This window comes from Variovorax sp. P1_H2, from assembly GCF_056405295.1.
This window is the reverse complement of sequence record NZ_JBFUCJ010000001.1, coordinates 1-55,760: the sequence shown is the minus strand read 5'-3', so window position 1 is coordinate 55,760 and position 55,760 is coordinate 1. Positions and strand designations below refer to the sequence as shown.

Sequence of the window (55,760 nt, the reverse complement as noted above, 5' to 3'; positions counted from 1 at the left end):
CTCGAGGGTCTGTGCGACTGGCGCTTCGCCATCGAACGCGGCCGCGTGCGGCTGGACGACTCCTTCCACAACAACCCAGAGACTCTTCCGTGAACACGTCGCAAGACTATGACTACATCGTGGTGGGCGGCGGCTCCGCCGGCTGTGTGCTGGCCAACCGCCTGTCCGCCGACCCGACGCAGCGCGTACTGCTGATCGAAGCCGGCGCCCGCGACAACAGCATCTTCATCCGCATGCCGGCCGGCTTCAGCCGCGTGTTCGGCACGCACCGGATGTGGGACTATCAATCGGAGCCGCAGGCCGGCCTGGGCGGGCGCACTGCTTTCGTGCCGCAGGGCCGCACGCTGGGTGGCAGCGGCTCCATGAACGGCATGATCTATATCCGCGGCGATCGCCAGGACTATGACGACTGGCGGGACGGCGGCTGCAAGGGCTGGGGCTACGACGACGTGCTGCCGTGGTTTCGCCAGTCCGAGGGGAACCAGCGCCTGTCCGACGTGTACCACGGTGCCGCCGGCCCCCTCAAGGTCATCGACACGCCCTACCGCCATGCGCTTAACGCGGCGTTCGTGCGCTCCGCACAGGAGGTCGGCCTGCCGTTCAACCACGACTTCAACGGTGCCTCGCAACTGGGCGCCGGGTTCTATCAGATCACGTCCTTCGAGGGCGAGCGCGGCAACACGGCGCGCTTTTTCCTGCGGCCCGCGATGGGACGCCCGAACCTCGACGTGCGCACCGATCTGACGGCCGCACGCGTGCTGTTCGACGGCACGCGCGCCACCGGCATCGAATGCCTGGAGAGCAAGGGGCACCACGCCAAGGTCGCCTTCCGCGCCAGGCGCGAGGTGATCCTCTGCGCAGGCGGCCTGGGCAGCGCCAAGATCCTGCTCCAGTCGGGGGTCGGGCCGGGCGCACAACTGCAGGCGGTCGGGGTCCCGCAGGTGAAAGATCTGGCCGGCGTCGGCCGCAACTACCAAGACCATCTCGAAGTGCCGGTGTATGGCCAGACACGCGAACCGATCAGCCTGTTCGGACACGACCGCGGCCTGACGGCTTTGCGGCACGGCGCGCAATGGGCTCTCTTCAAGAGCGGCCTGATGACCTCGAACGTGGTCGAGTCGGGTGGCTTCTTCGACACAGACGGCGACGGGCGCGCGGACGTCCAGTTCCACGTGCTGCCGGTGCTGGTGGGCGACGTGGACCGCGCGCCGCCGATGGTGCACGGGCTCACGCTGAACCCCTGCCAGCTCGCACCGAAGTCGCGCGGCGAGTTGCGACTGCGCAGCAGCGATCCGCTCGACCTGCCCTGGCTGGACGCCGGTGCGCTGGCCGACGAGGACGACGTACGCGTGCTGCGCGAAGGCGTCCGGCTGGCGCGCCGAATCCTGGCTGCCCCATCGCTCGCCGCGCTTGTGAGCCAGGAGATCGAGCCTTTGCCCGAGTTCGCCGGCGACGACGACGCCGCCATCGACGCCCGCGTGCGCCACTACGCCAAGACCGTCTACCACCCCGGCGGCACCTGCAAGATGGGGACCGACGCCATGGCGGTGGTCGACCCGCAATTGCGCGTGCACGGTCTGCAGGGGCTGCGCGTGGCCGACGTGTCGGTCATGCCGGCCATCCCCCGCGGCAACACGAACGCCGGCACGATCATGATCGCCGAGCGGGCGGCCGACTTCATCCAATCCGAAAGGGCCTGAGCATGCTTCAGAACAACCTGGGGCTGCTGAGCACAGCCACCCGCATCGCACTTGAACACGAGCCGCGCGTCTTCATCGGCGGTGAGTGGCAGACCATCTCGGACAGCCTGCCGGCAGTGGATCCGAGCAGCGCGACGCCGATCGCCCGCATCGCAGCCGCCGGCTCGGTGCAGATCGATGCGGCCGTGCGCGCCGCACGCACCGCCTTCGAAACCGGCCCCTGGCCGCGCATGCATGGCGCCGAGAGAGAAGCCCTGCTGCGCCGACTGGCCGACCTGATCGAACGCGACCGCCAGACGCTGGCCGAACTGGAGGTGGTCGACGTCGGCATGCCGATCTGGATGGCACGCGACCTGAACGTCGGCGGTGCGATCGGCGTGCTGCGCTACATGGCCGGGTTCGCGGGCCGCGCGAACGGCCGCACCGTCCAGGTCGGCGTGCCGATCCCAGGCTCGGCCTTCTTCGGCTACACGCAGAAGGAGCCGCTGGGCGTTGTCGGCGCGATCATCCCGTGGAATGTGCCGCTGATGATGTCGGTGTGGAAGCTCGCGCCGGCACTCGCGGCCGGCTGCACCGTGGTGCTCAAGCCGTCCGAAGAGGCCTCGCTGAGCGTGCTGTACCTGGCGGGGCTCGTCCGCGAGGCAGGCTTCCCCGCAGGCGTCGTCAACGTGGTCACCGGCACGGGCCCCGAGGCCGGGGCGGCTCTCGCGGCGCATCCGGCGCTCGACAAGATCACCTTCACCGGCTCGACCAGCACCGGCACGCAAGTGGCGCTCGCCGCCGCACGCAACGTCACCAAGGCCACGTTGGAACTGGGCGGCAAGTCGCCGCAGATCCTGTTTGCAGATGCCGACCTGGACAAGGCCATCCCCGGCATTGCCGGCAGCATCTTCCTCAACTCCGGGCAGGTGTGCGTGGCGGGATCGCGGTTGTACGTCGACAGGCGCATCCACGACGAAGCAGTCGACCGCCTAGCACGGCACGCCGATGCGATGCGTCTCGGTGCCGGCCTGGCACCGGACACCGAGCTTGGGCCGCTGGTCAACGCCCGTCAGCAGCAAAACGTGCTGCAGCACCTGGACGCCGCCCAGCGGGCCGGCGCCGAATTGCTGACCGCCGCCCCGCGCATCGATGCCGCGGGCTTCTACGTGCGCCCCAGCGTGGTCGCGGTGGCGGACCAGACCGCCGCCATCGTGCGCGAAGAGCTGTTCGGCCCGGTCATCACGGTCACGCCGTTCGACGGCGTGGACGAGGCAGTGCAGATGGCCAACGACACGCCCTACGGCCTGTCGGCCTGCCTGTGGACGCGCGACCTGGCCACGATGCATTCGGTCGTGCCGTTCATCCGCTCGGGCAAGGTGGCCGTCAATACCGAGCCGATGCCCTGGCCGGGCCTGCCAGAAGGCGGTCGGCGTGCATCGGGCTACGGACGCGACCTCGGTGAGGAGTCCTTCGAGTCCTTCCTCGAGACCAAGTCGGTGCTGGTCCGCTACGCCTGACCTCTTCACTCCCTACAGCGAACCATCATGACTCTTTCACAGCCTGGCGCATCCGATGCGCTGAACGGCAAGGTCGCCGTCGTCACCGGCGGCAGCAGCGGCATCGGCGCCGCCACCGTCCGATTGCTGGCCGCATCGGGTGCCACGGTCGTCATCGGCTTCAATCAGGGCGAACAACGCGCCGAGCTGCTGCGCACCCAGCTTCCCGGCGAGCGGCACCAGACCCTGCACATGCCGCTGACCGACAGCGGCGCGCATGCGGCGCTCGCGGAATCGCTACAGGCCGCGTTCGGCCGCATCGACATCCTCGTGAACTCGGCCGGTTTCACCCAGCGCATTCCGCACGCCAACCTGGATGCGCTGACGCCCGTGCTCTTCAACGAGATCCTGCTGGCCAACACTGGTGGGCCGTTCTCGATCACCCGCGCACTGCTGCCACTGCTGCGCGCCTCAAGCGCCGCCACCGTGGTGAACGTTTCATCGGTGTCGGCCTTCACCGGCCTGGGCAGCAACGTCGCCTACTGCGCGGCCAAGGCCGCGCTGGACACGATGACGGTGTCGCTGGCCCGCGCCTTCGGCCCGGGCGTGCGCTTTCTCAGTGTGTCGCCGGCCTCGGTCGACACCGATTTCGTCCAGGGACGCAACCGCGAGGAGCTGGAGAAGAAAGCTGCGGCCACACCGCTGGGGCGCATCGTCACGCCCGAGGATGTGGCGCTCTCGGTGCTGGCCTGCGTGACGCACTTGCGGACTGCCACCGGCATACGCATCGTGATTGACGGAGGACACAGCCTGTGAACGCAATGCCGAACGCCACCCACGACCCTGCCCTGCGCAGTTGGGTCGCCTCGGCCAACGCAGCCGACGCCGACTTCCCGATCCAGAACCTGCCCTTCGCCGTGTTCCGCCCGCGCGCCGGCGACGGGCCGGCCCGTTGCGGCGTGGGCATCGGCGACCGCATCCTCGATGTCGGCGCTTGTGCGGAACATCTGGACGGGCTCGCCGGCACGGCTGCGCTCGCCTGCCGCGCCCCCACGCTGAACGACCTGATGGCGCTGGGCGCACCGGCCGCTTCAGCCTTGCGCGCGGGGTTGTCGCAACTGCTGGCCGAGCGTGCTGACTCGAAGGCCACCCGGGACGCCGCCAGTCGCGCGATGTCTAGCCTGGACGAGGTGCAACTGCTGATGCCGGTGAAGGTCGGTGGCTTCACCGATTTCTTCGCGTCGATCCACCACGCAACGAATGCCGGTCGGCTGTTCCGCCCGGACATGCCGCTGCTGCCGAACTACAAGCATGTGCCCATCGCCTACAACGGCCGGGCCAACAGCGTGCGCGTCAGCGGCGCACCGGTGCAGCGTCCGTTCGGCCAGCTGAAGGCGCCGGGCGACGTGGAGCCGCGCTTTGCGCCGGCGCAAAGGCTGGACTACGAGGTCGAGCTCGGCGTCTATGTCGGCAGTCCGTCCGGGCAGGGCCTGCCAATCACGGTCGGTGATGCGTGGAAACACGTATTCGGCTTCTCGCTGCTCAACGATTGGTCGGCGCGCGACATCCAGGCCTGGGAATACCAACCCCTGGGGCCATTTCTCGCGAAGAGCTTCGCGACGACGGTATCGCCCTGGGTCGTCACAGCCGAGGCACTGGTGCCTTTTCGCTCGCCAGCAGCGGCAAGGCCCGCGGGCGATCCGGCTCCCCTTCCCTACCTGTGGGACGACGCCGACCAGCGCCACGGTGGACTACGCATCACGCTCGACGCCCACTTGCGCAGCGAACGGATGGCCGCTGCTGGACTGCCACCGCAGCGGCTGTCGCGGTCGGGTACCGACCTTCTCTACTGGACCGTCGCACAGATGCTGGCACACCACACGAGCAATGGCGGCGCGCTCGACACCGGCGACCTGCTGGGCTCCGGCACCGTATCGGGCGACAGCGTCGACGCGCTCGGCAGCCTGCTCGAGATCACTTCGGGCGGCAGCCGGCCGCTTACGCTGCCCGGCGGCGAGCTGCGCACCTTCCTGGCCGATGGCGACGAAGTCACCCTCACCGGCCGCTGCGAAGCGCCCGGCTACGTGGGCATCGGCTTCGGGCAGTGCAGCGCGATCCTGCGTGCGGCGCGGGACTGATTCACAGAAGGAGACAGACATGATCGTCGAACAGAGAACGTATACAACCCATCCCGGCAAATGGCGGGAATATCTCGCGCTGTATGAAGCCGAGGGACTGGAGATCCAGAAGCGCATCCTCGGACGGATGGTCGGCTACTACCGGTCCGAGACGGGCGCGCTCAGCCAGATCGTTCACCTGTGGGCCTACGAGGACATGAACGAACGCACGGGCCGGCGCCATGCGCTGATGGCGGACCCGGGCTTCAAGGCCTATGTCGCCAAGATGCTGCCGCTCCTGCAGAGCCAGGAGTCCCGCATCCTCGTCCCGGCCGATTTCTTCACGCCGCAATGGCAACAGTGACCCGCGCAACGCAAGGAGCCAGCCCCATGGCGCGCAAGGACGTTCCCGCTATCTCCTACCAGAGCGGCTTCGGAAACCAGTTCGTCAGCGAGGCCCGCCCGGGCGCCCTGCCGGTCGGGCGTAACTCGCCGCAGCAGGCGCCCATGGGGCTGTACGCGGAGCTGCTGTCGGGGGCCGCCTTCACCGCACCACGCGAACAGAACCGCAGGACGTGGATGTACCGCATCCAGCCTAGCGCGATGCACGAAGTTTTCGCACGGATCGACGACCGGCGCTGGCGCAGCGGCCCCTTCAATGAGACAGAAACACCGGCGAACCGTCTGCGCTGGGACCCGTGGCCAATGCCCGACGTCCCCGCCGACTTCGTCGACGGCATGGTCACCATCGCTGGCAATGGCGACGCCCATGCGCAGACCGGTTGCGCGGTGCATGTCTATCTCGCCAATCACTCGATGGAAAGGCGCTACTTCATGAACTCGGATGGGGAGTTCCTGATCGTTCCGCAGACGGGCGCGCTGCTGCTGCACACGGAGCTCGGGCAGCTGCATGTGCAGCCCGGCGAAATTGCGCTCGTGCCCCGCGGGATGCGATTCAGGGTCGAACTACCTGAAGCAGAGGCCCGCGGCTATGTCTGCGAGAACTACGGCGCGCCATTCCGGCTGCCGGAGCTCGGCCCGATCGGTTCGAACGGTCTGGCCAATGCCAGAGACTTCCTCGCGCCGGTTGCGGCCTTCGAGACCGACGTCGGTCCGGTGCGCATCGTCAACAAGTTTCTCGGCCATCTCTGGGAAGGCGGCCAGCCGCATTCTCCGCTCGACGTCGTCGCATGGCATGGCAACCTCACGCCTTACAAGTACGACCTGGCGCGGTTCATGACGATCGGCACCATCAGCTTCGATCATCCGGACCCGTCGATTTACACCGTGCTCACGTCGGGCACCGACACGCCGGGCGTGGCGAACTGCGACTTCGTGATCTTCCCCCCGCGCTGGCTCGTCGCCGAAGACACCTTCCGTCCGCCATGGTTCCATCGCAACGTCATGAGCGAGCTCATGGGGCTGGTTCGCGGCGTCTACGACGCCAAGGCCGAGGGTTTCGTCCCTGGCGGAATGAGCCTGCACAACTGCATGCTGCCGCACGGCCCCGATGCGGCGACATTCGAGAAGGCGAGCGCCGCGGAGCTTGCCCCTCACCGGATCCGGGACACGCTGGCCTTCATGTTCGAAAGCCGGTATGTCTTCAGGCCGACCGCCCAGGCCCTGGCCGCTAGGAACCTACAGGTCGACTACGACGCGGTCTGGCAGGGATTCACGCCGGGAAACCGATAAGACAGAAAACAGGAGACAGACATGGTTCAGATCAGCAGACGCAGCTTCATTGCTGGCGCGGCCGGAAGCTTGCTGGTGCCCGCGGCCCTTGCACAGGACAGGTATCCCTCGCGCGCCCTCCAGCTGACGCATGGCTTCGGTGCGGGCGGCAATGCCGATGTAGTGTCCCGACTCTTCGCGCAGAAGATGCAGGACGTGCTCAAACAACCCGTGGTGGTCGACATCAAGAGCGGCGCAGGCGGCGCCATCGCCAGCGACTACGTAGCCAAGTCGAAGCCGGATGGCTACAACCTCGTCATGCTGACAGGCGCCCACACGGTATCCGCCGCGCTTCGGAAGTCATTGCCTTTCGACGCGATCCGGGATTTCTCGTTCATCTCCACCGTGACGAGCTTTCCTTTTGTGATCGCGGTGCGTTCGGAGCATCCCGCCAAGAGCCTGCAGGACCTGCTCGCGCTCGCGGGAAAGAAGCCGGACGAAGTGACGTTCACTTCCGTCGGCGTCGGCTCCACGCAGCATATGGTCGGGGAGCTGCTCGGAGTGACGGCCAACGTCAAGTTGCTGCATGTGCCCTACCGCGGCGGTGGCGCGCCAGTGCAGGCCGTAATCGCGGGGGACGTGGACATCCTGGCCGACACACTCACCGTTGCCTCCCCGCACATCAAGTCGGGACGCCTGCGCGCGCTGGCGGTCACCAGCGCGCAGCCGTGGCCCTCGATGCTCGAGATCCCACCGGTCTCCGCAGTATTGAAAGGCTTCGAGATCCGTTCGTGGCTGGGCCTTGCCGCCGCAGCCGGTACGCCCGCGGACATCGTCGACCTGCTCAACAAGGCCATCAGAACGGCGGCCGAGGATTCGGCCACCAAGGCCTCGCTGTTCAATCTCGGGAGCGAGCCCGCCCCGTCGTCGCCGGGGCAGATGACCGATATGGTCAAGCGGGAAATCGAGCGCTGGCGGTCCGTCGTGGCAAAGGCGGGGATCCAGCCTCAATGACCTTCGTCGCAGAATTCAAGGTCGTCGGCCTGTGCGGAAGCTTAAGGAGCGCGTCATACAACGCGATGGCGCTCAAGCTCGCGGGTGAATGCATGCCGGCGGCGATGACCCTCGAGATCCTGGATTGGCGCGAAGTTCCTCCGTTCGACGCGGACAACTTGGCGCGAGGTATCCCGAAATCCGTCATGTCTCTCAAAGAGAAGATTCGACGAGCCGACGCCGTAGTTATCGCGACGCCTGAGTACAACTTTTCGATCCCCGGAATGCTGAAAAACACCCTCGACTGGCTGTCGCGCGGGTACGACCAGCCTTTTCAAAGAAAGCCGGTCGCTATAGTGTCAGCGGCAACGGGACCACTCGGTGGTGCGCGCGTACAGTACGAATTGCGCAAGGTCCTGCTGTTCCTGGATGCGCTGGTACTTCCAAAGCCAGAGATTTTTATTGGACAGGCGGCATCAAAGTTTGATTCGCAAGGAGTCTGTGTTGACGTTCCGACGCGCGAATTCGTGGCTGGACAGATGACGGCCCTTCAGAAATGGCTCGTCGACTCTCGCCCAATGCAAATTACTCATTCATAGAATTTCGCCGACAGTCGCTTGGTTCAATCGGGACTTGAATCTTTGAGGATATTGAATTCCATGGCGGTCGGGTAAATGCAAGACCCAGAACGACCGATCTAAGCGAAGCTGCCCGCGAATTGTTTTTAATGCAGGCCGGCTTCGCGACAGGCCATTACCATCGGCGGAATCGGGCTGCGGATTCCTTCGGCCGGCGTCTTCGGCGACCAATCCGTGCGTTGACCCGGCGCGCACCGCGCGTTGACCGGGAGTGCAGGGCCCGCCCTGGCCGGGTGGAAACACCGATGATCGCCCGCCCCTGCATGCCTATCCTGCGGAAGCGCTTTCGGCGCCCCCAAGAGAGACACCACGGCATGAACGCAAACCACTTCAGCACGCTGCTCGAACACCCCGAGGACCGCCAGGCCTGCTGGGGCCGGATCAGCGAGTCGTACTTCGGCGCGCTGCGCGTGCAGTGCCTCGATGCGGGCACCTTCGACGCGCGCATGGATGCCTACGCGCTGGGTCCGCTGGGCATTTTCACGATCGAAGCCCCCTCGCACCGCGTGGCGCGGCCCGACACGCGCCAGGAGATCGTGCTGGACGACCACTACAAGCTGGTGCTGCAACTCGGCGGCCACGGCCACATCTCGCAGCGAGACCGCGAGTTTCATCTGCACCCCGGCGACTGGAGCCTCTACGACCCGCGCGTGCCCTATGCGATCACCAACCCCGAGCGCTCGCGCCTGCTGGCCATCACGATTCCGCGGCAGCAGTTCAAGGGCATGAAGATCCCCGACCTGCACACCTGCGAGGCACACACGCCGGCGATGCGCGGGCTCTATGCCGTGCTGGGCTCGTTCCTCACCTCGCTGGCCGATCAACTGCCCTCGCTGCCCGACGCGGTCGGCCGCTCGGTCAGCGACACCGTGCTGAGCCTGCTCGCATCGACGCTTGCCACGCACTCCGACGAGCAGTTCGGCGCGCATCCGGTCCCCGGCGTGCTGAAGGCCCGCGTCAAGCAGTTCGTGCATGCGCACCTGGCAGACCCCGCGCTGTCGCTGGACCTCATCGCACAGCAGCTGCGCTGCTCCAAGCGTTACCTGCACCGCGTGTTCGAGGACGAAGACCAGACGCTGGACCGCTTCATCTGGCAGATGCGGCTCGAACGCTGCAGCGAGGCGCTGCGTAGCGCGGCCGGCCGCCGCATCTCGGTGTCCGAGATCGCCTTCGCCTGGGGCTTCAACAGCAGCGCGCATTTCTGCCGCGCGTTCAAGGCCCAGTACGGCGTGGCGCCGCGCGAGTTCCAGCGGCGCGAGGCCGAGCAGGCCCTCGCCTCGGCGGCGCTGGCGCACTGAGGGTCTGCAGCTAGGCCGCAGCCAGGTAGCTGCTGTGCAGGATCTCCGGCCGGCTGCGCAATTTTTCCGATGATCCCGCGAACGCCATCCGCCCGCGCTCCAGCACATAGGCGCGGCTGGAGACGGCCAGCGCCACGGTCGTGAACTGTTCGATCAGTAGCACGCCGACGCCCTCGCGCGCGACCTGCTGCACCACCTCCACCAGCCGCTTGACCACGGTGGGCGCGAGCCCCAACGAGAGTTCGTCGATCGCCAGGTAGCGCGGCTTGCCGATCAGTGCCTGGGCGATGCAGACCATCTGCTTCTGCCCGCCCGAGAGCGAGCGCGCGGGCAGCGCGAGCTTCACGCGCAGCTCGGGAAACACCGCAAGCACCTGCTCGATCGAATCCGCAACGCGGGCCGCCGGCAGCGCCGTGGCTGCGGCGCGCAGGTTGTCGAGCACCGACAGGTCGCCGAGCACGCGATGCCCCTCCGGCACCACCGCCACGCCCAGCGCGCGCACCCGCTCGGGCCGCTGGCCGTGCAGCGCATGGCCCTCGACCTCGACGCGCCCGCCGGCGAGCGGCAGCACGCCGGCGATGGCCATCACCGTGCTCGACTTGCCCGCGCCGTTGGCGCCGAGCAGCGCGGTCACCTCACCTGGCGGCACCTGCAGGTCGATGCCGTGCAACACGGCCTTGCCGCCGCGCTGCAGGCGCAGATCATGGATGCTCAGCATGTCATTCCGTCCCCAGGTAGGCCTTGCGCACGGCCGGATCGTCGAGCACCGCGCGCGTCGGCCCAAGCGCGAGGCGGCAGCCGAAGTCGAGCACCAGCGTCTGTGTGCAGATGGCCGCGATCAGGTCGACGTCGTGGTCGATGAGCAGCACCTGCGCGCCGCAGAAGGAATGCACCGAGCCGATCACGCGGCGCAGCGCGCCGGCCTCCTGCTCGGTGAGGCCCGCGCCGGGCTCGTCGAGCAGCAGCAGCTTGGGCGCGCCGACCAGCGATTTCGCGATTTCCAGCATGCGGCGCTGGAACAGGTTCAGGCGTTGGCCCAGGACAGTCGCCACGTCGAGCAGCCCGGTGTGGGACAGCGCCCGCGCCACCTGCCCAGCCGCATCGCCGCGTGCATGCGGCACGTGGTCGAGCAGCGCCCGCACGTTGTCCCACACGCTCAGGTCTTCCACCACCTGTTCGGTCTGGAACGAACGCCGCAAGCCAAAGCGCACGCGCTCGATGGGCTTCAGGCCCAGCAGGTCGGCGCCGTCCACCGTGACGGTGCCGGCGCGCGGCTGCACGAGGCCGCTCAACACGTTGACCAGCGTGGTCTTGCCCGCGCCGTTCGGCCCGATCAGGCCGCACACGGGCGCATCGAGTTCGGCGCTGAGTCCGTCGATGGCCTTGACGCCCCCAAAGGCGACGGTGAGATCGCTCACCCGGATCATGGGCCGGCCTCCTTGCCGCCACGCGCGAACCGTTTGCGCACCGCATCGAACGCATCCGCCAGTTGCCCGGCTATGCCGCTCGGCGCCGTGATGAGCGCATGCAGCAACGCAACGCCGAAGAAGATCATTGCGAGATAGCCGTTCACGCCGAAGTCCGTAAGCAATGCCGGCACGGCGCGCAGCAACAGCCCCGCGATCAACGCACCGGCCCAGTGGTACACGCCACCCACCACGGTGAGCGCGAACAGCATCACCGAATCGCCCGCGGTGAAGGCTCGCCCGTCGAGCTGGCCCACACCGCCCGCGAGCAATGCGCCCGCCACACCGGCGCAGAAGCCCGCCAGCCCGAAGGCCCAGGTCTGGTAGCGCAGGATGTTCACGCCGGCCGCCACGGCCGCGGCCTCGCCGCGCCGGATCAGCGCCCACGACCGGCCGGCCCGCGTGCGCCGGTGCAGCTCGATCAGCGCCAGCACCGCCGCCAGCCACACCGCCACGTAGCGGAAGTACGCCGCATCGGACAGCGCCAGCGCGGGCCGCGGCATCATCAGCCGCTCGCTGCCGAACACGCGGCCCAGCCAGCCCGCGCCGCCGTCGGGAAAGCCCATGACGTTGATCACCACCTGGAAGCCGCCGGCCATCATCATCGTAACGAGCGCGAGATAAAGCCCCTTGAGCCGCAGCGCCGGCAAACCCGCGAGCATGCCCACCCCGCACGACAGCAACCCACCCGCGAGCACCGACAGCTCGAAAGGCCAGCCCAGCCCGTGCCCCGCGCGCAATCCGATCCAGCCGCCCGCGCCGAGCAGCGCGTACTGGCACAGCGACACCAGCCCCAGCTGGCCGTAGAGCAGCGCCACGCCGGCCGCCGCGATCGACAGCGCGAGCGACGAGGTGAGCGTCTTGATCCAGTAGGCATTCGCCAGCCACGGCACGACGATGCCGATGAGCAGCACGCAGCCCACCATCATGGCCAGCGAGAGGCGCGCGCGGCGCGATGCCTCGGCCAGCGAGGCGGGCGCTGCCGCGATATCGGAAGCCGGCACCGCGCCGTTGAAGATCGAAGCGCTCATGCCTGCCGCGTCCCCGTGCGAAAGAAGACGATCATGGCCAGCGCAATCAGGAACGGCGTGGCGGTGCGAAACGCCGCAAAGCCCGGCACGGTGATCGCCAGCGCTTCGAGCACGCCGATGGCGATGCCGCCGGCCACCGTGGCCGGCAGCGAATGCAGCCGCCCGATGATCGCCGCGGCAAAGGCCGGAATCACCAGGAAGGTCAGCAGCGTGGCCTGCAGCCGCACGATGTTCGCCAGCAGCAGCCCGCACACGCCGGCGAAGGCGCCGCTCAACACCCAGGCCACCGTGTCGACGCCGAGCACACGAATGCCCAGCAGCGCGCTCAGGTCGCGGTCGTTGGCCAGCGCGCGCATCTTGAGGCCCACGCGCGTCTTCGACAGCAGCAGGCCGACGCCCCCCATCATCAGCACCGCCAGTGCGAGCCCCAGCGCCCGTGTGTGCGTGAGCCGCACCTCGACCTCGCCGAGCACGAACTCCAGCGCGCCCGCATCGGTGGGCAGCACCAGCCGGCGCGGCTGCTCGCCCCAATACCACTCGGTGAAGCCCACCACCACCAGCGCGAAGCCCAGTGTGGCGATGCTGCGGATGGTCGGGTCGCGGTGCGACAGCCGCGGCGCGAGCAACCGCCCGTAGGCCAGCGACAGCAGCATCGACGTGACGATGGCCGCGCACCACGCGAGGCCCTGCGGCCAGTCCGCTCCGAGCAGCGACCAGGCCACGTACGCGCCGATCGCGCCGATGGCGCCGAACGCGAAATTCAACACGCCCGACGAGCGATAGAGCACCACCAGCCCCACGCCCGAGAGCGCATAGACCGCGCCTAGGCCCAGGCCCGAGATGACGAAAGGCAGGTAGTCCTCCATGACCCGGTGCGCCTACTTGAGGCCCATCTTCTGCTCGTCGGCGCGGATGTCCACCAGCTCCGGATCGTCCGCCGTCAGGCAGCCGCCGGGCGCAAAGCGCCAGCCATTGCCGTCCGGACTTGCGATCGGCCCGCTGTTGTTGGCGTTGTGGCGGTTGCCGTTGCCCACGTAGAAGGGCTTGCAGAGGACGTCGCTGCGAAAGTCCGTCACCTTGCGCAAGGCATCGGTCACGCTCGCGCGGTCGATCTTCTTCGGGTCCATCTTGAGGAGGGCCTGCGTCACGAGCCGCGCGGCGACGTAGCCGGCCTGCGAGAAGGTGTCGCGCGGATCGCTCCTGGCGCCGTACCGGTCCATCACCGCGAGCCAGTTCTTGTTGTCGGGCCCGGCCGATTCGAGCGGATTGAATTCGAGGTTGACGTCGAAGTTGCCTTTCCAGTACGGCCCGATGGCTTTGGGCACGTCGGCGTTGTAGGCCGGCGCGGACGACACGAAGTGGATCTTCTTGCCGATGTTCTGCTGCTCGGCGGCCGCCAGCATGGGCACGAGGATGCCCTTGGGCACGTTCATGATGATGGTGTCGGGCTTCTTCGCGGCGGCCTGCAGCATCGTGGAAGTGGCATCGGCCGAACCCGGGTCGATGGCGATGGTCTCGACCTCCACGCCATTCTTCCTGCCCCATTCCTTCGGCCCCTCGCAGGCCCAGTTGCCCAGGCTCGGAATGTTCGGAATGATGCAGACCATCTTCTTCGACTTGTACTTCTGCGCCGCATACATCGCGGCGATGGTGGCCGACACGCGCGGCCCCGCATTCACGGGCACATAGTTGCGCGCGTTGAAGCACTCGCGCGGCACGCCGGTGCCGGCGATCACCATCACGCCTTCGTCGGCGTACATTTTGGCGTTGGCGCCGCATTCCACGAAGCTGGTGCTGCCCGCGAGCGCAACCACCTTGCGGTCTTTCACGAGCTTGGAGGCGACCTGTGCCGCGGTCTCGGGGTTCCACTGGTCGTCAACCACGATGTAGTCGACCGGCCGGCCGTTGATGCCGCCGTTGGCGTTCACGCACTTGAAGTACGCGGCCGCCGCCTGGCCCGAAGCGCTGAAGTCGTCGGGCCCCGTCTTGCCGACCACGGCGCCGATGGGAATGGGCTCGCCCGTCGCGGGCTTGCCGCTGTTGAGGCCGCAGTCGAGGCCGGACTGTGCCCAGGCCCCGCTGAAGCCGGCGAGGCCCATGGCGCTGACGATGGCAGACAGCGCGATCTTCTTTTTTCTCAGCATGATGAATGTCTCCTGTTGTGTTCTGTTGCGTTCGGAACCGGGCGCGGCTACACCGCCATGCACACGCTCTTGAGCTCGGTGAAGCTCTCGACCGCCGCGCGCCCCAGGTCGCGCCCGTAGCCCGACTGCTTCACGCCGCCCAGCGGCAGCGCGTTGTCGAGCACGTTGTGCGCGTTGACCCAGACCACGCCGGCCTGCAGGCGCGGCACGATGCGGTGCACAGCCGAGAGATTGTTCGACCACACGCTCGCGGCGAGGCCGTAGGCGCTGTCGTTGGCGAGGCGGATGACATCCTCGACATCGTCGAAGGGCACCACCGTGGCGACGGGGCCGAACACTTCCTCGCGTACGATGCACATCGAAGGCTGCGTGTCGACGAACACTGTCGGCCGGACGAAGCAGCCGCCGTCGAAGGCGCGGCTGCCGCCCGTGACGAGCGTGGCGCCCTCGGCCACCGCGCCGTCGATGTGCGCCATCACGCGGTCCATGTGGCGCCTGGACACGAGCGGTCCGAACTGCGCCTCCGGGTCGAAGCCCGAGCCGATGCGCAGGCCCTCCGCAGCGTGGGCGAGCTGCTGCACCACCTTGTCGAAGATGCCGCGCTGCACATAGACGCGCGAGCCCGCCGTGCACACCTGCCCCTGGTGAAAGAAGATGCCGTTGGCCGCGCCCTGCGCCGCCGCGGCCGGGTCGGCGTCGTCGAGCACGATGAGCGGCGACTTGCCGCCCAGCTCCAGCGTGAAGCGCGCCATGTTGTCGACCGCGGCATGGCCGATGCGCTGGCCCACGGCGGTCGAGCCGGTGAAGCTGATCTTGCGGATGTCCGGGTGCGCGGCGAGCGCGGCACCGGCCGTGGCGCCGCGGCCGCACACCACGTTGAGCGCGCCGGGCGGAAAGCCCGCCTCGATGGCCAGCTCAGCCAGCCGCAGCGCGGAGAGCGGCGTTTCTTCCGAGGGCTTGAGCACCACGGTACAGCCGGCGGCGAGCGCGGGCGCGACCTTCCACAGCGCGATCGCGAGCGGAAAGTTCCACGGCACGATCGCGCCGACCACGCCCACAGGTTCGCGCCGCGTGTAAGTCACCCACTGCGGTCCCGGGATGCCGATGGAGTTGTCGAGCGTCTGCCCTTCGAGCTTGGTGGCCCAGCCCGCCATGTAGCGCACGAACTCCGCGCCGCCACCCACATCGACCATGCGCGCGATGCCGCGCAGCTTGCCGCTCTGCAGGGTTTCGAGCGCGCTGAGTTCGTCGGCGTGCGACTCGATGAGGGTCGAAAGCGTGTAGAGCATGCGCTCGCGGTCGGCGGGGCGCAGCGACTTCCACGCGGTGCTCTCGAAGGTGCGCAACGCGCTGGCCACCGCCGCGTTCACGTCGGCCGCATCGCTGTCGGGCGCCTCGGCCACGGTCATCTCGGTGGCCGGGTCGACCACCGGCAGGTACATGCCATTGGCCGGCGCCGCCTCGCGGCCGTCGATGTGGTTGCCGCGCCGCCGCTGCGCCAGCAGGCCCACCTGGCCGAGGTGTTCGATCGACAGGTCTCGCAGATTCATGAAGAGGCTCCGGGGTGGTGCGTTGAAGAKAAAGAAAAGAACGAGCTCGTCACTGCATGGCCCGCGCCACGAGCAGCGTGTCGGTGAACTGCTCGAAGCGCCGCACCTTGCCGCCGCGCACCTCCCACACATGCGTGACGCGCGCGTGCATCGCCTTGCCGGTGGCGCGGTGGTGGCCGTGGTAGTCGCCGATGCCGACCACGGAGTCGCCGCCGTCGACCAGCCGCTCGAGCACGAAGCGGTAGCCCTCCCACTCGGCGCCCAGCGCCTTGAAGACCTTCTCGATCACCTGCGCCGGGCCGACATGCGTGCCGGCACAGGGAAAGCCGGCCATCTCGGTCCATTGCACGTCGTCGGCCACGTCGGCGAACATGGCCTCGAGGTCCTGGCGGTCGGAGGCGGCATAGTGATCGGCAACGATCTGGTAGGGCGTGCGCATGAAGTGAAGCTCCTGGGTACGACAGCGAAGGATGGGGAATTCAGACCGGCCCGAACTCGGGCGGGTAGAAGGTTTGCGAGGCCTTGCGCATGAAGGCGCCGGCCGGGTTGTTGGCGATATCGCCGCTGCCGGTGACGCCGAGGAACTTGCCCGTCGAGCGGCCGCTCGCGAAGTTGAAGAAGAACACCGACGCGACCGGAATCAGGAACTCTCGGAAGGTGAAGAGGTACTGCTCATCGTCGAACTTCCAGTAGCTCGCGAGGTCCACGTCGCCGTGGCCGCGCTGCACGCCGATCAGGCATTGCCAGGCGTAGCGCTCGGCGCTCAGGTAGGTGTGCTCGTAGGTGTGGTCGGGGCTGTAGGTCTGCCAGGTGCGCAGGCCGATCAGGTCGCGCGTGGCATGGGGCACGACGCCTGTGGCGGGCCCGCCTTCCAGCGTGCCTACCCAGAAGTCCTGCGGCACGCGCGGCTGGCCTGCAGCTTCATCTGCGCCGACGATGCGGCAGCGGATGGCGAGCACGCGGCGCGTGCGCGTGTTGAGCACCACGGTCAATGCCTCGGTGGGGCGGCTGGCCTGCGTGATGTCGAGGAAGAAGGTGTCGGTTGCGACCTCGATGGCTTCGTACCAGTCGCCTTGGGCATGGCCGCCGCGCGCGCCCTGCTCCTGCCAGTCCACCACGTGTTGCGAACGCAGGCGCAGCGTGAGGCCAAAGCCGGGCAAGGCCAGCGTCAAGGTCCGGCCGACCAGTGCGTCGGTGGCCGGCAGGCGGTTGGTTGCGATGCCGAGCGCGAACTGGTCGTAGGTCTTCCAGTCGGCGGGCTTGGTGGCGGTGTCGGCGGGGATGGTGCTCATGGCGTCTTCCTCAGGCGTCGTGCGCGAAGGCGATGGTGGGAAGGTCCACGGCAGATGCACCGCCGTCGACCATCAGCGAACTCCCGGTGACCATCGCGGCCAGCGGCGAGGCCAGGAACAGCACGGCGTTGGCCACCTCCAGCGGACTGGCGGCGCGCCCCATCGGCACGTCGCGCGTGACCAGGTCATAGGCCGCATCGGCATTCGCCAACCGGTACCTGTCGACCAGCACCTGCATCTGCTCGTCGGCCATCTCGGTACGCACCCAGCCGGGGCACACCGCATTCACGCGCACGCCCTGCTTACCGTAGTCGCGCGCCAGCGAACGCACAAGGCCGATGAGCGCATGCTTCATCGTCACGTAGCCGATCACGCCCGGGCCCGCGAAGTGGCCGGCCAGCGACGACAGCACCACGATGTTGCCGCGCCGCTCGATGAGCTCGGGCAGCAGCTCGCGGGCGCAGATGAAGGCGGTGTCGAGGTTCAGCCGCGTGGAGAGCGCCCACGAGGCGTCGTCGGTGGACAGCGCATCGCCCACGCCGTGGCCACCCGCGTTGGCGACCAGCACGTCGACACCGCCGTATTTTTCGCGGGCCTCGGCCAGCGCGCGCCGCACATCGGTGGTGTTGGCGGCATCGCCCGCCACCGCGAGCCCACCGAGTGCGGAGGCGACGGCTTCGAGCTGCGCGAGACGGCGCCCCATCAGCACCACGCGGCCGCCTGCGGCCGCGAACTGTTCGGCCACCGCCGCGCCGATGCCTGTGCCGCCACCGGTAATGAACGCGACCTTGCCAGCCATCGAATCTGTGGAACTCATTCGCTGCGTCTCCTTGTCTGCATCGACTCTAGGTTCGGGTGCACGCCGGCCCTTGATCGAGCGCGCAATGTCAGTTGCCCGACAGCGCGAAGTCCGCGCAGCGCTCGGCCAGCATCACGGTCGGCGCGTTGGTGTTGCCGCTGACCAGCGACGGCATCACCGAGGCATCGCACACGCGCAGCTTCGCCACCCCATGCACGCGCATGCGCGCGTCGACCACAGCCATGTCGTCGCGACCCATGCGGCAGGTGCCGCTCGGGTGGTAGACGGTCTTGGYGCGCTGGCGCACGTAAGCCTCGATGGCGTCGTCGGCCAGTTCGTCCGCGGCGGCGGGCGCGAGTTCTTCGCTCACCAGCTCGCGCAACGCCGGTGCGCGCAGGATGCGGCGCGCGAGCTTCACGCCGCGCACCAGCGTGTCGACGTCTTCCCTGGCCTGGAGGTAGCCGCCGTCGAAGAGGATGGGCGCCATCGGGTCGGCGCTGCGCAGGCGCACGTTGCCGCGCGACTTCGGCCGCAGGAAGCAGGGGTTGATCGACAGGCCATGGCCGGCCAGCGGCTCGCGGTCCACATCGCCCACGAGCACGGGCAGCACGTGGAACTGGAGGTCGGGCCGGCCTTCGCCGGTGGTGTCGACGAAGCCGCCGCTCTCGACCACGTTGGAGGTGAGCAGGCCGGTGTTGAAGAGCGTCCATTGCAGCCCGTGTCTGAGCGCGGCCAGACCGCGGTCGTTGCCCAGCAGGCTGATCGGCTCGCGCGTACGACCGTAGACCGACACCTCCAGGTGATCCTGGAAGTTCTCGCCCACGCCGGGCAGGTCGCGCGCCACCGGAATGCCCAGCGACTGCAACTGCGCGCCAGGGCCGATGCCCGACAGCAGCAGCAGCTTGGACGAGGCCAATGCGCCAGCCGAGAGGATCACTTCCTGGCGCGCCGTGGCGACGATGTCTTCGCCGCTGCCATCCCGGCCCGTGCGGTAGACCACGCCGGTGGCGGCGCCGTCCTGCATCAATACGCGCATCACGTGCGCGCCGGTGACCACCGTGAGCTTCGGGTTGCCGCGCACCGCCGCGAGGTAGGTGGCCGCGGTGCTCGCACGCCGCCCCTCGAATGTGGTGGTCTGGTAGAAGCCCACGCCCGCCTGCTCGGCGCCGTTGAAGTCGTCGTTGTAGGCCAGGCCGGCCTGCTGCGCCGCGCGCAGGAAAGCCAGGCTCAGCGGATGCCGAAAGCGCGTGTCGCTCACCTTCAGCGGCCCGTTCGTTCCGTGCAGCTCGCAGGCGAAGCGAGAGTTCGCCTCGGCCTTGCGGAACCAGGGGAGCACGTCGCTCCAGCCCCAACCTTCACAGCCCTGCGACTGCCAGCCGTCGTAGTCGGCGGGCGTGCCGCGGATGTAGACCATGGCGTTAACCGAACTGCCCCCGCCCAGCGTGCGGCCCTGCGGCACGAACATCTTGCGACCGCCCGCCGCGCTCTGCGGCTCGCTCTCGTAGGCCCAGGTGCGCTCGGTGCCGATCACCCGCACGAAGGTGGCGGGCATGTGGATGAAGCGGTCGTTGTCCGGCGGGCCCGCCTCCAGCAACAGCACGCTGCGCCCCGCCAGCACCAGCCGGTGCGCGAGCACGCAACCCGCCGAGCCGGCACCCACTACCACGAAGTCGAAAACCTGTTGCGCCATGTCCCGCGTCCGTCCGAAGTTGTTGTTGCAGCCGGATGCTCGGGGCTGCGACGCGCCTTGGCGCACCCGGGCGGGTTGGTGCAATTCAAAATGCGCTGTCGGTCAATGCGGGAACCAATTGAACGAATTGAACGTACGCGCCGATTGGCGCAGCAGCCTCAGTTGACGTCGCTGTTTGCTGGTTCGGCCCCCAGCTCCCTTGCCCTTTGAAATGCGGCTTGAACAGCGGCCACTGTGATGTTCCTTGTGTCATGCCGTGTTGGCGCCGACCGAAAATTGATCACCTGAACCCGGGTCTGCCGATTCAAATTTGACCAGGGTGCTCAACTGCCCTGCTGAATATTTCAGCGGGGCGAACAGGTGATCACCATGGACATGATTGGCAAGGTCAAGCGGATGCACTTCCGCGACCATCTCTCGTTCAGCGACATCGCAAGGCGTACGGGCCTGTCGCGCAACACCGTGAAGAAGTGGGTCAAGGCGCCGGCGGAGGTCGAGCCTCGATACCGCCGGGAGGCGGCAGCAAAACCACAGGCGCCGGAGTCGAGCACGACCGCCGCCGCGACGCGGGAAATGCCTTGTGAATCGACGAGTTCGATGCCCTGGACATGCTTGATCTTTGTCATGCAGTGCTCGCTTCTAGACGCAGTCGGCGCATGCCGGCCTCCTCAGAGAATGAAACCAGTGTTGATGAACCTCGACCTGTGGTCCTGCACATCAGGGCTCCTCGTGCGTGGAGCGGTCGGCGCGCCGACTGCGGAACTGCCTTGAGGCCAGCGCCAGCGCGCACGGGGTGCACGGCGGCGTGGGGATGATTGTCGGCGCCCTCAGCAAATTAATTAATTCGGCGGATTTTCGGCTGCCCGGACCGTGCGCCTTGCACGCCTCCCCCGAGCGGATTCAAGGCTACGCCTGCCGGCCGACCGGCCACTCGGAATGAATGCATTCGCCCCGATGCGCACCAGGCAGTGAGGAAGGACTCCGGTCTTCAAGCCTTGCGCTCGGGTCGCGCACGTTGCTGACTGGCAGACACCAAATGATCCAGAAAGCTCTGGACCACGCGGGCAGGGTGAGGGCCATGCCGCCAGATTGCCCTGAACTCCAGGTGTGTGCGAAAGCGCTCGGGGCTGACGCGCTTGAGCAGGCCGCTTTGCTCCCAGGGATGTGCGTAATGAGCCGGCAGGAACCCGAGGTATTTGCCCGAGAGGATCAGCAGCGCACGGCCTTCCACGTTGTCCACGGATGCTGACGCCTCGGCGATCTGGAGCAGCGCCAACTCCTGGCCTCGCAGGTAGCTTCGCGCCGCAAGCCTGGAGCGATGTATTTCTTCGAGCTGCCGGGGGCCCGACGGGCACGAGTAGACCGGATGGGGTGATGCGCAATACAGGAGCTGCTCCTCCCGGTAGAGGGTCTTGTCGTCGAGTCCGGCGTTCCGATCGGGGAACGGTCCCAGCGCGAGATGGAGGCTGCCGTCGAGGACCCGCTGCTCCATCCCCGCCGGGGTGTCCATCACGATCTGCAAGTGGACATCGGGCGCCACCCGCACGAAGCTGCGGATCGCGGGCAGCAACGGAGAATGATCGTCGGTCAGCGTGGCTTCGATCACGCCGAAGCGCAGAACACCGCGCAGTTGCTTGCCGAGCGAACCCGACTCCATCGAAAAGGTATCGACGGCTCCAAGCAGACGTTGTGCGGCCTCATGCAGTTGGACGCCATCCTCGGTCAATCGGAAGCCGGCGCGGCCGCGTTCGCACAGGCGCACGCCCACGCGTGTCTCGAGCTGCGACATGTACTCGCTGATGCGGGAGCCGCTGAGGCTCAGGGTCGACTGGGCTGCGGCGAAGCCGCCGCAGCGAATGACGGTATCGAACACCCGCAGAAGCTTGAGGTCGGCGTCATGGACTTGCATGGGGATACATCCGGATTTCCGGAAATGAATATCGCAACTTTGTGATTTTACCGGAGGGTTCCAGTGTCCAGAATTCACTTGAGCCAACGCCGAAAGGATCCGCAAGTGAGTCAAACCGCCGAGAAGAACCGCTACGACCAGGACCGCCTGGACCTGCCCTTCGTGGGCATCTGCACATTCGGAAAGTCGCCCCTGTGCCTCGATTGGAATGCCATCGACGCAGATGTTGCCGTGATGGGGGCCCCCTTCGATTGCGGCACCCAATGGCGGGCCGGCGCTCGCTTCGGTCCCCGGTCGATTCGGGAGGCGTCGACGCTGTTCGCCTTTGGTCATGGAGGCGCCTACGACTTCGAGGACGACGTGCTCTACATGCCCGCTGGCGAGGTCCGGATGGTCGACATCGGCGACGCCGACATGGTCCACACGAACACCGAGAAATGCCACGACAACATCGAATACGGCGTGCGCAAGATGCTGGCTGCCGGGGCCCTGCCGGTGGTGCTGGGCGGGGACCACTCCATCAACATTCCCTGCATTGCCGCCTTCGAGGGGCAGGAGCCTTTTCATGTGGTGCATATCGATGCGCACCTGGATTTCGTCGACGAGCGGCATGGTGTTCGCCACGGCCATGGCAATCCCCTGCGTCGCGCCGCGGAAAGATCCGTGGTGTCGGGCATGACGCAGATCGGCATCCGCAACGTCTCGTCAACCGCACGGGAAGGCTACGAAGAAGCAAGGCGAATGGGTTCCGACATCATCTCGGTGCGCCAATTGCGCAAGCTCGGCGTGCAGGGCGTGCTCGACCGGATCCCGAAAGGGGTGCGCTACTACCTGACCATCGACATCGACGGCTTCGATCCTTCCATCGCGCCTGGAACGGGCACGCCGAGCCATGGCGGACTGACGTACTACGAGGGCCTGGAGATCTTCGCCGGGCTGGCGCTGCAGGGCGAGGTCGTGGGCATCGACCTGGTCGAAGTCGCGCCCGACTACGACCATTCTGGTTCGACTGCGATATTGGCGGCGCAACTGCTGCTGAACACCATCGGGCGAGTGATGCACCAGCGCCGGCTCAAGCAGGCGTGACAGGAAACCGCAGACGAGGAGAAAGCGCCATGGACAATGACCACCGTTCCGCTCAGCCTTTGCCGTCCTTGGCCGGCATTCCACGCGTACCTCTGCGGCATCCTGGCCGCTGGATCACGGCAGCGCTCTCTGCTGCCGTGATGGTGTTCCTCGTGCAAGCTTTCGCCACGAGCAAGATCGAGTGGGAGTATGTGCGGCAATTCCTCACCGCGACGGCCATCCTGCGCGGCATGGGCAACACGCTGATCCTCACGGTCTGCGCCATGGGGCTGGGCATCGGACTGGGGCTGCTCGTCGCCCTGATGCGCCTGTCGTCCAACCCCGTGTCGCGGTTCGTCGCGTCGAGCTACATCTGGTTTTTCCGGGGCACGCCGGTCTACCTGCAGCTGCTGCTGTGGTTCAACCTGGCGCTGGTGTTCCAAACCGTGGGGCTGCCCGGGGTCTGGGAGGTGGGCACGGTCACGCTGATGACGCCCTTCCTCGCGGCCCTGCTTGGCTTGGGCGTCTGCCAAGGCGCCTATACGGCGGAGGTGATCCGGGCCGGCATCCTTTCGATCGACGCCGGCCAGTACGAAGCCGCGCAAGCCCTGGGCATGCGCAAGACCCAGGTCATGCGCAAGATCGTGCTGCCGCAGACACTGCGGGTCATCATGCCGCCGATAGGGAACGAGGTGATCAGCATGTTGAAGACCACGTCGCTGGCGGCCGCCATCAACTATCAGGAGGTGGTTCACTCGGCCTCGCTCATCTACTACGTGAACAACCGGGTAATCGAGCTGTTGTTCGTGTGCGCCATCTACTACCTGGTGACGGTCACCGTCCTCAGCTACTTGCAGAGAAGGCTCGAGCGGCGCCTGGCGCGTTCGTTGAACCGTGTCAATCCGGGGCGCGCCGTGGCGGCGCCCAAGATCGTGGAGGTGACCGCATGAATCCGATCGCTGTAGCGCGTGATGTCTGGAAATCTTTCGGTGATGTCCAGGTGCTGCGCGGCGTGTCCCTTGAAGTGCAGGCCGGCGAGGTATTCGGCATCGTCGGGCCGTCGGGCAGCGGCAAGAGCACTTTCCTGCGCTGCTTCAATCAGCTCGAATCCATCGACCGCGGCGAGTTGTTCGTCAATGGCGAAGTCGTAGGCTACGCACTGCGCAACGGCAAGCTGCATGAACACGGTGATCGCAAGGTGGCCGAGCAACGCAGCCGGGTGGGCATGGTGTTCCAGAAGTTCAATCTCTTTCCCCACATGACTGCGCTGGAAAACGTCGCGAGCGGCCCCATGATCGTCAAGGGCGCCGACAGGTCGACGGCCGAGGCGCAAGGCCGACGCCTTCTCGACCGCGTGGGTCTGGCAAGCTTTTGCGACAGGTATCCGTCGCAGCTTTCCGGTGGGCAGCAGCAACGCGTGGCCATTGCCCGGGCCATTGCCATGGAGCCCACGATGCTTCTGCTCGATGAACCCACCTCGGCCCTCGATTCCGAGCTGGTCGGTGAAGTGCTCTCCGTGATGAAGGACCTGGCCGCCGAAGGGCGCACCATGATTCTGGTCACCCACGAGTTGGCCTTTGCCCAGGAGGTTTGCGATCGCGTGGCCTTCATGGAGGAAGGCTGCGTCGTCGAATGCGGCCCACCGGCCCAGCTGTTCGGCAACCCGCGGCAGTCCCGCACCAGAGAGTTCCTGCAGCGCCTGCACCGGCCATCGCCCGCATCGTCGTCTGCTGCTTCATCCGCACTCCTCCCACATTGAGGTCATCATGAAATTCAATCCGCTCTGGCATCGGCATTGGCCGGCCCTCGCCCTCGCCCTCGGCCTGTCGACCACCCTGGCCGTCCACGCCGAAGACCCAATACCCGCCGCGTCCTCGAATGCGGTGTCGGCCGCTGCGTTGCCGTCGCGCGTGCCGGAGGCCTACCGTCGCGCCGGCAAGATCGTCGTCGGCACCAGCCCCACCTACATACCCCTTGAGTACAAGGATCCGCTCACACAGAAGCTGATGGGACTCGACATCGACCTGGTGGAGGAGATCGGCAAGCGCCTTGGGCTGAAGATCGAATGGCAGGAACAGTCGCTCGACCAGATCATCAACTCCATCGACACTGGCCGCATCGACATGGGTGCGTCGGTCATTGCCGATATCGCGACGCGGCGCGACAAGACGGACTTCATCGACTACTTCGCAACAGGGACGCAGCTCTTCGCCTTCGCCGACAAGGCGCAACAATTGAAGAAGGTCGAGGATGTCTGCGGCAAGGACGTTGCAGTCAACCGCAACGGCATCTTCTTCATCCGCCTGAAGGAGGTCAATCAGAACGTGTGCGTCGCCAAGGGCTTGCCCGAGATGCGCTTTTCACTGACGGACAAGACGGCGGACGCCCGCATGCACCTCATGCAGGGACGGGTCGTCGCCGCGGCGCAGAGCGTGGACGCGATCCGCTACATCAACGAGGATCCGAAATCGCCCGACAAGGGTAAGTTCATCCTCATCGGCAAGCCCGCCACCGTCGACCTCGCGGGGTTTGCCTTTGCCAAGTCGAAGTCGGCGCTACGCGATGTGGTCGCCGACGCACTCGCTTCGATGATCAAGGACGGCACCTACGCCAAGATCTTCGACGCCTGGAAACTCGACTACGCAAAGGTTCAGGAAATCACCATCAACACCCAGCCGCGCCAGCAGTGAGCAAGGCCACAGGACGACTGTCATGAAGCATCCCGACACCACCTATCGCGGCTTTCGTTCCGCCGGTACCCGTTTGACCGAGGCGCCGCTCGCGCATCTCGACTTCCATCGTTCCAGCCTGCTCGGCGAATCGGTACACGCGATCCATGCCTTCGACAAGGCGCATGCCGTCATGTTGACCGAGACCGGCATCATTCCGCGCGACATCGGCGCCGCGCTGCTGAGCGGCTTGCTGTCCATGGAAGAGGAAGGCGTGGCGCAGGCGCGCAACCGGGTCGACGGCGGCATGCACTCGGGGGAGCACTACCTCATCCACACGCTGGGAGAAGACGTCGGCGGCTACTTGCACATCGGTCGCAGCTCGGGTGACCTGGCCGAAGTGGCCCGGCGCCTGACCATACGCAACCATGTGCACCGCTTGATGGCCGCCTTATGCGATGTTCGGCAAACGCTGATCGAACTTGCTGGACGCCATTGCGAGACCGTGATGCCGGGCTACACCCACGGACAGCATGCGCAGCCGACCACATTCGCGCACTGGCTCACGATGTTCGAGGCGGTGTTTGCGCGCGATATGGCGCGGCTGGTGTCGTTCCACGCCCGGCTGAACAGTTCACCCGCTGGCGCGGCCATCCTCACCGGCAGCGACTTTCCGATCGATCGTCATCGCGTCAGCCAACTGCTGGGCTTCGATCAGCCACTGCCGCACACCATGGATGCGATCCTGAGCCAGGATCTCCTGATGGAATACGTGGGGGTTCTCGCAACCCTGGGGCAGGGCCTGGCGCGTATGGCCGACGACCTCTTCTTGTGGTCGACCACGGAATTCGCGATGGTCGAGCTGCCCGATCGCTACTGCGGCACGAGCAGCATCATGCCGCAGAAGAAGAATCCAGATGGACTGGAAGACATGAAGTCCATTTCAGCCCGCGCGATGGGGGCCGTGACCACGGTCATGGTCGCGGAACGGGGGCCCACAGGTTTTCCGATCATGGAGCGCAGGAGCAGTCAGGCCATCCTATGGGAACTGGGCCGGGACCTGAGCGTGCGGCTGGAGACGCTGGGACCACTCCTGCGAGACCTTAAAGTCCACGATGACCGCATGCTTGAACTCGCGGGCGCGAACTGGGCGCAGGTGACGGACCTGGCCGGCGCGCTGGTGCGCAACGCCCACATTGCGTGGCGCACGGCCCATCAGATCGTCGCCGTGTTCGTGCGGCAATCCAAGGAGGCGGGCGTGACGCCCTCTCAAGCGACGAGCCGTCAGCTCGACGCGGCCGCGAAGACCTTGGGCCACGAGCCGCCTGAGCTCTCTGCAGCCGCATTTGCCGAGGCGATGAATCCGGCGGCCTTCGTCAAACGCCGAATTCTGTACGGCGGCCCCGCACCGACTGCAGTCGCGAACGAACTCGTTCACTTGGGCGAGAGCCTGGAGGCCGATCGGCAGCATGTGCATACGCTGGTCGATCAGGCGGCAGCTGCCCACCAGATGCTGCAGCAGACCGTGCGATCGTTTGCCAAACAAGGGGAATCGTAGTCCCGGCCACGGCTGCTGGCTATCCCGCCACGCGGACCTTACCGAGAATCCAGTCGGTGAAGCCCGCGACCAGCGGGTTCTCGCACATCTCGTGGCGGCATACCACGTAGTACGCATGCTTGGCCGGCACGCTGTTCTCGAACAGCCGCACCAGCCGGCCTTCTGCCAGATCGTCGCCGAGCAGGAGGCTGTCACCCAAGGCCGCGCCCTGGCCATGGAGCGCGGCCTCGATCGCGATGTGCGCGTTGCCCATTTCGATCATCCGAAAGCCTGCGGCGGGTGCGTCGGAAGCGAGCAGCCAGCGCGTCCACTCGGCGCCTGCGTCCTCGCACAACAGCAAGTGGTGTTTCAGGTCATCCACCGTCCGCACACCGTGCGGGTCGTTGATCATCGCCGGGCTGCAAACCGGGAACAGCTCCACGTGGCTCATCAGGCGCACCTGCCGTTCGGGCCAGATGCCGGTGCCGTAGCGAATGCACAGGTCCACGCCGGTCTGGTAGACCTCCTTGTCCTCGTTGGAGGCGACCAGCTTGAACCTGACGTCGGGGTGCGCCACCATGAATTCGCCGATATGACGCGTCAACAGACGCGACGAGAGTCCGACGGGCGCGGACACCACCAGGTCGCCCACCATCACCGCATCGCCGAGCTTGGCCGCGGCCGAAGCGATCATCTGGAAAGCCGCGCGAATCGAGGGCAACAAGGCTTCACCGTGCGAGGTGAGCTTCAAGCGGGTCTTGGAACGGCTGAAGAGTTGAACGCCCAACGCGTCTTCGAGAATTCGCAGCTGATGGCTGACGGCACTTGGCGTGACGCTCAGTTCGTCCGCGGCCTTCACCACGGTGAGATGGCGGGCGGTGGCATCGAATGCACGCAGCGCGTTGAGCGGAGGCAGTCTGTTTCGCACCGTCAGGCGCTTCATCATGTCGGACATGGGATGCTTCTATTCCAAGAAATCTTCGGGGGGTTTTAAGGCTCGCAAGGTTCGGGCCACAAGCCTCGTTTTCCCGCCTCGGAGCTTGGATCGGAGCCCTCTGGATGCTGAGTTTTTTTGCAAGCGATGCGGGTCTTAATCTCGTTTTCCATGGTCGGGAATGCTCACTACCATCCAGACCATGTCATCTCTTCATGGTAGCGATATGCAAAAACAGGAGCCCAACGTGACGCAGCGCCTTTGGGGCGCGCGTTTCAAGTCCGAACCCTCGGCGGCGCTGAAGGCGCTGTCGCGCTCGGAACCCAGCTTCTTCAGGCTGGTGCCCTACGACCTGGCCGGATCGCGCGCCCATGCGCGTGAGCTGACGCATGCCGGCGTGCTGCAGGCCGGCGAGCTTGCCGACTTGCTCGCGGCCCTGGACGCGGTGGAACAGGAATACGCCGCCGGCAAGCTGAATCCCTCCGAGGCCGACGAAGACGTCCATACCTTCCTCGAACGCGTGCTCACCCAGCGGCTGGGCGCGATCGGCGGCAAGCTGCGCGCCGGCCGCTCGCGCAACGACCAGGCAGCCAACGACCTGAAGCTCTATCTGCGCGACCGCGCCCGCACCATCGCCAGCGCGGTGCTCGACCTGCAGGAAGCCCTGGTCGCCCAGGCCCTGCTGCACACCGGAACCTTGTCGACAGGCTTCACCCATCTGCAGCCGGCGCAGCCCATCGTGTTCGCGCATCACCTGATGGCACATGCACAAGCGATCGGCCGCAACATCGACCGCCTGATCGACTGGGACCGCCGCAGCGCCCGCTCTCCCCTCGGCGCCGCGGCGCTGGCCGGTTCGGCGATCTGCCGTTCGCCGGAACTGTCCGCCGAAGAACTCGGCTACGACGCGCCCTGCGAGAACTCGATCGATGCCGTCGCGGCGCGCGACCACGTATGCGAGTTCCTCTTCATCACCAGCATGCTCGCGGTGGAGCTGTCGCGCCTCTCCGAAGAGGTGGTGCTGTGGTCCTCGCGCCAGTTCCAGTGGGTGGAGCTCGACGACGGCTACTGCACCGGCAGTTCGATCATGCCGCAGAAGAAGAACCCGGACATCGCCGAGCTGAGCCGCGGCAAGGCCGGCCGGCTCATCGGCAACCTGGTGGGCATGCTGTCGGCGCTCAAGTCGCTTCCGCTGGCCTACAACCGCGATCTGGCCGAAGACAAGAGCGCGGCCTTCGACAGCATCGACACGCTGTCGCTGGTGCTGCCGGCCATGGCCGGGATGATCCGCACCATGCGCGTCAATGTCGAACAACTGAGGCGCCAGGCGCCCCTGGGCTTCACGCTCGCCACCGAAGTCGCGGACTGGCTCGCTGTCAACGGCGTGCCGTTCAGCGAGGCCCACGAGATCACCGGCGCCTTGGTCAAGGCCTGCGAAGCCAAGCAGATCGAACTGAGCGATGTCCCGGTCGAACTGCTGGCCGAAGTCGACCCGCGTCTCACGCCCGAAGTGCTCAAGCATCTCACGCTGGACGCGGCGGTGGCCGCGCGCACCGGCCAGGGCGGCACCGCGCCGGCGCGCGTGCTGGAACAGATTGCGCGAATGAAGGTGAAGCTGGCCGCAGAAGGCCAATGGATCGCCGGCTACCGGGGCCCGCGATGCTGACCGCCGCCTCTTCGGCGTCGGTCGCCGTACCCGAGCTCACGAGCATCTCGCACCTCGAGCACGTGCCGCGCCGCTACTGGGGGCGCTACGTTTCCACCGCTCTGATCGTGCTTGCACTCGCATTCGTGGCCAACGCCTTCGCGCACGGCAAGATCGAATGGGCGTACGTTGCGCGCTTCCTGACCGCGCAGGCCATCCTCGACGGACTGGTCAACACGGTCGTGATGAGCGTTCTGGCGATGGCGCTCGGCATTGCGCTCGGCGTGGTCACGGCGATCATGCGCCTGTCCACCAACCCCGTGCTGAGCTGGGTCGCGCGGGGCTACACGTGGTTGTTCCGCGGCACGCCGGTCATCCTGCAACTGCTGCTGTGGTTCAACCTCGCACTGGTGTTCCCGACAGTCGGGATCCCCGGCGTCTGGGAAGCTCGCACGGTCGATTTGATGACGCCCTTTCTCGCTGCGCTGCTGGGTCTCGGCATCAACCAGGGGGCTTACACCTCGGAAGTGGTGCGCGCCGGGCTGCTGTCGGTCGACGTCGGCCAGTACGAAGCCGCCAAGTCCATCGGCATGCCGCGCCTGCTGGCGCTGCGCCGGGTGATCCTGCCGCAGGCCATGCGCGTGATCATCCCGCCGATCGGCAACGAGTTCGTCGGCATGATCAAGCTCACCTCGCTGGCCAGCGTCATCCAGTACGCCGAGATGCTGCACAACGCGCAGAACATCTACTACGCCAACGCGCGCGTGATCGAACTGCTGATCGTGGCAGGCATCTGGTACATCGTGGTTGTCAGCGTGCTGTCGTTGGCCCAATCGCGCGTGGAGTCCTACTACGCCCGCGGCGCGGGCCGCGCGACCTCGAGGCAATGAACATGACGAACACCGTGAATACGACAGCCCAGCCCATCGTCCGCGCGATCGATGTACGCAAGAGCTTCGGCAGCTTCGACGCGCTGCAGGGCATCACCTTGGACATCGCCGCAGGAGAAGTGCTGTGCATCATCGGTCCTTCGGGTTCGGGCAAGAGCACCTTCCTGCGTTGCATCAACCAGCTCGAAGTCGTCACCGACGGCGCGCTTTGGGTGGGCGGAGAACTGGTGGGCTTCCGGCGTGTCGGTGACAAGCTGCATCCGCTGTCTGAAAGCGAGATCGCGCGCCAGCGGCTGAAGACCGGCATGGTGTTTCAGCGCTTCAACTTGTTCCCGCACATGACCGTGCTGGAGAACGTCATCGAAGGCCCGGTACGCGTGCAGCGCCGTCCGCGTACCCAGGTCGTTCCTGAAGCCCGCGCGCTGCTGGAGCGAGTCGGCCTGGGCGCCAAGTGCGACGGATTTCCGATCGAGTTGTCGGGTGGCCAGCAGCAGCGCGTGGCCATCGCACGTGCACTGGCCATGCGGCCGCAACTGATGTTGTTCGACGAACCGACCTCGGCGCTCGACCCCGAACTCGTCGGCGAAGTGCTGGCGGTGATGCGCGACCTGGCAACCAGCGGCATGACCATGGTGGTGGTCACCCACGAGCTGGGCTTCGCCCGCGATGTGGCCACACGCGTGATGTTCATGGACAAGGGGCAGGTCATCGAGACCGGCAGCCCGGCCGAAGTTCTGTCCACGCCGCGGCATCCGCGCACCCGCGAGTTCATTTCCGCCGTGCGCGGCTGATCCGTTCGTTGCTTGCCGCTCAATCTGGATTCTCCATGTCACCTCGCATTCTTCGCCGTGCGGCCCTCATTGCCGCGGTTGTCCTCCTGCTGCCGGCCACCGAACTGCTCGCACAGACCCAGAAGCCCGCCATCCAGCTGCCGGCCGACATCCTGGCCCGCAAGAAGCTGACGATTGCGCTGTTCGCCGCATTCCCGCCGATGGCCTACAAGGTCCCCGAAACCAACGAACTCGTCGGCATCGATGTCGATCTGGCAGCCTATGTGGGCCGCCGGCTGGGCATACCGATCGAGTGGCAGGACACGTCCTACGAGTCGGCCATCAATTCGCTCACCACGGGCCGGGTAGACATGGCGTTCAGCCTGCTCGACGCGCCTGAAGCCGCCGATCGCCTGGACTACGTGCCTTACCTCACGTCCGGCATGCAGCCGTACACGCTGGCCACGCACCCGCCCATCTCGAACACGCTCGACCTGTGCGGCCTGAAGGTCGGCGCCAATCGTCGCAATGGCTTCGATGCCGCGATGCGCAAATGGAGCGACGCGAACTGTCTTCCCAAGGGTCTCCCCGCCGTTCAGGTGCAGGAATCCGACGGCACGCCCGCTGCCCGGCTGCAATTGCGCCAGGGCCGCGTCGATGTCGCGGTGCAGAGCAGTGAATCGATCCCTTACACGATGTCGCTGGAAAAAGGTACGTACGTGACCATCGGCAAGCCTCTGACCTCGCTGCTTATCGTCGCCGCGTTCCCCAAGCAGTCCCAGTCCTTGCGCTTGGCTGTGACCCAGGCGCTGAAAGATGCCGTGGCCGATGGTGCCTATGCGAAGGCCTTGGCCAAACACGGCCTCGAAAGCAACACGGCCGCCGCCCAGATCGCGGCGCGCTGAGGACGGTACGTGCCCCAAGCGTCATACAGAAGGGCCTGACTCATGGCAAGGATCATGCTGGATTGGGGCGAGCTGAACTATGAGGACACCGGCAGTGGCGAGCCGCTGCTGTTGATCTCAGGCCTGAATGGGCTCGCGTCGCCGTGGCAGGGGATTGTTCCGGCGCTCGCCGAGCGCTTTCGCGTGATCACGCATGACCACCGAGGGCTCGGTCGCAGCGACGCCTGGGCCGGACCGTATTCGGTGGACCAACTGGCCGCGGACGTGCTGGGGCTGATGGACCGACTTGACCTGCGTCGCGCGCATATCRTCGGCCACTCGCTCGGCGGGGCGGTTGCGCAGGCCATCGCCGCCGACCATCCCGGGCGTGTCGCCGGGCTGGTGATCTATGCGAGCTGGGCTGGGCCGGACGCCTATTTCGATCGGATGATGACGATGCGGCGCGAGATCCTCACCGGGCTGGGCGTGGAGACATTTGTCCGCACCGGACCCCTCGCCATCTATCCGCCTGACTGGATCAGGCGGCACGACGCGGCCTTCGCGGCGGCGCTGCCCGCGGCGCTGGACGCATTTCCGGGCAAGGAGATCATGCTGCGCCGCATGGAGGCGTGCCTCTCGCATGACCGGCGCTTGGCCTTGGGCCACATCACGGCGCCGACGCTGGTGCTGGGCTTGCTGGACGACATGAGCACGCCAGCCCATTGCTCCGAAGAACTCGCGGCCCGCATACCCGGTGCACGGCTATCGATGGTGCCGTATGGCGGCCACAACGCGCATCAGGTGGTGCCGCAAGACATTGAGCGCAGCCTTCTTGCTTTCCTCGCGGCGGACGCGGCGCAGGCCGCTTTCAAGCGGCCGCCATAGGTACGCCCTCATACCAGCACATACCGGGTTCCCGTCTTTTTTTTTCCTTCCTTTACTGGGGTTGAATCATGTCTCTGAGTTTCATCCAGCGCCTGATCGCGATGGTGGCTATCTCCGCCTTCATGCTGTCCGCTGCGCACGCGCAAACCGCACGCGCCAAAGGCGCACCGATATCCGCCGCGGTGGTGTCCAACTATCCGCCGCTCGAATTCAAGGACCCGGCCAGTGGCAAACTCACCGGCTTCGACATCGACCTCGGCGAAGCGCTCGCCGCCAAGCTCGGCACGAAGATCAAATGGGAAGAAACCAGTTTCGACCAGATGATGAGTTCACTCGCCACCGGCCGCGTCGACATCATCCTGTCCGGCATGACCGACCTGCCGGCCCGGCGTGACGCGGTCAAGTTCATCGACTACCTCAAGACGGGCCCGCAGTTCTACGTGATGAAGGAACGCGCGGCGGAGTTCGCCAGCATGGCGGCCCTGTGCGGCAAGAAAGTGGGCGCAAGCCGCCGCACCTCCTTCCCGGCCGAGATCGGCAAGTGGAGCGACGAGCAGTGCGTGAAGGCCGGCAAGCCGGCGATCGCCGTCACGGGCACCGACGGCTCGTCCGATGCACGCACCCAACTGCGCCAGGGCCGCCTCGACGCCGCGGTGCAAGGCGGCGAGACCCTGCCCTACATCATGGGCCAGGAGCCGAATGCGTACGTGGCCGTCGGCAAGCCTTTCACGTTCCAGTACGTCGGCCTGGCCATCAGCCGGACCAACGAAGCACTCGCCGCCGAGCTGGTCGACGCCATGAACAAGCTCATCGCCGACGGAAGCTACGCGAAGATCGCCGCCAAATGGGGCCTCGCCGACTTTGCCGTGCCCAAGCTGATCATCGACAGTGCCAACTGAGTCGGCCGCCCACGTGGCCCTGCCCATGAACAGCCGGTCGGCGCCGGCCGGACTCTGGCCCGAGGGCGTGCAGTCGTGCGTCGCGCTGGCCTTCGACGTCGACGGCCCCACCGGCAATGCGATGCTGGACGGTTCGATCTGGCGCAACCCCTCCTTCTTCACGCTCGGCGCCTACGGGCCGTGGCGTGCGGTCGGCTATCTGATGGACATGCTCGACGAGCACCGCATCCCCGCCACCTTCTTCGTGCCGGGCTGGGTGCTCGAGACCTGGCCCTCGCAGATCCGCGCGATCGTCGATCGCGGCCACGAGATCGGCTATCACGGCTACAAGCACGAAGCCTTCTGGCAACTGACGCGCGAGCGCCAGCAGGAGGTGATGGCGCAGTCGCTCGCGCTGTTTCGCCTGCATCTGGGACTCACGCCCGTCGGCTTCCGGACGCCCTCGGGAGACTGGGGTGCCGACACCATCGAGATCCTGCTCGACGCGGGCGTGCGCTATTCGAGTTCGATGCGCGGCGACGACCGGCCGTATCTCATCGCGCACGCAGCCAGCGGCCGCACGCTGGTCGAGATCCCAGGCCGCTGGGAGCTGGACGACTACGCGTCGCTCGCCTATCAGCGCAACCCCGACTACCCCGCCGGCCTCGACCGGATCGCGAGCTACGACACCACCTTCGACAACTGGCGGCGCGAGTTCGATGGCTCGCACCGCGACGGCCTCTGCATGACGACCTTGTTCCATCCCAAGGTCTCCGGCAAGCCGGGGCGGATCCTGCTGCTCGAACGCCTGTGCCGACACATGCGCGAGCAAGAGGGCGTGTGGTTTGCCCGTTGCCGCGACGTGGCCGAGTGGTGGAACGAGCGGCATGTGCCACAAGAGGTTGCCTTATGAGCACCCACGACGCCAAACGCTGGCCCGGCGGCAAGCGCATGGCCTTCGTCGTCACCGTCGACTTCTTCGACACGGCGGGCATTCTCACGCAGGAGCCGCGCATGGCGGGCCGGGAGAAGAGCCTGTCGGTCTGGCAGTACGGCGCGAAGCGCGGGGTCGACCGCCTGCTCGACCTGCTCGGCGAGTTCAAGCTGCCTGCCAGCTGGTTCGTGCCGGGGCGCGTGGCCCTGGCGCACCGCGCGCTGGTGCAGCGCATCCACCAGGCCGGCCACGAGATCGGCAACGCCTCTTTCGGCTGCGAGAACTTCGACGCCTTGAGCCTCCCGCAGCAGCGCGACAGCCTGGCGGCGGCCCAATCGACGCTGCGCGAGATCATCGGCGAGGCACCGGTCGGCTTTCGCTCGCCCTTCGGAAACTGGGCCCCAGGCTTCGCGCAGCACCTGCGCGACGCGGGCATCCAATGGTCGTCTTCGTGGCGCGGCGACGACCTGCCCTATTTCCATCCGGCATCGGGCACTCCCGGCGCCGCCAGCCCCGCACTGATCGAGCTTCCGCTGCACTACGAACTCGAGGACGAGCCCTATTTCAGCTTCAACCTCCATCCCCCCGTGCCGGTCGGGCAGCCGCGCATCGCGTCATACCGCGAGGTGCTGAGCAACTGGAAGCAGGACTTCGCGGGTTTTCGGCGCTTCGGCTTGTGCCTTCCGCTGCGCCTGCATCCCGAGATCATCGGCACGGCCGGACGGATCGATCTGCTGCGCGAGTTTATGGCCGAGGTGGTCGCGCACGATGACGTGTGGGTCGCGACCGGCCGGCAAGTGGCCGCCTGGTGGCGCAGCCAGCGCGAGGGCAACGAAGCCGGCCATCCGGTCGACGTCTTCACTTCACTTCACGAACCTTCAGTCACGCCATGAACGACAGCGCTGCGTCGCAGCTCGGGCATTTCTGCGCCCGTACCACCTTCGACGATCTCCCCGCCGAGGTCGTGGACCGCGCCAAGCGCCACATTCTCGATACCTTCGGTGCGACGCTGGCCGGCAGCGCAGCGTCCGAAGCGCGCCAGGTCTTGCAGATGCTGGCGGCGGAACCGAGCGCCGGCGTTTCGCCGGCCTGGGGCACATCGAATGTTTTCGGCAGTCGCGACGCGGCCTTCGCCAATGGCGTGGCGGCGCATGCGCTGGAACTCGATGACACCGGCGGCTGCGATCACTCCGGCGCTGTCGTCCTGCCCGCCGCGATGGCTGCATTGACGGCTCCCGCCGTTCGCGCCCGCCGGATCTCCGGACGCGAGCTGATCACCGCCGTCGTGCTGGGCTACGACATCGGCCGCCGCGTGCTCGAGGCCTGTGGGGGCTACTCGCCGCACAACGGCAAAGGCTGGCATTCGACTGCGACCTGCGGCACCTTCGGCGCTATGGCGGCGGCAGGCCATCTGCTGCAGCTCGATGCGGCGCAAAGTGCGGCGGCGTTCGGCCATGCGGCCAGCTTCAGCGGCGGCCTGTGGGCGTTTATCCACGATGCATCGCAAACGAAGCGCCTGCATGCCGGCCGGGCGGCCGAAGGCGGCCTGACGGCGGCGCTGCTCGCGGCACAGGGCGTCAGCGGACCGACGCAGGTATTCGACGACGTCTGGGGCGGGTTCTTCAACGCCTTCGCCGCCGAGTCGAAGCAGCCCGATGCCTTGCTGGCCGAAGCGGGCAGCGTGTGGAAGCTGATGCGCTGCGCCATCAAGCCGCACGCCTCGTGCCGCAGCAACCATGCGACCATCGATGCCGTGCTGAATCTGATGGCGACGCACCCCGGCCTTGCACAGCAGGTTGCCCACGTCGACGTACGCCTCAGCGGTTTCGTGATGGGCATGTGCGGCGGACGCGATCTCGCCACGCTGTCCAGCGCGCAGATGAGCATGCCGTTCGCCATCGCGATCGCCTGGGTCTTCGGCGACGCCAGCTTGGCGCGCTATCTCGCGACGGCGCGCCAGGATGGGCGCTTGAAGGCCGCGATGTCGCTCGTGCGGCTGCACGTCGACCCCGACATGCCCCCCCTCGAGGAGCCCACCGTCACCGTCACGCCCCTGAACGGCGAAGCCGTATCGCATCAGGTGGCCGTCGCGCTGGGGGCGCCGTCCAACCCGCTCACCGACGCCGCATTGCTGGCGAAGTTCCGCTCGCTGGCGGCAGTCGCCCTGGCACCCGACCGTATCGATGCGCTCGCCGACCACCTGCTGCACCTCGACGAACTCGACGACGCCCGCGCGCTGCTGCCCCTGCTGGCAGGCCAGTCCGCACAGCACGAGTTGATTTGCTGAAGCCCCGCTCTCCCCCCACTCACTCCCCTACCCGGAACCACGCCCCATGACAGATTTACGCCGTCTCGCACTCGCCACCCTGGTCGCGCTCTCGCCGCTCGCCGTCCTGACGCAGGCCCACGGGCAGACACTGCCGGATTCCATCGCGAAGACCAAAGTCATCAAGATCGCGGTCAACGCGATCTATCCGCCGATGGAATTCAAGGATCCCGAGACCGCCAAGCTGATCGGTTTCGACGTCGACCTTGGCAATGCGCTGGCCAAGGAACTGGGCGTGACGCTGGACTGGCAGGAATCGGCCTTCGAGCAGCTTCTTCCTTCGCTCGCGACCGGCCGCGTCGACATGATCCTGAGCGGCCTGAGCGACCGCCCCGCGCGGCGCGAGACCGTCGACTTCATCAACTACCTGAACTCCGGCGTGCAGCTCTATACGCTGGCCTCGCGCGCCGATGTCGCGAAGCCCGTCGACCTGTGCGGCAAGACCGTCGGTACCAGTCGCAGCACCTCCTTCCCCGCCGAGATCAAGACCTGGAGCGACGCGAACTGCGTGGCCGCGGGCAAGGCCCCGATCACGGTCGAAGGGACCTCGGACAATGCGGCCGCGCGGGCCCAGCTCAAGCAAGGCCGATTCGAAGGCGGCGCGCAAGGCAGCGAAACCGTGCCTTATGTCATGGCGCAGGAGCCCAACGTCTACAAGGCCATCGGCGGCCCGTTCGGCGGCCTGCAACAGGGCATCGCGTTCGCGAAGGCCGACACGCAGCTGCGCGATGCCGTGCTGGTCGCCTTCAAGAAGCTGCTGGCCAATGGCACCTACGCAGCGATCATCGCCAAGTGGAACCTGCAGGCCAGCGCCGTCAAGCAGGCCGCCGTCAACGGAACGCCGTCACCATGAGCGGAATCTTCGGTCCCGAGGAATGGGCAACCCGCTGCGAACTCGCGGCGCTCTACCGGCTGGTCGCGCACTTTCGCATGACCGACCTGATCGACACCCACATCTCCGCCCGCGTGCCGGGCCCGGAGGCGCACTTTCTCATCAACCGTTATGGCCTGCTGTTCGAGGAAATGCGAGCCTCCGACCTGGTGAAGGTCGATCTCGACGGCCGCATCGTCGATGCCCGGGCGGGGAGCGATGCGCGTCTGCGCGTCAACAGGGCCGGCTTCACGATCCATTCGGCCGTGCACGCCGCGCGCCCCGACCTGCACTGGGTTGTGCACACGCACACCGCGGCGGGCGCAGCCGTGTCGGCACAGGAAGCGGGCCTGCTGCCCATCAGCCAGCACGCGCTCAAGTTTCACGGGCGGCTCGCCTACCACGACTATGAAGGCATTGCGCTCGACCTCGGCGAACGCGAACGCCTGGTCAAGGACCTGGGCGGCCTCAACGCGATGATCCTGCGCAACCACGGGCTGCTGGTCGGCGGGGCCACCGTGGCCAATGCGTTCCATGAGCTGTGGTTCCTGGAGCGCGCCTGCCAGATCCAGGTGCAGGCGCTGGCCGGCGGCACGGCGATCCGCACGCCGCCTCCCGCGGTGCAGGCGTTGACGGCCGAACAGTTCGAGAGCGAGGAATCGGCGGACATCGTCCAGCTGACCTGGCAGGCGGCCCGCCGGCTCATCGAAGCACAGCGCGACAGTTACGAGGCCTGAGTTGGAGCCCAGTCATCGCCATCGGACTCTGCGGCTCAAAGATAGATCGACCGGGGTCTGCGATCGAAGATCCTCGCCACCATGGGCTCGAAGAACCGCACGCGTGCCCGTGGCCATGTCGCTGAATTGCGCCCGGTCTGCAGACGTCGCCGCTGTGTTCATGATGGTCATGGCAATCAATACCCCTTTTCGAAATCCACCTGGTTGAGCAGCGCATCCCCGCGCATCGCGCGGCGGATGTTCTCCGCGATCTGCGGCGCCGCCGACTCGGGGGAAGTGATCCCCGCGATGTGAGGCGTGATCAGAATGTCGGGGTGCGCCCAGAATGGATGCCCCGCAGGCAGCGGCTCGACCTGTGTCACGTCAAGGGTGGCTGCGGCGATGCAGCCGTCCGCCAGCGCGCTCAACAGGTCGCGCTCCACGAGATGTGCGCCACGCCCCATGTTGACGAGAAACGCGCCGCGCCTGAAATGCCCGAACAGCGGGCGTGCGAGGAGGCCCCGGGTCGCTTCCGTCAGCGGAAGCACGTTGATGACGATGTCCGCGCCCTCCACCATGTCGTGCAGGCCGGCGTCGCCGGCATAGGCGACAACGCCTGGGACCTCTTTCGGGCTGCGGCTCCACCCCTTGACGCCGAAGCCGTCGGCAGCAAGCCCGGCACCGATCGCACTGCCGATTTCACCCAGGCCGAGGATGCCGATGGTCGCCTCCCCATTCGACCGGGGCCGTTCGAATCGCCAAAGGCCTTGGCGCGAATGGCGCTCGAACTCGTGAAACCTGCGGTGGTAGCGATAGACGGCCGTCTTGGCGTACGTGACCATATGATGCGTAAGGGTCGGGTCGATCGAGCGCGACAAAGCCACCCCGGACGGAAGCATCGCCGCCGAGAACTGGTTGATGCCGGCCGAGAGCGAAATCACGGCGCGCAGATTCGTGAATGCCGAAAAGCCCTCAGCGGGAGGCTTGTGCATCAACGCGACATCCACCGCGCCCGGGTCTGCGCAGTGCGGCCCCGTCGTGAAGACCAGTTCCGGCAGGTGGCGCGCGAGCGCATTCTTCCAGGCCTCGGGTGAATCCAGGGTGCTGCTGAAGAAGATGTGGGGCGTGGGACTGGACATGGGGACATCGGCATCGGTGGCTCATGGATGCTATGCAGCCATCGTGCCCGCGCCGGGATGAAATCTAAGGCGGCGTACTGAGATTTTTGATGTTTCCGCCTTCGCGTTCTCACTACGATTCGGGGTCACCCTGCTTCGACCCCGCCATGTCCTCTGCACCACGCCAAGAACCCCGAAATCTCAATCAGCCGCTCAGCGGGGATGCCGTGCCGCGCTTCGCGGGCATCGCGACGATGATGCGGCTGCCCTGCCAGGAGACCTCGGAGGGGCTCGACGCCTGCTTCGTTGGCGTGCCCTTCGACCTTGGAACGTCCAACCGCTCGGGCGCCCGCTTTGGTCCGCGCCAGGTGCGCAGCGAGTCGGTATTGCTGCGCCCCTACAACATGGCGACGCGTGCCGCGCCCTTCGATTCGCTGCAGGTGGCCGATATCGGCGATGTCTCAACCAACGCGTACAACATCTTCGACTCGATCGATCGCATCGCGAAAGCCTACGACGCGATCATCGCCAACGGCTGCCGGCCGATCAGCATCGGCGGTGACCACACGATCGCGCTGCCGATCCTGCGCGCGATGCACAAGCGATACGGCCCGATCGGCGTGGTGCACGTCGATGCGCATGCCGACGTCAACGACACCATGGGCGGCGAGAAGATCGCGCACGGCACGCCGTTCCGGCGGGCCGTGGAAGAGGGCCTGCTCGATTGCAACCGCGTCGTGCAGATCGGCTTGCGCGGCACCGGCTATCACGCGGACGATTTCGACTGGTGTCGCCAGCAAGGCTTTCGCGTGGTGCAGGCCGAGGAATGCTGGCACCGGAGCCTGGTCCCGCTCATGAAGGAAGTGGTGGAACGCGTGGGCGACGGTCCCGTCTACTTGAGCTTCGACATCGACGGCCTCGACCCTTCGGTCGCGCCGGGCACCGGCACGCCCGAAATCGGGGGACTCAGCGTGCAGCAGGGCCTGGAGATCATTCGGGGCCTGCGGGGGCTGAACCTGGTCGGCGCCGACCTCGTGGAAATCTCGCCGCCCTACGACCCCCTGGGCACCACGGCGCTGGTAGGAGCCAACCTCGCCTTCGAGATGTTGTGCGTCTTGCCGGGCGTGCAGTACAGGGACTGACGCGCCGCTGTGGCAGCGGCAGAGAATCCCTTGCAGATGTCTAGGCGCGCCCCATGTTCAGTGGCAGGCCTGCCAGCGGCTTGACTTCTTCGAGACAGATCATCGAGCGCACGCCCGCAACGCCGGGCACCTGCATCAGCCGGTCGGTCAGGAATTGCGACAGGCTCTTCAGGTCGTGCGAGACGACCTTGAGCAGGTAGTCGAAATCGCCCGAGATCGTGAAGCCTTCGATGATCTCGGGAAAGTCCCGGATCACCTTTTCCACCTCGCGCACCTTCTTGAACTGGTCGCGATCCAGCGACAAGGCCACGAAGGCCGTCACACCCAGCCCGATCGAGGCGGGCGCAACCAGCGCCGCATAGCGGCGAATCACCCCTTTTTCCTCGAGCGAGCGCACCCGCCGCAGGCATTGCGGCGGCGAGAGGTGAATGCTCTCTGCGATGTCCACGTTGCTCATGCGTCCGTTGGCCTGCAGAAGTTTCAGGATCTTGGCGTCGAACTGGTCCATGGCTTGTTTCTCGCGACAGTTATGAAATAAACGTTCATATATGTCGAATCAATTGTAGGAAAAGGAAATCAAATTTCCAACAAGGATCCCGATAATTTCATACATCTGGAGTTCAGAGAAACCCCGAAAAAACCAACTTCACACTTCACATCATGGTCAAGTACATAGGCACCCACGAATTGCAGTCCTACCTCGCCCGGCACCCGGTCGAATCCGTCATCGAAGCGATCGAGGCTTGCATCAAGGCCGACTATCTGCGCTGGCCGCAGTTCGACAAGTCGGCCCGCGTCGCCGCGCATTCGAAGCTCGGCGTGATCGAGTTGATGCCGATCTCCGACGGCAGCCGCTACGCGTTCAAGTACGTCAACGGCCACCCCAAGAACACCGCCGACGGCCTGCTCACGGTCACGGCGTTCGGCGTGCTGGCCGACGTGGACACGGGCTACCCCAGCCTGCTGAGCGAACTCACGCTGACCACCGCGCTGCGGACTGCCGCCACCTCGGTGCTGGCCGCACGCCACATGGCCCGCCGCGGCAGTCGTTCGATGGCGCTGATCGGAAACGGCGCGCAAAGCGAATTCCAGGCCATCGCCTTCCACAAGCTGCTGGGCATCGATGAGCTGAGAGTCTTCGATGTGGATGCGGCCGCCACCGACAAGCTGTGCCGCAATCTCGCAGCCTACTGTCCCGGTCTGCGCATCGTGCACGCCGCCAGCACCGCGCAGGCGCTGAGGGGTGCCGACATCGTGACCACCGTGACTGCCGACAAGCGCAATGCGATCATCGTGACGCCCGAGATGATCGAGCCCGGCATGCACTTCAATGCGGTCGGCGGCGACTGCCCGGGCAAGACGGAGTTGCACCGCGACGTGCTGGAACGTGCCCGGGTTGTGGTCGAGTTCGAGCCGCAGTCGCGCATCGAAGGTGAACTGCAGCAGATGCCGGCCGACTTCGCGGTGACCGAGTTCTGGACGGTCCTGTCGGGCGCCGTGCCCGGCCGTGCCAGCGTCGAGGAGGTGACGGTGTTCGACTCGGTGGGCTTCGCCCTGGAAGACTTTTCGGCGCTGCGCTACCTCGACGACGCGTTGGGCGGCGACGTGGCGCAGGTGATCGACCTGATTCCCGTGCTTGACGATCCCAAGAACCTGTTCGGCGCCGCGCAGGCTCTGGCGCGGAGCACGTCTGCGCCGCAAGCTGACAGCCCGTCGCAGCAGCCGGCCCTCCACTGAATCGCACAAGACCATGAAGACCATTCGTTTGATCGGTGCGCCGACCGACATCGGTGCCGGGCGGCGCGGCGCCTCGATGGGGCCGGAAGCGCTGAGCGTCGCCGAACTGATGCCCGCGCTGGAGCGCCATGGCTTGTCGGTCGTCAACGCCGGCAACCTCGAAGGCCCGGCCAATCCCTCGGGCGAACCGGTTGGCGGCTTTCGCCATCTGGCCGAGGTCACCGCGTGGAACCATGCGGTCTACGATGCCACGCTGGCCTGCCTGCGCGAAGACCAGTTGCCGGTGCTGCTGGGCGGCGACCATTGCCTGGCCATCGGCTCGATCAGCGCCGTCGCCCGCCACTGCCGCGAGGCCGGCAAGGAACTTGTAGTGATCTGGCTCGATGCCCACGCCGACGCCAATACCGAAGGCATCACGCCCAGCGGCAATATCCATGGCATGCCCGTGGCCTGCCTGTGCGGCCGCGGCCCCGAGGCGTTGACCACGATGAGTGGCGAGAGTCCCGCGGCCGAAGCGCGGTCGATCCGGCAGATCGGTATCCGAAGCGTCGATGCCGAGGAAAAGCGGCATCTGCACGAACTCGGGCTTACGGTGTACGACATGCGTCACATCGATGAAAACGGCATGCGCAGGACCATGGAGCAGGCGCTGGCCGGCCTCGATGGCAACACTCACCTGCACGTCAGCTTCGACATTGATTTTCTCGATCCGGGCATCGCGCCTGGCGTGGGCACGGCAGTGCTCGGCGGCCCCACCTATCGGGAGACCCAACTCTGCATGGAAATGATCGCCGACACCGGCCGCCTTTCTTCGCTGGACGTAATGGAGCTCAATCCCGCCTGCGACGTGCGCAACCAGACGGCCGAACTGGTGGTCGAGTTGGTCGAAAGCCTGTTTGGCAAGTCCACGTTGATCCGCTGATTCCGGCCCGCATCGGGAGTCGTTGCGCGCGCATGAACCGCCTCGCCCCCGTGCCGCTCGACGATTCGAAATTCAAATCGTGGACACCCTTGAATCCTTCGAAGCCCGCGTCAACATCGGCTTCGCGGCTTGCCGACTTCAGATCAGGCGGACGCAGTGATACAGGATCTTTCTAAGCGTTTGGCGCGACGCACCCGTCTCCCCCCCCTCAACGCACTGCGCGCCTTCGATGCCACGGCTCGACATTTGACGATCGTGCGGGCAGCCGACGAACTCAGCGTAACGCCGGGCGCAGTCAGCCATCAGGTGCGTGCTCTTGAGGAGGCGCTGGGTGTTTCGCTGTTCGTTCGCAACAAGACCCGGCTGAAACTCACGCTGCACGGCGAGGCACTCCTGCCGTCGATCCGTGCCGCGTTCCAGATGATCGCCGTTGCGGCGGCGAATCTCAACGACACGGCAATGACGGGCGACCTCGTCGTCTCGGCACCCGTCGGGCTGACTTCGCGCTTGATCACGCGCCATATCGGAGAGTTTCTGATGGCCCATCCTGACGTGAATTTCAAACTGGTCGCATCCAACGATGACAAGGAGGTCTACTTGCCTTCGGTGGACGTTTGCATCCGCTACGGCATGGGCATCTGGTCCAATCGACAGGTGAAGTTGCTCAGTCATGTCGAACTCTTCCCGGTCTGCAGTCCAGCGATGACCAACGCGGCCAGGGGCTTGCATGAACTGAAGGACCTGAAACATCACGCCCTGCTGTGCGAGGATGATGGCACTGAATGGACGCGCTGGTTGCTGGCCAAAGGCGCGAACGCCGACGGCTATCGAATGGCGGAGATGGGCAACGCACACATTGCCATCGAGGCCGCCCTACACGGCCAGGGTGCGGCGCTGGGCGACAGCCTGTTGGTTGGCGACGATCTGGTGCAAGGAAGTTTGGTCCGGCTGTTCAATACAGCCATCCCGGCCAAACATGCCTACTACATCGTGTGTCGACACGAAATCAGCGACAGCCCGCTGGTCGCCGCCTTTGTCGACTGGCTCCGAAGGCAAGTAGGCATCGCCACTTACAACTTGTCCGTAAATAGTTCGTCTTGAAAGATCCGGTCGTCAGTCGATTGCGGCGTAGCGTTTCGCCTCGGCAGATCGACAATGGTGATCCTGCATGTATCTTCGGGCCCTCTGAGTGCTGGGCTGCACCGAGGCGCAACCAGAGGCAGGAGCCCACCATCGCGACCGGCTCGAAGTCGGCCTGCGGGGCAGGCATCCCGCGATGCCGACGGCGCATCTGAAACATGACCGTCGGCGCTATCCTCAGAGCCCGGCCAGCGCGACGTACTTCGTCACCAGGTAGTCCTCGATCCCATGCCGTGAGCCTTCGCGCCCCAGCCCGGATTGCTTGACGCCGCCAAAGGGCGCAACCTCGTTGGAGATCAGACCGGTGTTCACGCCCACCATGCCGTACTCCAGCGCTTCCGCCACGCGCAGGATGCGGCCGATGTCGCGGCTGTAGAAATAGCTTGCCAACCCGAATTCGGTGTCATTGGCCAGTCGCACGACCTCGTCGTCGCCGCTGAACCTGAACAGCGGAGCGAGCGGCCCGAAGGTCTCCTCCTTCGCCACCAGCATGCCCGGCGCCACGTCGGCCAAAACGGTGGGCTCGAAAAAGCTGCCTCCGAGCGGGTGGCGCCTGCCGCCCCGCAGCACACGCGCTCCCTTGGCGACAGCGTCGGCGATGTGCGATTCGACCTTCCGCACGGCCGCCTCGTCGATCAGGGGCCCTGGGTCACACCCGCATCGCGGCCATCGCCGACCTTCAGTTTCGCAACCGCGGCGACCAGCTTTTCGGCGAAGGCGTCGTAGACGCGCTCATGGACGTACAAGCGATTCGTGCACACGCAGGTCTGGCCGGCATTGCGAAACTTGGACGCGACAGCGCCTTCGACGGCCGCGTCGAGGTCCGCGTCGTCGAACACGATGAAGGGCGCATTGCCGCCGAGCTCCAGGGAGATCTTCCTGATCGTGGGCGCCGATTGCGCATACAGCAGTCGCCCAACCTCGGTCGATCCGGTGAAGCTCAGCTTGCGCACGACCGGGCTGGCCGTCAGTTCGACACCGATGATCCTGGCGTTGCCGGTGATCACCTGCAGCACACCCGCGGGCAAGCCGGCTCGTTCAGCGAGCACGGCCAATGCAAGCGCCGACAGGGGCGTGGCTTCCGCCGGCTTCACGACGATCGGGTTGCCGGCCGCCAGCGCGGGCCCCACCTTGCGCGTGATCATGGCCAGCGGGAAGTTCCAGGGCGTGATGGCGGCGCACACGCCGATCGGCTCGCGCAATACCAGCACGCGCCGGTCCGCCAGCGGGCTGGGCACGGTTTCGCCGTAGACGCGCTTACCCTCTTCCGCAAACCACTCGATGAAGGAGGCCACGTACAGCACCTCGCCGCCGGCCTCCGCCAGCGGCTTTCCCTGCTCGCTGGTCATCAGCAGGGCCAGGTCGTCGGCGTTGGCCACGATCAGATCGTGCCAGCGGCGCAGCAGAGTCGAACGCTCCTTCGCGGTGCGCTGGCGCCAGTCGGGCCACGCCTTCTCGGCCGCTGCGATGGCGCGGCGCGTCTCGGCGGCGCCCATGCGCGGCACCGACGCCACGACATCGCCAGTCGCCGGGTCGTGGACCACGATGGTCTCGCGCGCGTCGGCATCGACCCACGCGCCGCCGACAAAGGCCTGCTGCCGCAGCAGGTCGGGATCTTGCAGTTTCACTGACATCTTGGAATCCTTGGAGGAGTTGCGGCGACTTCAGCAGCGAGCAGCGAAGCCTCGAGCATGTCGAGCGCCTCGGCAAACACCGCCTCGGGCGTCGTGAGCGGGTGCAGCAGCCGGATGACGTTGCCGTAGGTGCCGCAGGTGAGCAGGATCAGGCCGCGCTCGAGCGCCTGTGCCGGGACCCGCTTGGCGAACTCCGCCGATGGCTGGCCGGTGGCCGGATCGTTGAACTCCACGGCCACCATGCTGCCCGGTCCGCGCACGTCCGCGATGTCGGGCACACGCTCCTTCAGCGAGATCAGGCGCTCCTTGAGCCAGTCGCCCAACATGACGGCACGACGCTCGAGTCGCTCGTCGGCGATGATGTCCAGCACCGCATGCGCGGCTGCCACTGCCAGCGGATTGCCGGCATAGGTGCCGCCCAAGCCCCCTGGCTCGCTCGCGTCCATGATGGCCGCGCGCCCGCACACGCCCGACAGCGGCAGGCCGGCGGCCAAGCTCTTGGCAAAGGTGATGAGGTCGATCGGCACCTCGTGCAGCGACGAGGCGAAGAGCTTGCCAGTGCGCGCGAAGCCCGTCTGGATCGCCGGGCCATTCTGCTGCCGGCCGCCGTGCTTTATGTGCTGGTGTGCTACCCGCTCTTCGCGCAGCTGATCGCCCATCCCAGCTTCACCACGCTGCTGATTGCACAGATGCCCATCAACATCCTCGTGGGCCTGCTGAGCGGCCCCATGCCGGCGGCGCTCGCCGAGCTGTACCCGACCCAGGTCCGCTCCAGCGGCGTGGGCTTGATCTACAACCTGGTGGGGGCCGTGTTCGGCGGCCTCGGTCCGCTGATCATCACCTGGCTGATCGCGACGACGGGCAACCGCGCCAGCCCCGCGTACTGGGCCATGGCCACGCGGCTGGTGGGCATCGTGGCGATCCTGTCGCTGCGAAAGACAGGCATCCCGCGCGACGATCGCGCCGCGCCCGCCGTGCCGGCAGCCACCCCCACGCCTGAGCCATTGACCGCGAACCACGAGACCCCATGAATATTTCGAACCCCACCCACTCCCCGGTCATCACCGATGACCATCCCACCGGCGTGCTCGGCTTCCGCTACCTGCTCAACGGAACGCCGCTGACTCCTGAGAACTACATGCTGCAGATCGCCGAGAACCGCGGCCATTTCGAGATGCTCACGCACCGGCATAACTTCGACCAGTTCCGCTACGTGATCCAGGGCCAGATGAACCTCGGGCGGGGGCGCATTCTTCGCGAAGGCGAGCTTTGCTACTTCCCGGAAGGCACTTCGTACGGACCGCAGGACGATCCGGCGGGGCCGGTGGCGCTGGTGTTGCAGTTCGGTGGTGCCAGTGGCTACGGATACATGAGTCCGCAGCAGTACCGCCAGGGCCGGGAAGCGCTGCGGCGCATCGGGCGCTTCGAGGGACCGCTGTACCTGCGCGAGGAAGAGCACGGACGCGTCTCCCGGAAATTCAGCATCAACGCGATCTGGGAGCAGTCCCTGCGCCAGCGCATGATGATTCCGGCGCCGCGCTACGACGACGTGGTGATCATGAAGCCCAGGGCCTACCGATGGACGCCAGTGCCGGGCGCCCGCGATGTCTGGCGCAAGCTGCTCGGCAGCTTCACCAAGCGCGGCACGACGGCCGAGTCGATCCGGCTCGGCGCGGGCGCGCGGTGGTCGGTGAAGGCCCTGGACGCGATTCGCATCCTCTTCGTGCTGTCAGGCGAGGGACGACTCGACGAGCAGCCGCTGGGTCTGCATTTTGCAGCCGACCTCCAGCCCGGCGAACAGGCTGGCCTGGTGGCGCAGAGCGAGATGGAACTGCTCGTCTTCACGCTGCCCTTGCTCTCACCGGACTGGATGGCCCCTCAGTTGGCGAGCACCGAGCCGCTGCCGGACGAATCGGTGAAGGAGCAGCCATGAGCGGCGGCGCTTCCACCCGGCCCGGCGCGCTGGCCGGCCGCGTGGCCGTTATCACCGGCGGCGCCGGCAGCATCGGCCTGGCCACGGGCCGCCTCTTCGTTGCCGAGGGCGCGCGAGTCATGCTCGCGGACATCGACGAGACGGCACTGAGGCGCGCCGCCGCCGAACTTGGCGACGCTGCGGACTGGATCTCCACCGATGTTGGCGACAGCGCACAAGTGCGCCGCCTCTTCGATCGCACCGTCGAACGCTTCGGCCAGCCGATCGATGTGATCTTCAGCAACGCGGGCAACATGGGCGTGATCCGCCCGCTGGCCGAGTTTCCGGAAGAGGAGTTCGGCCGCGTCATGGCCGTCCATGTCAGGGGCGCCTTTCTCTGCTGCAAATATGGCATCGCCGCGATGCGCAATGGAGGGAGCGTGGTGATCACCTCGAGCATCGTCGGCGTGCGAGGCGATGCGGGTGCCTACGCCTACATCACGGCCAAACATGCGCAGGTCGGCCTGATGCGCTCGGTGGCCAAGGAGGCGGCGACGCGCAACATCCGCGTCAACACCATCCACCCCGGGCCTGTTGCCAACGACTTTCAGCGCCGCGTGGAGGCCGGCCTGAGCGAGGTGATGAAGACGGATGCCGGCGCGTTCTTCGATCAGATCATTCCTCTGGGGCGTCACGCTCGCCCCGAAGAGATTGCACGGTCGGTGCTCTATCTCGCGAGCGAACAAAGCAGCTTCGTCACCGGAAGCCTGTTGATGGTGGACGGTGGGATGAGCGCCTGAGAGGCCATTTCCTCACTGCTCCATCTTGGCTGCAAAGAAAAGATGATCCCGTCTACACGCAAAACGGGAGACCGTAGCCGGTAGCAGGCTGTTGAAGTGCTTCCCGATGTGCCTGAGACTTCACACAGTGCGAAGAGGAGGATCGGCGATGCGTGCCAGTGATGGATACAACGAAAGCCTGTCCTCGAACGTGAGATTGGAGAATTTCGTGCCGGCATCGCGCCCGCTGCGGCCGATACGGCAGGGGATGAACGAGCGCTTGCCGACTGTCGATCGAGGATGCGGTGTGGAACTACTCGGTTCAGCAAGAACCGGAACCGGCTGATCGCGCACGATGTGGTGATCGAACTGTTCAACGCGACGGTCGACCTGGCCCAGCGGCAAGGGCTGCTCTCGGCATACAGATCAAGGCGTGGGCCGGCTACAAGAGTGTGCGGCGCAAGAAAGGGCAGCGATGGGCGAGAGCCCGAGGACTGGCGAGGCGATTTGCGCAGCAACGACACGCACGAGTTGAAGCGCGACCCGCAGTCGCGGCTGTACCGCAAGAGCAATGCGGCGCCCGCGTTGCCCAGTGTCCTCGGCCATGAAGCGCAGGTACCAGCGCTGGTCCGCGTCAGACCTGGCAGTGGCAAGGGTCGCGTCACCAGCGTCTCGCGCCGGAAGTGAAGAGCGCGAGCTCTGGCATCGGCGCCGACGGTGTCGGCTCGGCCGTTCGGCGCATGGTTTGGGGTCAAGCGCCGATCTCCATGGTCGGAGAGGCGGGATGGCGCTGGCTGACGCCCGTGCGGGCGTCGATTCCGCGCGGCGCCTTCTACCTCGGGTCGCGGGGAACCACGCTCGGCCTGTTCCCGATCCCCGGCGGACAGGTGTACGCCGTCATGGGCGAACCGTGCGGAAACGGGGTGGTCGGTTGTTTCGCAAGCACCCGCGCGGATGTCGCCCGGCGACTGTCCAGCCAGTTCACCGTGCGTTCGCGCAGGATGTGCTGGCGGACCTGCCGGACGACCCGTCGATCCATTTCGGCCGATATCCGGCCCTGCTCACACCCAAGCCATGGCACAGGGGGCGCGTGCTCCTGATCGGGGATGCGGCACACGCGTTGCCGCCCCACTCGTCCAGTGGGGCCGCCATGGCGATCGAGGATGGCGCGGTGCTGGCGCAGTCTTTATCTGCCGCACGTACGTGGGAAGGCAAACAAGCTTTTCAAGATGATCAGCGACTGCCGCAGCGCCATGGGCGTCAACGGTCCTTCGAGCGGCCGCCATATCGGCGACCAGCGCTCGTGATGCCGCGGGCCACACCAGGTCGGCGGCGGATCGGCGAGGAAGCTGCGGCAGGCGGTGGCGTCGTCGACCGACAGCGAGGACAGAGCCTTCTTGCGTTCGAGGATCGACCAGAGCAGCAGACGCTCGGCTTCCTTGCGATACGACCGCGGGGTCGACGAGAGATCACCGGCCGCACCACCCCTCGAATCCGTCGGCCGCTTGGATGCCAGCCACGCGCCACGTGCTCGTCGGCGGCGATGAGCAGGCACTTCTCGCGCGGCGCGCGATAGCGGCCTGCACTGCCGTCGAGATCGGCCGGCAGCACGAACTTTTCGTAGGGCACGATGGCCGTGGCGCCAGACACGACGGCGGCCAAGATGGTCGGCGCCACCTGCGTATGCGGCTGATAGACGTGAGCACCCACACGCATTCCAAGGACCTCTAGGTTCGCACGCAGCCAGTCTAGGATCCGGGCCGCCTTGCGCTCGCCAACGCCGGGCACCTGCACCCACCACCGGGCACCGATGCCATTGATACGTTCGATGAGCGCAACGAGCGTCGGCACGCCCGCGCGCTCGAGCCGGGCAGCGAGCGCGGGATGAAGCCACGTGGCGACGCTGTCGCCGGGCCGCGGATCCTGCACCACCAGGCCCTCGAGCCACCGCAGCGCCTGCAGCTGGTGGTCGATCACGCGGGCGCGGCGCGGCGCGACGGTCGGGCTGATGCCCACTCCCCGCCCTCGGTCGCGTCCGCGGCCTCATAGGCTCCGATTCGCTCCGCTTCGGAGAAGTCTCCCATGCCCCGCTCTGCCGCGAACTCGGCCAGGCTCAGCAGCGCCGGCGCCGACGTGAAGCGCTCGGGATCGGGCAGGATCAGCCGCGCGGTTCCGGGCTCGCGCTCGCGCCTGGCGGCCGCCGCAAAACTCGTCGCGAATCCAGGCGATCGTGCGCCGGACCGTCCGCAGATCGACTGCTCGCCCTCAAGGCGCAGGTATCGGTCCCAGCTCGAGCGCTCCTCCAGCCCCTGGGCGAGCACTCGATTGAATGCACGCGAAATGACCCCGGTGCAGCTTTCGGTGCCGCCCAACGTTGACCTTCTTTGGGTTTGCAGGCGAGGCGTCTTGCCTGGTCACCAGAACTTCCACCACGGCTTGGGCGGCGCGACGGGCTGCAGGGGCTCGAGCTGCTGCAGCTCGGTCTCGCGCAGGCGCCTTCGCCGTTCGACTTCGAATGCCTGCGCAACGCCAAACGCCCGCCTGTCGCCGCGCAACGCCTGCGCGGGCCAGCCCGCAGCGAGTTGCTCGAGGCGCTCGTCGTCGAGGCTTGCGATCTGGGATGGCGTGGGCAAGGTGGTCATCGAGAACAAAGATCGCCGATTAAAAGCTGGACAGTTGAGTTGCTTGCCGACACACGTGTCGGCGCAGGCGGAGGAACCAAGGCTCAGAAGGATCGCCGACTCTTGGCGTCAGATCCATCGAAACGCGAGGTTAGTGCCAACACGCTTCGAAGGCGCCCTTTACGCGCGACCTTGGATTAGCTCACGAGCCGTCAGATCTGCGGGCAGCGAGAGATGATGACTTTCGTCACCCAGACCGTCCTCTATGAGGCGGCAATGGGATTCCGGGATTGGTCGCAATCTGCCTCGCCGATTTACTGCCGAAACATGCCCGGCGGCAGCGACAAGTCGGCTTCGCTGCCTGCCGCAACCCTTCCCTCGCGTGGCCGTGCAAGGCGAGGCCGGGGCCGGGGCCGGGGCCGGGGCCGGGGCCGGGGCCGGGGCCGCGCAACGTAGGCCCGTCGATTCATGCCGGCAACCCTCCTTCTGCTGCAATGCCGCATGCCATTTTCATGTTGTGGCAAGAGAGCAGGAAACAGTGACGCACGACACGACCAAGTGTCCAGGTATTAATCGCCACCCCCCGGCTCGCTACCGCCGATTGTTTCACGACATTTTGAATCATCTATTTTTCTTCAATAACAACAATGACTTAACTCCACATCCTCGTGTCCGGCAGCAAAATGTTTCACGAAATTCAGCTGGAATCACGACATTCTTCCGAACTACCGCGGTTGTCGGCCATAATTAGGTTATTTAGTAACCAAATAGTCCATGCAGCCCTTCTCCATCGTCGAGATTCCTTCTGCACATTCGGGCGGCGAAGACTCAGATGCGCCTGCCGACATGCCGCAGACCGCAGGGTCCATTGCTGGAAAAGGATGGCCTTCCGTTTGCACGCTTGCGGAACTCGGGCGAATTCTTACGCTGATACACGGCGTTCGGGCACCCGCCGATTCATCTCTCAAGAAGTGGAGCGCCGCCGGCGCATTTCGAGATTGCCTGGCAAGCAAGGAAGACGTCGAAACCAGCGAAGTCCCCTCCTCCCTCACCCACGAAGCGCTGCAGCGGCCACGGCGGGGCGGACGGCCAGGGCTCAGGCTGCGCACCGCGGCTGCCATCGGGCGGGTGTACGAACTCTGGCCCTTTCTGGCTGATTCCGACTCCAACGCGGTGCTGGAACTGGCGGTCGCCCGGACTGCCGATCGCTTCCGCTCCGCCCTCGGACCGATCCCCGCTCCACCCCATCCCGCCGCATCACTTGCCGTGCCGGCGGCTGCGACCGAGCCGGTGCTCAAGGAAGTCCAGGAACAACTGGCCGTGTTGACCCGAGAAATGACCGCAGTGCGGCGCGAGTTGGCGCAGTTCTCGGCGCTGCGCAACAACCTCATCACCAAGCTGGACGACGTAGTCGCGCGCGCCAAGGACGCATTCGCAGGCAATGGGCAGGCGGCAGGTCCAGGCTTCGACCCGTTGGCCGAGGCGCGACGCGACCGCGACATGGGCCTGATGAAGTCGACCTTGACCGAAATCCTGACGGCGCTGGAGCGCATCGAAGCGGGCCGAGGCTGACGCTGGCATGGGGGGGTGGTTTGAAACTACCCCCTCCTCTGCGTCTGACTGGCCAAAAAAAAGGGGGTAGTTTGAAACTACCCCCTTCGTCCTTCTTGTAGCGATTCAGACCGAATCCACGAAACCCTGCATCGTCTTGATCAGCGCCTTCTGTTGCTCCGCCGACAGCTTGATCGACAGCCTGAACGACGGGCGCCCGATCGCGTCGAAGCGCAACGAGCCCACCTTCTGTCCGCCAACCTTGAGAGCATGGCTGTCCTGGGCCGGAAGTGGCGCCGCCTCGGGGACGACCGACGGCGGCGACACCAGACGCGCCAGAACGCTCTTCGCCGGGACCACCCCCTTCCCTGCCGACAGCGCCTGGGCCCGTGCCAGCAATCCGGCTTCGTCTTCCGCCAGCGCCTTGCCCAGATCGGTCGCCCATGCCAGCTGAATCGATTGCGGGGTCGGAAACGCCGCGATCACGGTCGCCGGCAGACGCGCCAACGCCAGTGCTTTGCCCAGGTTGCTGATGTCCACGCCCAGCGCYGCCGCCATCTGCCGGTTCGACGGATAGATTCCCTTCTCGAGCGCGCGCAGGTAAGTCATGCCTTGTTCCCAGGGCGAAGGATCCGCCCTGCCCCGGTTCTCCCGGTCCATCTCCTCGATCAGCGCCCGATCGTCCAGGTTCTCGACCACGGCCCAGACCGGCAAACCGATCTGGCGGCAAGCCTCGTAGCGCYGGTGACCGAACACCAATTCGTAGCGCGGGCCATCTCCCGGATTCGCGATCGCGCGAACCTTGATCGGCTGCGAGTTGCGCCCGGCTTCCTGAATCTCGCGCTTGAAATCTTCGAACAGCTTGCCTTCGAAAGCGGACGCATGCCGGTTCGCGAATTCGCTGCGGGCGATGTCCGCGGTATCGATCAACCGGGCCGGCAAGGCGCCGTCCCAGGTCCGGAGCTCAGCGCTGACCTCGCTCAGGCGCCCTTCCAGTTCATCGACCTGCGAGGCCCGCGCCCGCAGTTCGTCGTTCTCGCGCAGCAGGTCCGAGCGCTGGTCATTGGCAAAGGCCATCATCGCGCCAGGCGCGGTCTTCGGTTTCGCGAGCTCCGGGTTGGGCTGCGCCGTCGGCATGATCGATGCAAAGTCGATCTTGGAAGCTTTGTCTTTCAGTCCCATGTCAAACCGCCGTTTCCAGAACTTGCCGCTCCGCCACCTGACGCGCCCAGACCGCCTCGATCTGCTGCTCGATCAGTTCGCACATCCGATCGTAGGCCACCCGGGCCCTTGAGAAAGTCTTCGAGTTCACCGAGCCCCGCGGCAGGTCGTAGACCGTGCCGAACTCGGCGCTCGCCGTGGCTGCCACTGCCGTCTTCGGAATCTCGATCGGCAGCACCTTGTCGCCGTAGCCCTCGAGCACCCATTGCCGGACCACCGAACTCGCCGTGTCCGACGCCTCGACCCGGGACAGCAGCACATCGATGAATTCGAAGCTCTTGTCCTTGCCCCGGCTGCGGACCAGCTGGTTGCACAGGTCGGAGAACAGATCCCAGAACTGGGCCGAACTCGCGAAGTCCAGCGCCGAAGGCGGCAACGGCATGATCACGCCATCGGCCGCCATCAGCGCATTGATGGTCACGTAGCTCAGGGAGGGCGGGGTGTCGATCACGATGACGTCGTACTCCTCGCGCGGCAAGTCCAGTCCGCGGTCCAGCACGCGCCAGAACTCGAAGCCCGGATCCCGGGCCTGGCGCGCCGGCAAATGGAATTCCGCGCCGTAGAGCAGGGGAGCGGCGCAGACCAGGTCGATATTGGGCCAGTATGTCGGGCGAATCGCATACTTCAGGTTCTCCTGGTCGCCGGTGAACAGGGACATGGCCGTGTGCTCGGTCTCGACCTCCGCGTCCGGCAGGACGCCGAACAGCGTCGTCGCCGAACCCTGCGGGTCGAGGTCGACCAGCAGCACGCGGTGGCCGCGCATCGACAGGCCCTGCGCCAAGGTCACGGCCGAGGTGGTCTTGGCCACGCCGCCCTTGAAGTTGGCGACGGTGATCGTGATGCCTGCGGCCCCCTCCGGCCTCAGGTGCTCGGCGCGCAGTTCACGTGCCCAGCTTTGGGCCTCCGCCATCGTCCACTCGCGGCTGTTGCCATGAATCTCCCCCGAAGGGAGGTCGCCACGGGTCAGGCGGTAGGAGATCTTCGATTTGTCGACGCCGCACAGGTCCGCCAGTTGCACTGCCTTCAGGGTCGGCGCAGACTTGACGGCCGTCGGCGCCAGCATGGCGGTCCGGATGCGGTCCATCATGCCGGCGATCTTGTGTGCTTGTTGCTCGATGTCCTCCAGGTTTTGACGTCGAATGGTTTGCTTGATGTCCACAGGATCTGCCTCGAAAGTTGGGGTGTTGTGCGATTATGCAGGGC

Annotated in this window: 53 protein-coding genes and 6 pseudogenes (1 of these 59 running past the window's edge); 37 read left to right on the top strand and 22 right to left on the bottom strand. The window is 66.3% G+C overall.

The features are described 5' to 3' along the window. The 10 genes from AC1D2E_RS00295 to AC1D2E_RS00250 form a co-directional block, all read left to right on the top strand. Positions 1-93, top strand: the final stretch of a protein-coding gene (locus AC1D2E_RS00295; RefSeq protein WP_478195535.1) for an ABC transporter ATP-binding protein. 591 nt of this gene lie to the left of the window's left edge; only the last 93 of its 684 coding nucleotides appear in the window; its start codon lies beyond the left edge, outside the window; the stop codon is at positions 91-93. Next, complete coding sequence (locus AC1D2E_RS00290; protein WP_478195534.1) at positions 90-1,700, top strand: GMC family oxidoreductase; 1,611 nt, start codon at positions 90-92, stop codon at positions 1,698-1,700. Before AC1D2E_RS00295 ends, AC1D2E_RS00290 begins: the two co-directional genes overlap by 4 nt. 2 nt (positions 1,701-1,702) lie before the next feature. Then, positions 1,703-3,199 carry an aldehyde dehydrogenase family protein gene (locus AC1D2E_RS00285; protein WP_478195533.1) on the top strand — a complete coding sequence of 499 codons (1,497 nt, stop codon included), beginning with the start codon at positions 1,703-1,705 and terminating at the stop codon, positions 3,197-3,199. 27 nt (positions 3,200-3,226) lie between these two features. Then, on the top strand, positions 3,227-3,994 hold the full coding sequence (locus tag AC1D2E_RS00280; RefSeq protein WP_478195532.1) for an SDR family NAD(P)-dependent oxidoreductase: 768 nt from the start codon (positions 3,227-3,229) through the stop codon (positions 3,992-3,994). A 5-nt stretch (positions 3,995-3,999) separates the two neighbouring features. Next, complete coding sequence (gene fahA / locus AC1D2E_RS00275) at positions 4,000-5,316, top strand: fumarylacetoacetase (RefSeq protein WP_478195683.1); 1,317 nt, start codon at positions 4,000-4,002, stop codon at positions 5,314-5,316. 19 nt (positions 5,317-5,335) lie between these two features. Further along, entirely contained in the window at positions 5,336-5,659 is a 324-nt protein-coding gene (locus tag AC1D2E_RS00270) for an NIPSNAP family protein (RefSeq protein WP_478195531.1), read from the top strand. Between the two features lie 26 nt (positions 5,660-5,685). Continuing rightward, complete coding sequence (gene hmgA, locus AC1D2E_RS00265; protein WP_478195530.1) at positions 5,686-6,987, top strand: homogentisate 1,2-dioxygenase; 1,302 nt, start codon at positions 5,686-5,688, stop codon at positions 6,985-6,987. Between the two features lie 21 nt (positions 6,988-7,008). Next, positions 7,009-7,980, top strand: a complete 972-nt coding sequence (locus AC1D2E_RS00260; RefSeq protein WP_478195529.1) for a tripartite tricarboxylate transporter substrate binding protein — start codon at positions 7,009-7,011, stop codon at positions 7,978-7,980. Next, the gene (locus tag AC1D2E_RS00255; protein ID WP_478195528.1) at positions 7,977-8,558 is read left to right on the top strand and encodes an NADPH-dependent FMN reductase; all 582 of its coding nucleotides are present in this window, start codon (positions 7,977-7,979) and stop codon (positions 8,556-8,558) included. Before AC1D2E_RS00260 ends, AC1D2E_RS00255 begins: the two co-directional genes overlap by 4 nt. Positions 8,559-8,911: 353 nt before the next feature. Then, positions 8,912-9,895 carry an AraC-like ligand-binding domain-containing protein gene (locus AC1D2E_RS00250; RefSeq protein WP_478195527.1) on the top strand — a complete coding sequence of 328 codons (984 nt, stop codon included), beginning with the start codon at positions 8,912-8,914 and terminating at the stop codon, positions 9,893-9,895. Between the two features lie 10 nt (positions 9,896-9,905). On the opposite strand, the gene AC1D2E_RS00245 is transcribed toward AC1D2E_RS00250, so the two are convergent. The 10 genes and pseudogenes from AC1D2E_RS00245 to AC1D2E_RS00200 form a co-directional block, all read right to left on the bottom strand. After that, positions 9,906-10,613, bottom strand: coding sequence for an ABC transporter ATP-binding protein (locus tag AC1D2E_RS00245; RefSeq protein WP_478195526.1), 708 nt, complete (start codon positions 10,611-10,613; stop codon positions 9,906-9,908). Between the two features lies 1 nt (position 10,614). Continuing rightward, the gene (locus AC1D2E_RS00240; protein ID WP_478195525.1) at positions 10,615-11,322 is read right to left on the bottom strand and encodes an ABC transporter ATP-binding protein; all 708 of its coding nucleotides are present in this window, start codon (positions 11,320-11,322) and stop codon (positions 10,615-10,617) included. Then, positions 11,319-12,392 (bottom strand): branched-chain amino acid ABC transporter permease, encoded by a 1,074-nt coding sequence (locus AC1D2E_RS00235; RefSeq protein WP_478195524.1) that lies wholly within the window; start codon positions 12,390-12,392, stop codon positions 11,319-11,321. The genes AC1D2E_RS00240 and AC1D2E_RS00235 overlap by 4 nt, the downstream gene beginning before the upstream one ends. Next, a complete protein-coding gene (locus AC1D2E_RS00230; protein ID WP_478195523.1) occupies positions 12,389-13,258 on the bottom strand; it encodes a branched-chain amino acid ABC transporter permease in 870 nt (289 codons plus the stop codon). The genes AC1D2E_RS00235 and AC1D2E_RS00230 overlap by 4 nt, the downstream gene beginning before the upstream one ends. Positions 13,259-13,270: 12 nt before the next feature. After that, entirely contained in the window at positions 13,271-14,491 is a 1,221-nt protein-coding gene (locus AC1D2E_RS00225; protein WP_478195682.1) for an ABC transporter substrate-binding protein, read from the bottom strand. A 92-nt stretch (positions 14,492-14,583) separates the two neighbouring features. Then, positions 14,584-16,086: an aldehyde dehydrogenase family protein gene (locus AC1D2E_RS00220; protein ID WP_478195522.1), complete on the bottom strand. Its 1,503-nt coding sequence runs from the start codon at positions 16,084-16,086 to the stop codon at positions 14,584-14,586. A 49-nt stretch (positions 16,087-16,135) separates the two neighbouring features. After that, on the bottom strand, positions 16,136-16,525 hold the full coding sequence (locus AC1D2E_RS00215; RefSeq protein ID WP_478195521.1) for a nuclear transport factor 2 family protein: 390 nt from the start codon (positions 16,523-16,525) through the stop codon (positions 16,136-16,138). A gap of 40 nt (positions 16,526-16,565) precedes the next feature. Further along, positions 16,566-17,378 carry a MoaF C-terminal domain-containing protein gene (locus tag AC1D2E_RS00210; protein ID WP_478195520.1) on the bottom strand — a complete coding sequence of 271 codons (813 nt, stop codon included), beginning with the start codon at positions 17,376-17,378 and terminating at the stop codon, positions 16,566-16,568. 10 nt (positions 17,379-17,388) lie between these two features. Continuing rightward, positions 17,389-18,195 carry an SDR family NAD(P)-dependent oxidoreductase gene (locus AC1D2E_RS00205; protein WP_478195519.1) on the bottom strand — a complete coding sequence of 269 codons (807 nt, stop codon included), beginning with the start codon at positions 18,193-18,195 and terminating at the stop codon, positions 17,389-17,391. Positions 18,196-18,274: 79 nt separating this feature from the next. Further along, positions 18,275-19,867 (bottom strand): annotated as a pseudogene (locus tag AC1D2E_RS00200) (GMC family oxidoreductase); the annotation flags it as partial. Positions 19,868-20,236: 369 nt separating this feature from the next. Here AC1D2E_RS00200 and AC1D2E_RS00195 point away from each other — a divergent pair. Then, positions 20,237-20,383: pseudogene (locus AC1D2E_RS00195) on the top strand (helix-turn-helix domain-containing protein); the annotation flags it as partial. 472 nt (positions 20,384-20,855) lie between these two features. Here the strand turns inward: AC1D2E_RS00195 and AC1D2E_RS00190 are convergent. Beyond that, on the bottom strand, positions 20,856-21,776 hold the full coding sequence (locus AC1D2E_RS00190) for a LysR family transcriptional regulator (RefSeq protein WP_478195518.1): 921 nt from the start codon (positions 21,774-21,776) through the stop codon (positions 20,856-20,858). A 105-nt stretch (positions 21,777-21,881) separates the two neighbouring features. Here AC1D2E_RS00190 and speB (AC1D2E_RS00185) point away from each other — a divergent pair, with 105 nt between their 5' ends. From speB (AC1D2E_RS00185) to argH (AC1D2E_RS00165), 5 genes are all read left to right on the top strand, one after another. Further along, positions 21,882-22,862: an agmatinase gene (gene speB, locus AC1D2E_RS00185; RefSeq protein ID WP_478195517.1), complete on the top strand. Its 981-nt coding sequence runs from the start codon at positions 21,882-21,884 to the stop codon at positions 22,860-22,862. Between the two features lie 29 nt (positions 22,863-22,891). Then, positions 22,892-23,791 (top strand): amino acid ABC transporter permease, encoded by a 900-nt coding sequence (locus tag AC1D2E_RS00180; protein WP_478195516.1) that lies wholly within the window; start codon positions 22,892-22,894, stop codon positions 23,789-23,791. After that, positions 23,788-24,600 carry an amino acid ABC transporter ATP-binding protein gene (locus AC1D2E_RS00175; protein ID WP_478195515.1) on the top strand — a complete coding sequence of 271 codons (813 nt, stop codon included), beginning with the start codon at positions 23,788-23,790 and terminating at the stop codon, positions 24,598-24,600. Before AC1D2E_RS00180 ends, AC1D2E_RS00175 begins: the two co-directional genes overlap by 4 nt. 139 nt (positions 24,601-24,739) lie before the next feature. Continuing rightward, on the top strand, positions 24,740-25,531 hold the full coding sequence (locus AC1D2E_RS00170; RefSeq protein WP_478195514.1) for a transporter substrate-binding domain-containing protein: 792 nt from the start codon (positions 24,740-24,742) through the stop codon (positions 25,529-25,531). A gap of 22 nt (positions 25,532-25,553) precedes the next feature. Next, positions 25,554-27,068 (top strand): argininosuccinate lyase, encoded by a 1,515-nt coding sequence (gene argH, locus AC1D2E_RS00165; protein ID WP_478195513.1) that lies wholly within the window; start codon positions 25,554-25,556, stop codon positions 27,066-27,068. A gap of 19 nt (positions 27,069-27,087) precedes the next feature. Here the strand turns inward: argH (AC1D2E_RS00165) and AC1D2E_RS00160 are convergent, their stop codons facing one another. Further along, the gene (locus AC1D2E_RS00160; RefSeq protein WP_478195512.1) at positions 27,088-28,002 is read right to left on the bottom strand and encodes a LysR substrate-binding domain-containing protein; all 915 of its coding nucleotides are present in this window, start codon (positions 28,000-28,002) and stop codon (positions 27,088-27,090) included. 205 nt (positions 28,003-28,207) lie between these two features. On the opposite strand from AC1D2E_RS00160, the gene argH (AC1D2E_RS00155) reads away from it, so the two are divergent. The 11 genes from argH (AC1D2E_RS00155) to AC1D2E_RS00105 all read left to right on the top strand — a co-directional run bounded on the left by argH (AC1D2E_RS00155) (position 28,208) and on the right by AC1D2E_RS00105 (position 38,801). After that, entirely contained in the window at positions 28,208-29,647 is a 1,440-nt protein-coding gene (argH, locus tag AC1D2E_RS00155; RefSeq protein ID WP_478195681.1) for an argininosuccinate lyase, read from the top strand. After that, positions 29,641-30,516 carry an amino acid ABC transporter permease gene (locus tag AC1D2E_RS00150; RefSeq protein ID WP_478195511.1) on the top strand — a complete coding sequence of 292 codons (876 nt, stop codon included), beginning with the start codon at positions 29,641-29,643 and terminating at the stop codon, positions 30,514-30,516. The genes argH (AC1D2E_RS00155) and AC1D2E_RS00150 overlap by 7 nt, the downstream gene beginning before the upstream one ends. A gap of 2 nt (positions 30,517-30,518) precedes the next feature. Beyond that, positions 30,519-31,307: an amino acid ABC transporter ATP-binding protein gene (locus AC1D2E_RS00145; RefSeq protein ID WP_478195510.1), complete on the top strand. Its 789-nt coding sequence runs from the start codon at positions 30,519-30,521 to the stop codon at positions 31,305-31,307. An 8-nt stretch (positions 31,308-31,315) separates the two neighbouring features. After that, positions 31,316-32,191 (top strand): transporter substrate-binding domain-containing protein, encoded by an 876-nt coding sequence (locus AC1D2E_RS00140; RefSeq protein ID WP_478195509.1) that lies wholly within the window; start codon positions 31,316-31,318, stop codon positions 32,189-32,191. A gap of 42 nt (positions 32,192-32,233) precedes the next feature. Beyond that, the gene (locus AC1D2E_RS00135) at positions 32,234-33,055 is read left to right on the top strand and encodes an alpha/beta fold hydrolase (protein ID WP_478195508.1); all 822 of its coding nucleotides are present in this window, start codon (positions 32,234-32,236) and stop codon (positions 33,053-33,055) included. Positions 33,056-33,123: 68 nt separating this feature from the next. After that, positions 33,124-33,954, top strand: a complete 831-nt coding sequence (locus AC1D2E_RS00130; protein ID WP_478195507.1) for an ABC transporter substrate-binding protein — start codon at positions 33,124-33,126, stop codon at positions 33,952-33,954. Between the two features lie 25 nt (positions 33,955-33,979). Beyond that, positions 33,980-34,846, top strand: coding sequence for a polysaccharide deacetylase family protein (locus AC1D2E_RS00125; protein WP_478195506.1), 867 nt, complete (start codon positions 33,980-33,982; stop codon positions 34,844-34,846). Next, positions 34,843-35,760 (top strand): polysaccharide deacetylase family protein, encoded by a 918-nt coding sequence (locus AC1D2E_RS00120; protein ID WP_478195505.1) that lies wholly within the window; start codon positions 34,843-34,845, stop codon positions 35,758-35,760. The genes AC1D2E_RS00125 and AC1D2E_RS00120 overlap by 4 nt, the downstream gene beginning before the upstream one ends. Beyond that, the gene (locus AC1D2E_RS00115) at positions 35,757-37,154 is read left to right on the top strand and encodes an MmgE/PrpD family protein (protein ID WP_478195504.1); all 1,398 of its coding nucleotides are present in this window, start codon (positions 35,757-35,759) and stop codon (positions 37,152-37,154) included. Before AC1D2E_RS00120 ends, AC1D2E_RS00115 begins: the two co-directional genes overlap by 4 nt. A 46-nt stretch (positions 37,155-37,200) precedes the next feature. After that, the gene (locus AC1D2E_RS00110) at positions 37,201-38,046 is read left to right on the top strand and encodes an ABC transporter substrate-binding protein (RefSeq protein ID WP_478195503.1); all 846 of its coding nucleotides are present in this window, start codon (positions 37,201-37,203) and stop codon (positions 38,044-38,046) included. Next, positions 38,043-38,801, top strand: coding sequence for a class II aldolase/adducin family protein (locus AC1D2E_RS00105; RefSeq protein WP_478195502.1), 759 nt, complete (start codon positions 38,043-38,045; stop codon positions 38,799-38,801). The genes AC1D2E_RS00110 and AC1D2E_RS00105 overlap by 4 nt, the downstream gene beginning before the upstream one ends. Positions 38,802-38,977: 176 nt before the next feature. Here the strand turns inward: AC1D2E_RS00105 and AC1D2E_RS00100 are convergent, their stop codons facing one another. Next, positions 38,978-39,919 (bottom strand): 2-hydroxyacid dehydrogenase, encoded by a 942-nt coding sequence (locus tag AC1D2E_RS00100; RefSeq protein ID WP_478195501.1) that lies wholly within the window; start codon positions 39,917-39,919, stop codon positions 38,978-38,980. A 146-nt stretch (positions 39,920-40,065) separates the two neighbouring features. Here AC1D2E_RS00100 and speB (AC1D2E_RS00095) point away from each other — a divergent pair, with 146 nt between their 5' ends. After that, entirely contained in the window at positions 40,066-41,040 is a 975-nt protein-coding gene (gene speB, locus AC1D2E_RS00095; protein WP_478195500.1) for an agmatinase, read from the top strand. 40 nt (positions 41,041-41,080) lie between these two features. On the opposite strand, the gene AC1D2E_RS00090 is transcribed toward speB (AC1D2E_RS00095), so the two are convergent. Then, positions 41,081-41,548, bottom strand: coding sequence for an Lrp/AsnC family transcriptional regulator (locus tag AC1D2E_RS00090; RefSeq protein ID WP_478195499.1), 468 nt, complete (start codon positions 41,546-41,548; stop codon positions 41,081-41,083). A gap of 152 nt (positions 41,549-41,700) precedes the next feature. On the opposite strand from AC1D2E_RS00090, the gene AC1D2E_RS00085 reads away from it, so the two are divergent. The 3 genes from AC1D2E_RS00085 (at position 41,701) to AC1D2E_RS00075 (ending at position 44,800) form a co-directional block, all read left to right on the top strand. Then, positions 41,701-42,777, top strand: a complete 1,077-nt coding sequence (locus tag AC1D2E_RS00085) for an ornithine cyclodeaminase (protein ID WP_478195498.1) — start codon at positions 41,701-41,703, stop codon at positions 42,775-42,777. Between the two features lie 13 nt (positions 42,778-42,790). Then, the gene (gene rocF / locus AC1D2E_RS00080) at positions 42,791-43,699 is read left to right on the top strand and encodes an arginase (RefSeq protein WP_478195497.1); all 909 of its coding nucleotides are present in this window, start codon (positions 42,791-42,793) and stop codon (positions 43,697-43,699) included. A gap of 129 nt (positions 43,700-43,828) precedes the next feature. Then, entirely contained in the window at positions 43,829-44,800 is a 972-nt protein-coding gene (locus tag AC1D2E_RS00075) for a LysR substrate-binding domain-containing protein (RefSeq protein ID WP_478195496.1), read from the top strand. 216 nt (positions 44,801-45,016) lie between these two features. Here the strand turns inward: AC1D2E_RS00075 and AC1D2E_RS00070 are convergent. Both AC1D2E_RS00070 and AC1D2E_RS00065 read right to left on the bottom strand, forming a co-directional pair. Further along, positions 45,017-46,473: pseudogene (locus tag AC1D2E_RS00070) on the bottom strand (NAD-dependent succinate-semialdehyde dehydrogenase). Further along, a pseudogene (locus AC1D2E_RS00065) lies at positions 46,464-47,054 on the bottom strand (aminotransferase class III-fold pyridoxal phosphate-dependent enzyme); the annotation flags it as partial. The pseudogenes AC1D2E_RS00070 and AC1D2E_RS00065, both read right to left, overlap by 10 nt. On the opposite strand from AC1D2E_RS00065, the gene AC1D2E_RS00060 reads away from it, so the two are divergent. From AC1D2E_RS00060 to AC1D2E_RS00040, 5 genes and pseudogenes are all read left to right on the top strand, one after another. Continuing rightward, positions 47,004-47,504 (top strand): MFS transporter, encoded by a 501-nt coding sequence (locus AC1D2E_RS00060; RefSeq protein WP_478195495.1) that lies wholly within the window; start codon positions 47,004-47,006, stop codon positions 47,502-47,504. The pseudogene AC1D2E_RS00065 and the gene AC1D2E_RS00060 overlap by 51 nt on opposite strands. Next, complete coding sequence (locus tag AC1D2E_RS00055) at positions 47,501-48,406, top strand: hypothetical protein (protein WP_478195494.1); 906 nt, start codon at positions 47,501-47,503, stop codon at positions 48,404-48,406. The genes AC1D2E_RS00060 and AC1D2E_RS00055 overlap by 4 nt, the downstream gene beginning before the upstream one ends. Beyond that, positions 48,403-49,185, top strand: coding sequence for an SDR family NAD(P)-dependent oxidoreductase (locus AC1D2E_RS00050; protein ID WP_478195493.1), 783 nt, complete (start codon positions 48,403-48,405; stop codon positions 49,183-49,185). Before AC1D2E_RS00055 ends, AC1D2E_RS00050 begins: the two co-directional genes overlap by 4 nt. 148 nt (positions 49,186-49,333) lie before the next feature. Continuing rightward, positions 49,334-49,770, top strand: a pseudogene (locus AC1D2E_RS00045) (transposase); the annotation flags it as partial. Further along, positions 49,736-50,323, top strand: a pseudogene (locus AC1D2E_RS00040) (FAD-dependent monooxygenase); the annotation flags it as partial. The pseudogenes AC1D2E_RS00045 and AC1D2E_RS00040, both read left to right, overlap by 35 nt. A 101-nt stretch (positions 50,324-50,424) precedes the next feature. Here the strand turns inward: AC1D2E_RS00040 and AC1D2E_RS00035 are convergent. The 4 genes from AC1D2E_RS00035 to AC1D2E_RS00020 all read right to left on the bottom strand — a co-directional run bounded on the left by AC1D2E_RS00035 (position 50,425) and on the right by AC1D2E_RS00020 (position 52,410). Next, positions 50,425-51,180: a phage integrase family protein gene (locus AC1D2E_RS00035; RefSeq protein ID WP_478195492.1), complete on the bottom strand. Its 756-nt coding sequence runs from the start codon at positions 51,178-51,180 to the stop codon at positions 50,425-50,427. Then, complete coding sequence (locus tag AC1D2E_RS00030; protein WP_478195491.1) at positions 51,138-51,536, bottom strand: hypothetical protein; 399 nt, start codon at positions 51,534-51,536, stop codon at positions 51,138-51,140. Before AC1D2E_RS00030 ends, AC1D2E_RS00035 begins: the two co-directional genes overlap by 43 nt. Before the next feature lie 42 nt (positions 51,537-51,578). Next, positions 51,579-51,806, bottom strand: a complete 228-nt coding sequence (locus AC1D2E_RS00025; protein ID WP_478195490.1) for a hypothetical protein — start codon at positions 51,804-51,806, stop codon at positions 51,579-51,581. 445 nt (positions 51,807-52,251) lie between these two features. Beyond that, entirely contained in the window at positions 52,252-52,410 is a 159-nt protein-coding gene (locus AC1D2E_RS00020; RefSeq protein WP_478195489.1) for a hypothetical protein, read from the bottom strand. A 149-nt stretch (positions 52,411-52,559) separates the two neighbouring features. On the opposite strand from AC1D2E_RS00020, the gene AC1D2E_RS00015 reads away from it, so the two are divergent. Further along, a complete protein-coding gene (locus AC1D2E_RS00015) occupies positions 52,560-53,357 on the top strand; it encodes a hypothetical protein (RefSeq protein ID WP_478195488.1) in 798 nt (265 codons plus the stop codon). 105 nt (positions 53,358-53,462) lie between these two features. Here the strand turns inward: AC1D2E_RS00015 and AC1D2E_RS00010 are convergent, their stop codons facing one another. Both AC1D2E_RS00010 and AC1D2E_RS00005 read right to left on the bottom strand, forming a co-directional pair. Then, complete coding sequence (locus AC1D2E_RS00010) at positions 53,463-54,518, bottom strand: ParB/RepB/Spo0J family partition protein (protein WP_478195487.1); 1,056 nt, start codon at positions 54,516-54,518, stop codon at positions 53,463-53,465. 1 nt (position 54,519) lies between these two features. Continuing rightward, on the bottom strand, positions 54,520-55,716 hold the full coding sequence (locus AC1D2E_RS00005) for a ParA family protein (protein ID WP_478195486.1): 1,197 nt from the start codon (positions 55,714-55,716) through the stop codon (positions 54,520-54,522). Between the last annotated feature and the right edge of the window lie 44 nt (positions 55,717-55,760).

What these genes read in the sequence shown, in the direction of transcription:
- AC1D2E_RS00285 (WP_478195533.1), top strand. Translation starts at nt 1,703, where the DNA reads ATGCTTCAGAACAACCTGGGGCTGCTGAGCACAGCCACCCGCATCGCA.
- AC1D2E_RS00280 (WP_478195532.1), top strand. Translation starts at nt 3,227, where the DNA reads ATGACTCTTTCACAGCCTGGCGCATCCGATGCGCTGAACGGCAAGGTC.
- fahA (WP_478195683.1), top strand. Translation starts at nt 4,000, where the DNA reads ATGCCGAACGCCACCCACGACCCTGCCCTGCGCAGTTGGGTCGCCTCG.
- AC1D2E_RS00270 (WP_478195531.1), top strand. Translation starts at nt 5,336, where the DNA reads ATGATCGTCGAACAGAGAACGTATACAACCCATCCCGGCAAATGGCGG.
- hmgA (WP_478195530.1), top strand. Translation starts at nt 5,686, where the DNA reads ATGGCGCGCAAGGACGTTCCCGCTATCTCCTACCAGAGCGGCTTCGGA.
- AC1D2E_RS00260 (WP_478195529.1), top strand. Translation starts at nt 7,009, where the DNA reads ATGGTTCAGATCAGCAGACGCAGCTTCATTGCTGGCGCGGCCGGAAGC.
- AC1D2E_RS00255 (WP_478195528.1), top strand. Translation starts at nt 7,977, where the DNA reads ATGACCTTCGTCGCAGAATTCAAGGTCGTCGGCCTGTGCGGAAGCTTA.
- AC1D2E_RS00250 (WP_478195527.1), top strand. Translation starts at nt 8,912, where the DNA reads ATGAACGCAAACCACTTCAGCACGCTGCTCGAACACCCCGAGGACCGC.
- AC1D2E_RS00245 (WP_478195526.1), bottom strand. Translation starts at nt 10,613, where the DNA reads ATGCTGAGCATCCATGATCTGCGCCTGCAGCGCGGCGGCAAGGCCGTG.
- AC1D2E_RS00240 (WP_478195525.1), bottom strand. Translation starts at nt 11,322, where the DNA reads ATGATCCGGGTGAGCGATCTCACCGTCGCCTTTGGGGGCGTCAAGGCC.
- AC1D2E_RS00235 (WP_478195524.1), bottom strand. Translation starts at nt 12,392, where the DNA reads ATGAGCGCTTCGATCTTCAACGGCGCGGTGCCGGCTTCCGATATCGCG.
- AC1D2E_RS00230 (WP_478195523.1), bottom strand. Translation starts at nt 13,258, where the DNA reads ATGGAGGACTACCTGCCTTTCGTCATCTCGGGCCTGGGCCTAGGCGCG.
- AC1D2E_RS00225 (WP_478195682.1), bottom strand. Translation starts at nt 14,491, where the DNA reads ATGGGCCTCGCCGGCTTCAGCGGGGCCTGGGCACAGTCCGGCCTCGAC.
- AC1D2E_RS00220 (WP_478195522.1), bottom strand. Translation starts at nt 16,086, where the DNA reads ATGAATCTGCGAGACCTGTCGATCGAACACCTCGGCCAGGTGGGCCTG.
- AC1D2E_RS00215 (WP_478195521.1), bottom strand. Translation starts at nt 16,525, where the DNA reads ATGCGCACGCCCTACCAGATCGTTGCCGATCACTATGCCGCCTCCGAC.
- AC1D2E_RS00210 (WP_478195520.1), bottom strand. Translation starts at nt 17,378, where the DNA reads ATGAGCACCATCCCCGCCGACACCGCCACCAAGCCCGCCGACTGGAAG.
- AC1D2E_RS00205 (WP_478195519.1), bottom strand. Translation starts at nt 18,195, where the DNA reads ATGAGTTCCACAGATTCGATGGCTGGCAAGGTCGCGTTCATTACCGGT.
- AC1D2E_RS00190 (WP_478195518.1), bottom strand. Translation starts at nt 21,776, where the DNA reads ATGCAAGTCCATGACGCCGACCTCAAGCTTCTGCGGGTGTTCGATACC.
- AC1D2E_RS00180 (WP_478195516.1), top strand. Translation starts at nt 22,892, where the DNA reads ATGGACAATGACCACCGTTCCGCTCAGCCTTTGCCGTCCTTGGCCGGC.
- AC1D2E_RS00175 (WP_478195515.1), top strand. Translation starts at nt 23,788, where the DNA reads ATGAATCCGATCGCTGTAGCGCGTGATGTCTGGAAATCTTTCGGTGAT.
- argH (WP_478195513.1), top strand. Translation starts at nt 25,554, where the DNA reads ATGAAGCATCCCGACACCACCTATCGCGGCTTTCGTTCCGCCGGTACC.
- AC1D2E_RS00160 (WP_478195512.1), bottom strand. Translation starts at nt 28,002, where the DNA reads ATGTCCGACATGATGAAGCGCCTGACGGTGCGAAACAGACTGCCTCCG.
- argH (WP_478195681.1), top strand. Translation starts at nt 28,208, where the DNA reads ATGCAAAAACAGGAGCCCAACGTGACGCAGCGCCTTTGGGGCGCGCGT.
- AC1D2E_RS00150 (WP_478195511.1), top strand. Translation starts at nt 29,641, where the DNA reads ATGCTGACCGCCGCCTCTTCGGCGTCGGTCGCCGTACCCGAGCTCACG.
- AC1D2E_RS00145 (WP_478195510.1), top strand. Translation starts at nt 30,519, where the DNA reads ATGACGAACACCGTGAATACGACAGCCCAGCCCATCGTCCGCGCGATC.
- AC1D2E_RS00130 (WP_478195507.1), top strand. Translation starts at nt 33,124, where the DNA reads ATGTCTCTGAGTTTCATCCAGCGCCTGATCGCGATGGTGGCTATCTCC.
- AC1D2E_RS00125 (WP_478195506.1), top strand. Translation starts at nt 33,980, where the DNA reads ATGAACAGCCGGTCGGCGCCGGCCGGACTCTGGCCCGAGGGCGTGCAG.
- AC1D2E_RS00120 (WP_478195505.1), top strand. Translation starts at nt 34,843, where the DNA reads ATGAGCACCCACGACGCCAAACGCTGGCCCGGCGGCAAGCGCATGGCC.
- AC1D2E_RS00115 (WP_478195504.1), top strand. Translation starts at nt 35,757, where the DNA reads ATGAACGACAGCGCTGCGTCGCAGCTCGGGCATTTCTGCGCCCGTACC.
- AC1D2E_RS00110 (WP_478195503.1), top strand. Translation starts at nt 37,201, where the DNA reads ATGACAGATTTACGCCGTCTCGCACTCGCCACCCTGGTCGCGCTCTCG.
- AC1D2E_RS00105 (WP_478195502.1), top strand. Translation starts at nt 38,043, where the DNA reads ATGAGCGGAATCTTCGGTCCCGAGGAATGGGCAACCCGCTGCGAACTC.
- AC1D2E_RS00100 (WP_478195501.1), bottom strand. Translation starts at nt 39,919, where the DNA reads ATGTCCAGTCCCACGCCCCACATCTTCTTCAGCAGCACCCTGGATTCA.
- speB (WP_478195500.1), top strand. Translation starts at nt 40,066, where the DNA reads ATGTCCTCTGCACCACGCCAAGAACCCCGAAATCTCAATCAGCCGCTC.
- AC1D2E_RS00090 (WP_478195499.1), bottom strand. Translation starts at nt 41,548, where the DNA reads ATGGACCAGTTCGACGCCAAGATCCTGAAACTTCTGCAGGCCAACGGA.
- AC1D2E_RS00085 (WP_478195498.1), top strand. Translation starts at nt 41,701, where the DNA reads ATGGTCAAGTACATAGGCACCCACGAATTGCAGTCCTACCTCGCCCGG.
- rocF (WP_478195497.1), top strand. Translation starts at nt 42,791, where the DNA reads ATGAAGACCATTCGTTTGATCGGTGCGCCGACCGACATCGGTGCCGGG.
- AC1D2E_RS00055 (WP_478195494.1), top strand. Translation starts at nt 47,501, where the DNA reads ATGAATATTTCGAACCCCACCCACTCCCCGGTCATCACCGATGACCAT.
- AC1D2E_RS00050 (WP_478195493.1), top strand. Translation starts at nt 48,403, where the DNA reads ATGAGCGGCGGCGCTTCCACCCGGCCCGGCGCGCTGGCCGGCCGCGTG.
- AC1D2E_RS00025 (WP_478195490.1), bottom strand. Translation starts at nt 51,806, where the DNA reads ATGACCACCTTGCCCACGCCATCCCAGATCGCAAGCCTCGACGACGAG.
- AC1D2E_RS00020 (WP_478195489.1), bottom strand. Translation starts at nt 52,410, where the DNA reads ATGATTCAAAATGTCGTGAAACAATCGGCGGTAGCGAGCCGGGGGGTG.
- AC1D2E_RS00015 (WP_478195488.1), top strand. Translation starts at nt 52,560, where the DNA reads ATGCAGCCCTTCTCCATCGTCGAGATTCCTTCTGCACATTCGGGCGGC.